The sequence below is a fragment of the Ureibacillus yapensis genome (assembly GCF_003515775.1).
Taxonomy (GTDB): Bacteria; Bacillota; Bacilli; order Bacillales_A; family Planococcaceae; genus Ureibacillus; species Ureibacillus yapensis.
This window is the reverse complement of sequence record NZ_QWEI01000001.1, coordinates 288358-346028: the sequence shown is the minus strand read 5'-3', so window position 1 is coordinate 346028 and position 57671 is coordinate 288358. Positions and strand designations below refer to the sequence as shown.

Annotated in this window: 50 protein-coding genes (2 of these 50 only partly in view); 45 read left to right on the top strand and 5 right to left on the bottom strand. The window is 37.1% G+C overall.

Annotated elements, in window-relative coordinates:
• The 33 genes from D1B33_RS01645 to D1B33_RS01480 all read left to right on the top strand — a co-directional run.
• Nucleotides 1-612: the final stretch of a competence/damage-inducible protein A gene (locus D1B33_RS01645; protein ID WP_118874587.1), read on the top strand. It extends 645 nt beyond the left edge of the window; the window shows 612 of its 1257 coding nt (coding positions 646-1257); its start codon lies off the left edge, out of view; its stop codon occupies nt 610-612.
• Nucleotides 613-846: 234 nt separating this feature from the next.
• Nucleotides 847-1887 (top strand): recombinase RecA, encoded by a 1041-nt coding sequence (recA, locus tag D1B33_RS01640; protein WP_118875192.1) that lies wholly within the window; start codon nt 847-849, stop codon nt 1885-1887.
• Between the two features lie 692 nt (nt 1888-2579).
• The gene (gene rny, locus D1B33_RS01635; RefSeq protein ID WP_118875191.1) at nt 2580-4133 is read left to right on the top strand and encodes a ribonuclease Y; all 1554 of its coding nucleotides are present in this window, start codon (nt 2580-2582) and stop codon (nt 4131-4133) included.
• A gap of 452 nt (nt 4134-4585) precedes the next feature.
• On the top strand, nt 4586-5809 hold the full coding sequence (locus D1B33_RS01630; protein WP_118874586.1) for an S-layer homology domain-containing protein: 1224 nt from the start codon (nt 4586-4588) through the stop codon (nt 5807-5809).
• Between the two features lie 109 nt (nt 5810-5918).
• Complete coding sequence (locus D1B33_RS01625; RefSeq protein ID WP_118874585.1) at nt 5919-6752, top strand: hypothetical protein; 834 nt, start codon at nt 5919-5921, stop codon at nt 6750-6752.
• 208 nt (nt 6753-6960) lie between these two features.
• The gene (locus tag D1B33_RS01620) at nt 6961-7683 is read left to right on the top strand and encodes a YveK family protein (RefSeq protein ID WP_118874584.1); all 723 of its coding nucleotides are present in this window, start codon (nt 6961-6963) and stop codon (nt 7681-7683) included.
• Between the two features lie 2 nt (nt 7684-7685).
• Nucleotides 7686-8387: a CpsD/CapB family tyrosine-protein kinase gene (locus D1B33_RS01615; RefSeq protein ID WP_118874583.1), complete on the top strand. Its 702-nt coding sequence runs from the start codon at nt 7686-7688 to the stop codon at nt 8385-8387.
• 55 nt (nt 8388-8442) lie between these two features.
• On the top strand, nt 8443-9207 hold the full coding sequence (locus D1B33_RS01610) for a tyrosine-protein phosphatase (RefSeq protein WP_118874582.1): 765 nt from the start codon (nt 8443-8445) through the stop codon (nt 9205-9207).
• A gap of 221 nt (nt 9208-9428) precedes the next feature.
• On the top strand, nt 9429-11264 hold the full coding sequence (locus tag D1B33_RS01605; protein WP_118874581.1) for a polysaccharide biosynthesis protein: 1836 nt from the start codon (nt 9429-9431) through the stop codon (nt 11262-11264).
• A gap of 43 nt (nt 11265-11307) precedes the next feature.
• Nucleotides 11308-12594 carry a glucose-6-phosphate isomerase gene (locus D1B33_RS01600; protein ID WP_118874580.1) on the top strand — a complete coding sequence of 429 codons (1287 nt, stop codon included), beginning with the start codon at nt 11308-11310 and terminating at the stop codon, nt 12592-12594.
• Between the two features lie 22 nt (nt 12595-12616).
• Nucleotides 12617-13501 (top strand): UTP--glucose-1-phosphate uridylyltransferase GalU, encoded by an 885-nt coding sequence (gene galU, locus D1B33_RS01595; RefSeq protein ID WP_118874579.1) that lies wholly within the window; start codon nt 12617-12619, stop codon nt 13499-13501.
• A gap of 1326 nt (nt 13502-14827) precedes the next feature.
• Nucleotides 14828-15508: a PIG-L deacetylase family protein gene (locus D1B33_RS01585; protein WP_118874577.1), complete on the top strand. Its 681-nt coding sequence runs from the start codon at nt 14828-14830 to the stop codon at nt 15506-15508.
• Between the two features lie 11 nt (nt 15509-15519).
• On the top strand, nt 15520-16350 hold the full coding sequence (locus D1B33_RS01580; protein ID WP_233549356.1) for a formyltransferase family protein: 831 nt from the start codon (nt 15520-15522) through the stop codon (nt 16348-16350).
• Nucleotides 16351-16352: 2 nt separating this feature from the next.
• Nucleotides 16353-17012 carry a sugar transferase gene (locus tag D1B33_RS01575; RefSeq protein WP_118874575.1) on the top strand — a complete coding sequence of 220 codons (660 nt, stop codon included), beginning with the start codon at nt 16353-16355 and terminating at the stop codon, nt 17010-17012.
• On the top strand, nt 17009-17875 hold the full coding sequence (locus D1B33_RS01570; protein WP_118874574.1) for an NAD-dependent epimerase/dehydratase family protein: 867 nt from the start codon (nt 17009-17011) through the stop codon (nt 17873-17875). The genes D1B33_RS01575 and D1B33_RS01570 overlap by 4 nt, the downstream gene beginning before the upstream one ends.
• 38 nt (nt 17876-17913) lie before the next feature.
• Entirely contained in the window at nt 17914-19026 is a 1113-nt protein-coding gene (locus D1B33_RS01565; protein WP_118874573.1) for a glycosyltransferase family 4 protein, read from the top strand.
• A complete protein-coding gene (locus D1B33_RS01560) occupies nt 19016-19903 on the top strand; it encodes an ATP-grasp fold amidoligase family protein (protein WP_118874572.1) in 888 nt (295 codons plus the stop codon). The genes D1B33_RS01565 and D1B33_RS01560 overlap by 11 nt, the downstream gene beginning before the upstream one ends.
• 27 nt (nt 19904-19930) lie before the next feature.
• A complete protein-coding gene (locus tag D1B33_RS01555) occupies nt 19931-21103 on the top strand; it encodes a glycosyltransferase (protein WP_118874571.1) in 1173 nt (390 codons plus the stop codon).
• A gap of 15 nt (nt 21104-21118) precedes the next feature.
• On the top strand, nt 21119-22522 hold the full coding sequence (locus D1B33_RS01550; RefSeq protein WP_118874570.1) for an oligosaccharide repeat unit polymerase: 1404 nt from the start codon (nt 21119-21121) through the stop codon (nt 22520-22522).
• Nucleotides 22523-22563: 41 nt separating this feature from the next.
• Entirely contained in the window at nt 22564-23559 is a 996-nt protein-coding gene (locus D1B33_RS01545; protein WP_118874569.1) for a glycosyltransferase family 2 protein, read from the top strand.
• Nucleotides 23560-23628: 69 nt separating this feature from the next.
• The gene (locus D1B33_RS01540; protein WP_158582902.1) at nt 23629-24747 is read left to right on the top strand and encodes a polysaccharide pyruvyl transferase family protein; all 1119 of its coding nucleotides are present in this window, start codon (nt 23629-23631) and stop codon (nt 24745-24747) included.
• Nucleotides 24748-24815: 68 nt separating this feature from the next.
• Entirely contained in the window at nt 24816-25823 is a 1008-nt protein-coding gene (locus D1B33_RS01535; protein WP_118874567.1) for a nitroreductase family protein, read from the top strand.
• 205 nt (nt 25824-26028) lie between these two features.
• A complete protein-coding gene (locus tag D1B33_RS01530) occupies nt 26029-27351 on the top strand; it encodes a lipopolysaccharide biosynthesis protein (RefSeq protein ID WP_118874566.1) in 1323 nt (440 codons plus the stop codon).
• A gap of 221 nt (nt 27352-27572) precedes the next feature.
• Nucleotides 27573-28943 carry a UDP-glucose dehydrogenase family protein gene (locus D1B33_RS01525; RefSeq protein ID WP_118874565.1) on the top strand — a complete coding sequence of 457 codons (1371 nt, stop codon included), beginning with the start codon at nt 27573-27575 and terminating at the stop codon, nt 28941-28943.
• A complete protein-coding gene (locus D1B33_RS01520; protein ID WP_118874564.1) occupies nt 28924-29949 on the top strand; it encodes a GDP-mannose 4,6-dehydratase in 1026 nt (341 codons plus the stop codon). Before D1B33_RS01525 ends, D1B33_RS01520 begins: the two co-directional genes overlap by 20 nt.
• Before the next feature lie 365 nt (nt 29950-30314).
• A complete protein-coding gene (locus D1B33_RS01515) occupies nt 30315-30875 on the top strand; it encodes a YdcF family protein (RefSeq protein WP_118874563.1) in 561 nt (186 codons plus the stop codon).
• 1343 nt (nt 30876-32218) lie between these two features.
• Nucleotides 32219-33811, top strand: a complete 1593-nt coding sequence (locus tag D1B33_RS01510) for an ABC transporter substrate-binding protein (protein WP_118874562.1) — start codon at nt 32219-32221, stop codon at nt 33809-33811.
• A 57-nt stretch (nt 33812-33868) separates the two neighbouring features.
• Complete coding sequence (locus tag D1B33_RS01505; protein WP_118874561.1) at nt 33869-34897, top strand: ABC transporter permease; 1029 nt, start codon at nt 33869-33871, stop codon at nt 34895-34897.
• Nucleotides 34798-35718 carry an ABC transporter permease gene (locus D1B33_RS01500; protein ID WP_118874560.1) on the top strand — a complete coding sequence of 307 codons (921 nt, stop codon included), beginning with the start codon at nt 34798-34800 and terminating at the stop codon, nt 35716-35718. Before D1B33_RS01505 ends, D1B33_RS01500 begins: the two co-directional genes overlap by 100 nt.
• Before the next feature lie 97 nt (nt 35719-35815).
• A complete protein-coding gene (locus D1B33_RS01495) occupies nt 35816-36799 on the top strand; it encodes an ABC transporter ATP-binding protein (RefSeq protein WP_118874559.1) in 984 nt (327 codons plus the stop codon).
• Nucleotides 36800-37846: an ABC transporter ATP-binding protein gene (locus tag D1B33_RS01490; RefSeq protein WP_118874558.1), complete on the top strand. Its 1047-nt coding sequence runs from the start codon at nt 36800-36802 to the stop codon at nt 37844-37846. It abuts the gene before it with no gap.
• A gap of 19 nt (nt 37847-37865) precedes the next feature.
• Nucleotides 37866-38999: a M20 family metallopeptidase gene (locus tag D1B33_RS01485; protein ID WP_118874557.1), complete on the top strand. Its 1134-nt coding sequence runs from the start codon at nt 37866-37868 to the stop codon at nt 38997-38999.
• A gap of 482 nt (nt 39000-39481) precedes the next feature.
• Nucleotides 39482-39787 carry a hypothetical protein gene (locus tag D1B33_RS01480; protein ID WP_118874556.1) on the top strand — a complete coding sequence of 102 codons (306 nt, stop codon included), beginning with the start codon at nt 39482-39484 and terminating at the stop codon, nt 39785-39787.
• A gap of 437 nt (nt 39788-40224) precedes the next feature.
• On the opposite strand, the gene D1B33_RS01475 is transcribed toward D1B33_RS01480, so the two are convergent.
• Both D1B33_RS01475 and D1B33_RS01470 read right to left on the bottom strand, forming a co-directional pair.
• Nucleotides 40225-41544, bottom strand: a complete 1320-nt coding sequence (locus D1B33_RS01475) for an ABC transporter permease (RefSeq protein WP_118874555.1) — start codon at nt 41542-41544, stop codon at nt 40225-40227.
• Entirely contained in the window at nt 41541-42200 is a 660-nt protein-coding gene (locus tag D1B33_RS01470) for an ABC transporter ATP-binding protein (RefSeq protein WP_118874554.1), read from the bottom strand. The genes D1B33_RS01475 and D1B33_RS01470 overlap by 4 nt, the downstream gene beginning before the upstream one ends.
• Nucleotides 42201-42429: 229 nt before the next feature.
• On the opposite strand from D1B33_RS01470, the gene D1B33_RS01465 reads away from it, so the two are divergent.
• Together D1B33_RS01465 and D1B33_RS01460 are read left to right on the top strand one after the other, a co-directional pair.
• Nucleotides 42430-43437 carry a polysaccharide deacetylase family protein gene (locus D1B33_RS01465; RefSeq protein ID WP_118874553.1) on the top strand — a complete coding sequence of 336 codons (1008 nt, stop codon included), beginning with the start codon at nt 42430-42432 and terminating at the stop codon, nt 43435-43437.
• A 160-nt stretch (nt 43438-43597) separates the two neighbouring features.
• On the top strand, nt 43598-44098 hold the full coding sequence (locus D1B33_RS01460) for a nucleoside-diphosphate sugar epimerase (protein WP_118874552.1): 501 nt from the start codon (nt 43598-43600) through the stop codon (nt 44096-44098).
• A 67-nt stretch (nt 44099-44165) separates the two neighbouring features.
• Here the strand turns inward: D1B33_RS01460 and D1B33_RS01455 are convergent, their stop codons facing one another.
• From D1B33_RS01455 to D1B33_RS01445, 3 genes are all read right to left on the bottom strand, one after another.
• Nucleotides 44166-45545 (bottom strand): MFS transporter, encoded by a 1380-nt coding sequence (locus tag D1B33_RS01455; RefSeq protein ID WP_118874551.1) that lies wholly within the window; start codon nt 45543-45545, stop codon nt 44166-44168.
• Between the two features lie 129 nt (nt 45546-45674).
• Entirely contained in the window at nt 45675-45971 is a 297-nt protein-coding gene (locus D1B33_RS01450) for a Dabb family protein (protein ID WP_118874550.1), read from the bottom strand.
• Nucleotides 45968-47230 (bottom strand): flavin-dependent oxidoreductase, encoded by a 1263-nt coding sequence (locus D1B33_RS01445; RefSeq protein ID WP_199677335.1) that lies wholly within the window; start codon nt 47228-47230, stop codon nt 45968-45970. Before D1B33_RS01445 ends, D1B33_RS01450 begins: the two co-directional genes overlap by 4 nt.
• Before the next feature lie 163 nt (nt 47231-47393).
• Here D1B33_RS01445 and D1B33_RS01440 point away from each other — a divergent pair, with 163 nt between their 5' ends.
• From D1B33_RS01440 to D1B33_RS18855, 10 genes are all read left to right on the top strand, one after another.
• Nucleotides 47394-47948 (top strand): YdcF family protein, encoded by a 555-nt coding sequence (locus D1B33_RS01440; protein ID WP_118874549.1) that lies wholly within the window; start codon nt 47394-47396, stop codon nt 47946-47948.
• Between the two features lie 115 nt (nt 47949-48063).
• Nucleotides 48064-48780 carry a GDSL-type esterase/lipase family protein gene (locus tag D1B33_RS01435; RefSeq protein WP_158582901.1) on the top strand — a complete coding sequence of 239 codons (717 nt, stop codon included), beginning with the start codon at nt 48064-48066 and terminating at the stop codon, nt 48778-48780.
• Nucleotides 48781-49101: 321 nt separating this feature from the next.
• Nucleotides 49102-49263 carry a YwzD family small protein gene (locus tag D1B33_RS18375; protein ID WP_472926576.1) on the top strand — a complete coding sequence of 54 codons (162 nt, stop codon included), beginning with the start codon at nt 49102-49104 and terminating at the stop codon, nt 49261-49263.
• Between the two features lie 430 nt (nt 49264-49693).
• The gene (locus D1B33_RS01430; protein WP_118874547.1) at nt 49694-50920 is read left to right on the top strand and encodes a GNAT family N-acetyltransferase; all 1227 of its coding nucleotides are present in this window, start codon (nt 49694-49696) and stop codon (nt 50918-50920) included.
• Nucleotides 50921-51830: 910 nt separating this feature from the next.
• On the top strand, nt 51831-53120 hold the full coding sequence (locus D1B33_RS01425; RefSeq protein WP_118874546.1) for a glucose-6-phosphate isomerase: 1290 nt from the start codon (nt 51831-51833) through the stop codon (nt 53118-53120).
• 19 nt (nt 53121-53139) lie between these two features.
• Nucleotides 53140-54027 (top strand): UTP--glucose-1-phosphate uridylyltransferase GalU, encoded by an 888-nt coding sequence (gene galU / locus D1B33_RS01420; RefSeq protein ID WP_118874545.1) that lies wholly within the window; start codon nt 53140-53142, stop codon nt 54025-54027.
• 102 nt (nt 54028-54129) lie between these two features.
• A complete protein-coding gene (locus tag D1B33_RS01415) occupies nt 54130-55050 on the top strand; it encodes an LCP family glycopolymer transferase (RefSeq protein WP_118874544.1) in 921 nt (306 codons plus the stop codon).
• Nucleotides 55051-55217: 167 nt separating this feature from the next.
• The gene (locus tag D1B33_RS01410) at nt 55218-56546 is read left to right on the top strand and encodes a UDP-glucose dehydrogenase family protein (RefSeq protein WP_118874543.1); all 1329 of its coding nucleotides are present in this window, start codon (nt 55218-55220) and stop codon (nt 56544-56546) included.
• Nucleotides 56540-57214, top strand: coding sequence for a sugar transferase (locus tag D1B33_RS01405; protein WP_118874542.1), 675 nt, complete (start codon nt 56540-56542; stop codon nt 57212-57214). The genes D1B33_RS01410 and D1B33_RS01405 overlap by 7 nt, the downstream gene beginning before the upstream one ends.
• 418 nt (nt 57215-57632) lie before the next feature.
• Nucleotides 57633-57671 carry the start of an O-antigen ligase family protein gene (locus tag D1B33_RS18855; protein ID WP_407656700.1) on the top strand. It continues 789 nt past the right edge of the window, so 39 of the gene's 828 nt are visible here — the first part of the coding sequence; it begins with the start codon at nt 57633-57635; the stop codon falls past the right edge of the window.

Below are 57671 nucleotides of genomic sequence, written 5' to 3'. Positions count from 1 at the left end.
GGAGAGGTAACGCTGCGAATTACGGCAAAGGCAGATAATAATGAGGAAGCATGGAGATTGATTGAAGCTAAAGAAGCAGAAATTCTAGCAATTGTCGGCGACTATCATTATGGCTACAATGATGATTCATTGGCTTCCAAAATGGTCGAAATGCTTGTTCGCCATGAACTTACAATCGCGGCAGCCGAAAGCTTGACAGCAGGTCTCTTCCAAGCCGAACTTGCTGAAATACCGGGAATCGGCGTGTCATTGGCCGGCGGGCTAGTCACTTATGACGCCCAAGCAAAAGTCGACCAACTGGGAATACACCAATCCATACTAGATGAATTCGGCATTGTGAGCAGTGAGTGTGCAGAAGCGATGGCTGTAAAAGTTCGCGAAAAATTTGGTACGGATATCGGCGTCGGCTTAACGGGCGCGGCAGGACCTGACCCACATGATGGCCAACCGGCAGGAACGATTTGGCTTGGATTCAGTTTTGCCGATTCAAAACCGGTAACCCGTAAACTTCAATTGCAAGGGATGCGCAATACCAACCGCATTCGCGCAGTCAAATTTGCATACAGCTATCTGATGCGCTTGTTAGTTGAGAAAGGCTACGAAAAACTATAAAATAGGATAGTAGTTTTGTGACTATTTGAATTTAAAATTTGAGCTGTGAAAGTGGCTCAAATTTTTATTTTGCCCAAAAAACGAAAATATGTTCGCTTTTTTCTTGAAAATTGTCTCAAAAACAAGTATAGTAGAGACATAACAACGAGAGATTAAAACTTGTGTTTACATAAAACTATGGTTTATATATAAGGAGGAAATCATTTGAGTAACGATCGTAAAGCTGCATTGGATATGGCGTTAAAACAAATCGAAAAACAATTCGGTAAAGGCTCAATCATGAAACTTGGCGAACAATCAGATCGCCAAATGGAAACATCTTCAAGTGGTTCATTGGCACTGGATGCTGCATTAGGGGTAGGCGGCTACCCTCGTGGTCGTATTGTGGAAATCTATGGACCGGAATCATCAGGTAAAACGACTGTTGCCCTTCATGCCATCGCTGAAATACAGGCAAATGGTGGACAAGCAGCATTCATCGATGCAGAGCACGCGTTGGACCCGGTTTACGCACAAAAACTTGGCGTTAACATTGACGAATTGCTTCTTTCCCAACCAGACACTGGTGAGCAAGCATTGGAAATCGCCGAGGCATTGGTACGCAGTGGTGCAATCGATATTATCGTAATTGACTCTGTAGCTGCATTGGTTCCTAAAGCTGAAATCGAAGGCGAAATGGGTGACTCTCACATGGGTCTGCAAGCTCGTTTAATGTCCCAAGCATTGCGTAAGCTTTCAGGGATCATTAACAAGTCAAATACATTGGCAATCTTCATCAACCAAGTTCGTGAAAAAATCGGTGTTATGTTCGGTAACCCGGAAACAACGACTGGTGGTCGTGCGCTTAAATTCTACGCATCCATCCGTCTGGAAGTCCGCCGTGCCGAAGCGATTAAACAAGGTACGGAAATGATAGGGAACAAAACAAAAATTAAAGTCGTGAAAAACAAAGTAGCGCCACCATTCCGTACAGCGGAAGTTGATATTATGTATGGTGAAGGGATTTCTAAAGAAGGAGAAATCGTCGACATCGGAGCGGAACTGGACATCATCCAAAAAAGCGGTTCCTGGTACTCTTATGATGGCGAACGCATCGGCCAAGGCCGTGAAAATGCGAAAGCCTTCCTAAAAGCAAATCCGGAAATTCGCAACACTGTAGCAAACCAAATCCGTGAATCCTACGGCATGACAGCCAACTCCTACACAATTGGCTCCCATGACGAGGCAGAAGAAGAAATGGATTCAGAGCTGGCATTATTGCTGGATGAAGAATAAGATTATATCTCCGCCCGCCCTGAATTGGGGCGGGTTTTCTTGTTGAATGAATAGTTGACGAAATTTAAATGTCGGGATTAATGGAAGAAGTTTCAGGATTATTAGCAAAACTGTCGGGAATCTCAACAAAACTGTCAGGAAAATTGCCCAGTTTGTCGGATTTTATAAAATCAAAGCTCAAAACTAAGTTTGGCGGATATCTCGGCAAAAGTGGCGGATAAATCAAACAAACTGGCGGATAACTCAAAAAATTCACAAAAATCATTCCACAATTCTAAACCAATCTCATAGCATGCCCAACTCCGCCTAAAATTCCCTAAAAAGTGAATAAAAATAAAAAATTTTGCTAAGAATAAGGAGAAATATCTTATTTATTAAGTATTTTGAATAATGAAGTGGTTCAATTGGCTCGCACATATTAATGAACCCTCTTTCTAAAGAATTATTGTTCTAGATAATGCTAGTAATAAATTGCCTTCAAATTGAAGCGTGTCTTGTGGGAATCCTTGACATTGCTAGATTAGACCTATACAATTAAGATTGTAAATTTCTAAATTATGAAATGAAATAGGCAGTATATTGAGAAGTTTTGTTTGAAATCAATAGAAGTTGAATTTGGACTATTGGAACTTGAGTCAATGTATGAGCCGACTGAAAATGAAACGAATATAGCAAGAGGAGGTGTTCGAATGATGGAATACATTATCTCCGCTTTGCTTGGACTCATCGTCGGTGGCGCTGTTATCTATTTCTATATGAAAAAGGTGAATGAATCAAAAGTAAATGGTGCGAAACACTCAAGCATGCTTATCATAGATGAAGCTAAGCGAGAAGCGGAAGCGCTTAAGAAGGAAGCACTACTTGAAGCAAAAGATGAAACTCACAAAATTCGAACTGAAGCAGAACAAGACATCCGCGAACGCCGGGCAGAGCTTCAGAAACAAGAAAACCGGTTATTGCAAAGAGAAGAAAATCTTGATCGCAAGGATGATACTCTGAACAAGAGAGAATCAAGCTTAGAGCGAAAAGAAGAGGCTCTAACTGAGAGACAACAGCATATTGAACAGATGGAAAGTAAAGTGGAAGAGCTAGTACGCGAACAAACGTCAGAACTGGAACGCATTGCAGCCCTTACACGTGAAGAAGCAAAAGGCATTATCTTGAAAGAAGTAGAAAATGAACTTTCCACGGATATTGCGCATATGACAAAAGAAGCCGAAACACGTGCAAAAGAAGAATCTGACAAGAAAGCTCGTGAAATATTGTCACTTGCACTACAACGTTTTGCAGCAGATCACGTTGCTGAAACAACGGTATCGGTTGTAAACTTGCCGAATGACGAAATGAAAGGCCGCATCATCGGTCGTGAAGGTCGTAACATTCGAACACTGGAAACTCTGACAGGAATCGATTTAATCATCGATGATACGCCAGAAGCAGTTATTTTATCTGGATTTGATCCAATTCGTCGTGAAATCGCTCGTCTTGCACTTGAAAAACTTGTACAAGATGGAAGAATTCACCCCGCTCGCATCGAAGAGATGGTTGAAAAATCCCGCCGTGAAATGGACGAGCAAATCCGTGAAACCGGAGAACAAACAATCTTCGAAGTGGGTATTCACAACCTGCATCCAGACTTAATGAAAATATTGGGCCGCATGAAGTATCGTACAAGTTATGGCCAAAACGTATTAAAACATTCAATCGAAGTGGCGCATCTATCCGGCTTGCTTGCTGCAGAGCTTGGAGAAGACGTTACGTTGGCGAAACGTGCCGGCTTGCTTCATGACATCGGTAAAGCAATCGACCATGAAGTCGAAGGAAGCCACGTTGAAATTGGTGTAGAATTAGCTACGAAATATAAAGAGCATCCTGTTGTCATCAACAGTATCGCCTCCCACCATGGAGACACGGAACCAACTTCCGTCATCGCTGTTATCGTGGCAGCTGCCGATGCATTATCAGCAGCGAGACCTGGTGCTCGTAGTGAAACGCTTGAAAACTACATTCGCCGCCTGGAAAAACTGGAAGAAATCTCGGAAAGTTACGATGGCGTTGAAAAATCATTTGCGATTCAAGCAGGTCGCGAAATCCGTATTATTGTACAACCGGAGAAAATTGATGATCTTGCTTCTCATCGATTGGCGCGAGACATTCGCAAGAAAATCGAAGAAGAACTCGATTATCCGGGTCACATCAAAGTAACGGTCATTCGTGAAACACGTGCTGTTGAATACGCTAAATAAAAAAACATTACAGCTTGCAAACGAAGTCAATTTGACTTTGTCTGCAAGCTTTTTTTTGTGCAAAAAATATTTGTTTTGCATGTTGGTGGTATCCAATTGAAGTTATCTATAGAACTTGAAATATTGTTTCTTACAACAAAACTACTATTTCAAAATATGGTAGTAAAAACCTAGTTTGCTTACTAAATTCACTGGGTAACAAGAGAAAGGGTTGGAAAAATATAAATAAATTGGTATTATAGATTATATTTCCTAAGAACATAGTGATTCGTAGTACATATCTACTCTTTTACCGTAACTTTGGAATTTAAAGGATATTTTTTTACAAAAATGTGTCATCAAAAATAATCTTAGTAAAAAATTGGTAATTAATGAAAAATAATTATTTTTTTCATATTTTTATATGATATGATTTAAATATATTTTTAAGTTTTTAAAAATGGGAGGATCATATGAAAAAAAATACTACTAAAAAACTATTCAACATCGCAATCACTTCAGCAATGGCAACAGGAGCAGTTGTTGCAGTTGCGCCAACATCTTCAGAAGCAGCGCAAATCTTCACGGACGTAAATGTAAACAACACGCATTACACTTCAATTGCAGAACTATCTGCTCGCGGAATTATTAATGGTTATCCGGATGGTTCATTCAAGCCAAAAGCACCCGTACAACGTAATCATGCAGCATCCATTCTTGCCAATGTTTTAAATTTGGATTTGGTGAATTTGACAAATCCTCGTTTCAAAGACGTACCGCAAAACTATCCATATTATAAAGCGATTGCAGCTTTAGAGAATGAAGGGATTTTCAGCGGTTATAAAGATGGTACATTCGGTATCAAAAAACACTTAACACGTGGTGAAATGGCTGCAATTATTGTGAGAGCATTTGACCTTGGAGGAGGTAAGAAGACTCCATTTAAAGATGTGGCAAATAGTCCTTACAAATCAGCGATTGAAATTTTATATGCCAATAACGTAACATCAGGGACTTCTGCGACAACATTCAGTCCTAAAGCAAATGTTACGCGCGGCGAATTCGCATCATTCTTATTAAGAGCTGAAAAAATTAAAGCGGCACAACCAACACCATCAAAACCAGTTGAACCAACACCAATAGAGCCGACACCAACAAAACCAGAAGAACCGACGCCAACAACGCCTGTACAACCAACACCAACTAATCCAGGTAATTCAGGTGGTTCAGGTACAATAACTACACCGCCAGCAAAAACTGCTGCAGAAGTAAGAGCAGAATTTGTTGGTAAAGTAGAAGAAGAGATTATAAAAGCAAGTGAAGAAATTAGCGTAAAATATGTAACTCCAAGTAAGCCTGTTTTAGAGAATGGTGTATATAATATAGATCTTACAATCGAAAAACCTGAAACAACAGTGGCTGATGTACAAGAGAATAAGGCTGAAATTCTACCATTCATTACGAATAATGTAGGGTTAGTTACACAAGTACAGATTGGAAATAATCAACCAGTTGCTGTAACAGAAGAGAATAAAGCAATACTTCTAGGGCAATTAGTACAAGCTGCAGGTATCGATCCTTTTAAACTTGATGCTGCAACATTAGGAGACTTAGCTGGAAAAGACATTGGTCTAAAACTTTGGGTTAAAGATGGCGGAACAACACCGTTAGCTTACAATTTAGATTTTAAAGAATAAATGCATAACCAAGCAAAAAATCTATTCCCCAGAACACGGGTGTTCTGGGGAGTTTCAATGAAGGAGTAAGATTACCAACAATTAGAAATTAGAGGGGAAAAAGCACTATATGGAAAAGAAGCGTAGAAAAAAGCCGATGAAGAAATGGCTACTTTCAATTTTAGGTGTCGTGTTGCTTCTTGTTGCTATTGGCGGCGGGTATCTTCTTTATGAATTGAAGTTTAAAACCTATGATGTGGCTGATGAAAAAGTTGATGGAATTGTGGAAGATAATTATGTCATCGAGCTTCCGGATGGTACGGAAATTACGCTTGATCCTGAAGGGAATATCGTAGAAGAAGCTTCCGGCGAATTAGCACTAAACAGTGAAGGGAACGCAACTGCTACTGATTCTGCGACAGGTGAACTAAACGAACCTTCCAACAATAACGGAGAAAATACCGCTGGAGCTGGCAATCCATCTTCAACACAGCCAGGGAGTACTTCATCACAAACAGGAAGTAGTTCAACTCAAACTGAAACAACTGGTTCAGCCAAAGTAAGCCAAACAAGCAGTGGCACAAGTGCTGACAAACCAGAAACCCAAAAACCAACTGTAAAATCGATCAAAGATCAATACCGACCTTCATTGGAAGCATTGCAGGGACAAGCATCTTCTCGGATAAACGGCTTGATCGGCAATGCCAAATCAGAATATGTGCAAAAGAAAGCAAGCGGCGAGGATATTAGCGTTGGCTACTTTTATAGCAAATACATGGGGGCAGCGGATAGCCTGGAAGCAAGTACGGATGCGGCTTTCAATAGCCTAATCAGTATCGTTGAAAACGACTTGGCGCAAAATGGTTATGATAAATCCCATGCCCAAAGTTTCCGTGACGAATATGCAGCGTCCAAAGAAGCGCTTCGCAGCAACCTCTTATCCCAAGTAAAAGGCGCATTTTAATGATAAGAGTCTTGCAGATTTATGCAGGACTAAGAGCATAGATTATTATCCTTAGTCTTGTAATTTGCTATTTTCTGAAAAGAAAAAACCCTTCGAAATCCTTAAAACGCTAAAGAAAAATAAGGAATAAATAACAGCCTTTTCTATACTTGTATAGTATATAATTTAATAGAATATCATTTTTTAATTGTCTAGAGGAGAGGAACCTGTGGAAGAAACGATTAGCTTACAAGATTTATTTAAGATTATACGAAAAAGGCTGGTTCATATTATAAGTCTTACAATCATCGGTGCCTTGATTGCAGGGGTCATTAGTTTCTTTTTAATCACGCCGATGTACCAAGCATCCACACAAATCCTGGTAAATAAACAAGCGCAGGAACAGCAAACCATTCAATCACAAGACATTCAGACGAACTTGCAATTAATCAATACATATAATGTGATTATTAAAAGTCCAGCGATTTTATCATTGGTTATTGAGCATTTAGATTTAAATTTAACACCTGCACAATTATCCGAAAAAATTTCAGTAGCAAGTCAAAATGACTCTCAGGTGGTCAATGTGACAGTACAAGATGAAAATCCCGCAATTGCAGTGGAAATTGCCAATACAACGGCTGAAGTGTTCAAAAACGAGATTCCTGACCTGATGAGTATTAAAAACGGTGTGCATATTCTTTCTCCGGCAATCTTAAGCGAAAATCCATCGCCTGTAAAACCAAACAAAATGCTGAACATTGCCATCGGAGCAGTGCTTGGCTTAATGATTGGATTAGGATTGGCATTTCTATTGGAGTATTTAGATACTACAATCAAAACAGAAGAAGACGTGGAAGAGATACTGGATTTGCCGATTATCGGTCTTGTCAGCCCAATACCGGACGAACAGCCAATTTCGAATCCATCACGTAGAGGTAGGGGGAAGTAACCGTGTTTAAGCGAAAAAAGAAAAAATCAAACTCCATGTCGCGAAAAATTGTAGCAGCGACCAATCCCAAATCTATCAACGCCGAACAGTACCGAACAATACGGACGAACATCAATTTTTCAATGCCAGATCAAGAATTGCGGACACTTATGGTCACATCCGCTTCCCCGTCAGAGGGGAAATCAACATCAGCATCCAATATCGCGATTGTTTTTGCGCAAGAAGGGAAAAAAGTACTTCTGATAGATGCAGATATGCGAAAACCTACTGCACACCATACATTCAATTTGCTTAACACGTTCGGCTTATCGAATGTATTGACAAGACAACTGGATGTCAAGGAGACGATTCAGCGTACAGAAATTGAAAATTTATGGGTGTTGCCAAGTGGACCGATTCCACCAAACCCTGCCGAGTTATTAGGATCCAAAAATATGGAATTAGTAACCTCTAAATTGTTGGAGGAATATGATTTACTAGTATTTGATTCACCGCCAATTCTTTCGGTTGCGGATGCGCAAATCGTGTCAAACAAAGTGGATGGCACTGTCTTGGTCATTAACACAGGCAAATCAGAAAAAGAAAGCGCCACGAAAGCAAAAGAACTGCTCCTGGCAGCAAAAGCGAATATCCTTGGCGTGATTTTAAATAACTTTAACATCGAAAAAAACCACTATTATTATCATTATTACGGAACAGAGTAAAGAGCAAGCCATCCTTTACTCTTTCTTCTCAAAATATAGGAGGGAGGTTGATACTATGATCGATATGCATAGCCACATATTATGGAATGTGGATGACGGACCCGAGACAATCGAGCAATCCTTGACATTACTAGAGCAAGCAGCAAAAGAAGGGATTACCGATATTATTTCAACTTCCCATTGCCAGCACCCTCAATACGATGCGAAATACAACGTTGTCCTTGAACAAGTTCAGCAGTTGCAGCAAGAATTAAAGAACCGTCAAATTCCTCTTACGTTGCATACCGGACATGAAGTACGGTTAACGGAAAAACTAATTCCATCCATTAAAGAAGGCAGCATTCATGTGCTGGCTAATTCAAAGTATCTATTACTGGAGCTGCCTTCCAGCCACATTCCACATTATACAAAGAATATCATTCATGCCTTGTTAGTCGAGGGCATTACACCCATTATTGCGCACCCGGAACGAAACAAAGGAATCGCGGAGAAACCGGAACGCTTGGAGCGCTTGATACGGGAAGGTGCACTTGCGCAAATTACGGCGGGCAGTCTGGCGGGGCATTTTGGAAGATCCGTACAAAAATTATCACTAAATTTAGTCCGGGCAAATTTAGTTCATACATATGGTTCAGATGTACATAATTTATCGACTAGACCATTTCTTTTTGAAAAAGGCCTTCAATTTTTGAAAAAAAAGAAGGAATTTGAAGCGGTTGAAATGCTACTGCACAATAACAAAAAAATTCTCGAAAACCGATCTTTTATTCTGTTTGAACCAGAAAAAGTGAAACCGAAAAGATGGTGGTCTATATCTTAAGTTTACATACCGAGTCGGAAGTTGTGTTTTTATTTCGATATAAAAGACCTGACAAAATGTAAGTTAAAGGAAAAATACTTGTAAATATTAAAGAAAATGCTAAAATTTCAATCTTTCTTCTTTATAATTTCCATAAAAAGGGTATAATGAATTCGTGACTTTCATAATTTTTACAGTTCCATATATAGAAATAATTTAATAGAGGTAGAAAGAGGGAGAAGATGAATTACAAACAACGTTATACCGCTTTTGTTATATTGGATTCAATAATCGTACTATGTGCTATTTTCTTTTGTTATTGGGTTTTGCATCCAGCTAATCATATTTTCTCAAATAAGCTGATACTGCTTTCTGCGATTGCTTTATTGTTCAGTCATCATATCGCGGCGCATTTTTTTCACTTATATGACCGGATCTGGAGTGTAGCATCTGTTCGTGAATTGTTGACGATCTTCTATTCGGTTACCATTTCTATTGCTTCTGCTAGTTTGGTACAATTCGTTGTCAATGGTGATATATACTTTCGCTTAATGATGATTACATGGCTAGTGCATATTGTCATGATCGGAGGATCCCGGTTCATCTTAAGGATTGCGCATGACCGGACAACCATTAAACCATCCGGCGATTTAAAAAGCGTGCTCATCGTGGGCGCGGGACAAGCTGGGACAATGCTTGCACGAAGCATCAATAATAACCCGGAGCCGGAATATAAACCAATTGGATTTGTGGATGATGATCCAACCAAACAACAGTTAACATTGATGGATGTGAAAGTGTTGGGAACGACCGAGGATATACCGAGACTTGTCCAGGAGAAAAACATCGATGAAATTATACTGGCGATTCCTTCTCTAGGGAAATTTGGCATTCATGAAATCTATGAAAACTGTTCGAAAACAAATGCAACTGTCAAGATTATGCCAAAGGTCGAGGATGTTCTAACAGGGAAAGTGTCAGTCAATGACATGCAAGATGTGAGAATTGAAGATTTGCTTGGTCGAGATGAAGTCAAATTGGATATGATCGCGATTTCGAAGAAGCTAACTAATAAAGTGATTCTAGTAACAGGTGCAGGGGGCTCCATTGGGTCTGAGATTTGTCGACAGGTGTTGAAATTTGAACCGAAAGAATTGCTATTGCTGGGGCATGGTGAAAACTCCATTTACAGCATCCATATGGAACTGACTGAAAACGATAGTAATAGACTTACGGAAATTATTCCGATTATTGCGGATATTCAGGATAGGGAACGCATTTTTGAAATCATCAACTATTACCGGCCGGATGTAATCTATCATGCAGCGGCACACAAACACGTACCGCTGATGGAATACAACCCGGGTGAAGCGGTGAAAAACAATGTATTCGGCACGAAAAATGTCGCAGAGGCAGCTCATAATTTCGCAGTTTCCCACTTTGTCCTAGTGTCTACAGATAAAGCGGTCAATCCGCCAAATGTGATGGGTTCAACAAAACGTATTGCCGAGATGATTATTCAAAATCTTGCGACAAGAAGTGATACAAACTTTGCTGCAGTAAGATTCGGAAATGTATTGGGATCACGAGGAAGTGTAGTGCCACGTTTTAAAGCGCAAATCGCAACAGGTGGACCTGTCACTGTCACGCACCCAGAGATGACGAGATATTTTATGACGATACCGGAAGCATCAAGACTAGTATTGCAAGCTGGTACACTAGCGCGCGGCGGAGAAGTGTTCGTTCTAGATATGGGCGAACCCGTGAAAATCGTGGATCTTGCGCGAAACTTAATCCGCCTATCCGGCTTTACAGAAGAAGAAATTAAGATCGAGTTCTCTGGCATCCGGCCAGGTGAAAAGATGTACGAAGAATTACTAAAACCGGAAGAAATTCAAGAAGAGCATATTTATCCAAAAATTCACGTTGGCAGAGCGAATGCATTGGATAACGAGTCTCTTCAGGAATTACTCCTTAAATTGCAATCACTAGATATAGACGACATTAAAGAAGAAATTGTTGCAGTGGCGAATAACAAGTGGCAACACTCAAAAGATCGATTAGGTGTCTCAATGTAATGAAGTTTAACGAACTAATTTTGCATAGAAAAGAGGAAAGATTGTGTCAACTCAATTACTGCAAACGACTATTTTGAATGAACAATTTCTGAACATTGATTATTCCAAATATACTTCTTCCGTTGCAGCCATTCACCAGCATTTAGAAAATACGAAGGACGAACTAACAGGCTGGTTAAATGCACCGCTTGAAGATAATCATGAATTGATACATTCTATATTGTCAGTCGCAAATGAAATTAAAGATAATGCAGATGTGTTAGTTGTGATAGGAGTTGGCGGCTCTTATCTTGGAGCGAAAGCTATTCAAGACGCCTTAACACCATATTTTGGGGTTCATCCTAATGGGATTGAAGTAGTTTACGTTGGCCAAAACATGAGTGGCGCCTATATTCATCACCTATTAAAAAGTCTGGAAGAAAAAGAGTTTTATATTAATGTGATTTCAAAATCCGGTTCGACGATGGAACCGGCCTTGGCATTCCGTGTTTTCCGACAATATTTAGAGGATAGGTATGGAGAAGATTCACCTCAACGTATTATCGTCACAACCGATCCGGAAAAGGGAATTCTAAAAGAAATAGCTGACTTTCATGGCTATCGTCAATTTGAAATACCATGCACAATTGGCGGACGGTATTCTGTGTTAACTGCTGTAGGGTTATTACCAATAGCGGTAGCTGGGGTGGATATTATTCAGATACTTGCCGGGGCAAAACATGCGGCAATCTTATTGAAGGATGGAAACATAGAGCATAATGAAGCTTATCGTTATGCAGTGAGTCGATATGAATTGTTTTTACAAGGTTATAAAATCGAACTATTAGCCTCTTTTGAACCGTCTCTTGCCAATTTCCATGATTGGTGGAAGCAATTGTTTGGAGAAAGTGAAGGGAAAGACAAAAAAGGTCTCTTCCCGGCAACCGTAAATTTCTCGACGGATTTACATGCAATCGGTCAGTTTATACAAGATGGCAATCCCATTCTTTTTGAAACATTGCTGCATTTTCATAACATCAAGGATGACTATATTGTTCCGTTTAATGAACGAGATGAAGACAACTTGAACTATTTAAGTAATCGAAGCTTTAACAACATCAATGCTACTTCTAAGCAAGGAACAGCGATTGCGCATGCTGAGGGCGGCGTTCCCGTCATTCAACTTGAGTTGGAAAGATTAGATGCTTATCATCTAGGTTATTTAATTTACTTCTTTATGAAAGCATGTGCAATCAGTGCATACCTACTAGATGTCAATCCCTTTGACCAACCAGGAGTAGAGGCCTATAAGAATAAAATGCTAGAACTATTAAAGCAGAACGAAAATTGATAGGAAAGGATGACTATTTAATATGAAGAAAGTCAAAAAAGCAATTATCCCTGCAGCGGGTCTAGGAACACGCTTCCTCCCAGCTACAAAAGCGATGCCAAAAGAGATGTTGCCGATTGTAGATCGACCTACGATTGAATATATCGTCGAAGAAGCCATTGCTTCGGGAATTGAAGATATTATTATCGTGACAGGTAAGGGAAAACGTTCAATTGAAGACCATTTCGATCGTAATTTCGAGCTAGAAGCGAATTTAATTGAAAAAGGAAAGCTTGAGCTTTTGGAGAAGGTAAATCAATCCTCGAAAGTGGAAATCCACTATATCCGTCAAAAAGAACCTAAAGGATTGGGACATGCAGTTTGGTGTGCGCGTAACTTCATTGGAGATGAACCGTTTGCCGTATTATTGGGTGACGATATTGTTCAAGCTGAAACACCATGTACCAAACAATTAATCGACCAGTACTACGATACCGCTTCATCCATAATCGGTGTTCAAATGGTACCGAATGAGGAAACACATCGTTACGGCGTTATCGATCCGATTTCATCAAATGGAAGACTATATGGAGTGAGTAACTTCGTGGAAAAGCCAAAACTAGGAACGGCACCATCGAACCTTGCCATAATGGGGCGCTATGTACTAACTCCTGAAATTTTTGAGTTCTTATCTCTTCAAGAGAAAGGTGCGGGTGGAGAAATCCAATTAACCGATGCAATTCAAAAATTAAACGAGCGCCAAAAAGTATATGCTTATGATTTCGAAGGAAAGAGATATGATGTAGGAGAAAAAATCGGCTTTGTGAAAACAACGATTGATATGGCACTAGAAAATGAAGATATTCGAGAAGAACTTTATCAATATATGATTAAAAAAGTGAATGAAAGTAAGTTAGCAGCGAAATAGAGTTTCACTATAGGTGACCGCCTTCTTACCTTTATCAATGGAGGCACTCGATTACACTGTGGGTTACAAAAATACCTTAGATACGCATGTTATCACTGGTGTAGTGTGAGGGAGGGTTAGATGCCCTATAAATTAAAGTTATTCCTTGTAATTATAGAAGAGTAAGAAAACATTAAGTTTAAAATCATACAAACCTGAGATTGGAACTTTTAAAAATGAGTATTAAATAGTGTTGAAGTGATATATGAGAACATTTAATGAGAGTGTTTAAAAGGCGATTAAATGAAAAGGAATGTTATGTATTTGAATTACTTACAGTGTTTTTCATTCTAAGGATTATTGGATTAATTGCCGTCCCGAGTGCCGTTGCGAGTATAGAAAAAGCGAAAGAAGAAGTATGAAATCAAATCGGCTGGAAATAAGCAGATCTTATAAAATGCGATTATTGTCTAGTGGGATGAAACATAACGAAATGACTTTTAAAACCTATTTGTTAGAAATCCAAGTTACACCTTGTCCGGAAAGCGGGATACTCATATACAAGGAAGATCTGTTTTATGTAATTTGCATCTTATTGAAAATGATTTCAATGAAGAGAAGAAAGATAAAATCCCTTATTTGTAAAGAATATATAAACTTTGTTGTTAATTTTGATGAAAGGGAAGGCGAATTTTTGAAGAGAACACTAATGTTGAGTTTATGTTTATCTTAAGGTAATAAATTTACGCTAAGAGTTAAGCTAGTGAATCTATCTTAGAAATTTTTAGATATATTATTAGGAAATTTTTTATTTAGAAGAGTATAATAATTTATTTCGGATATTGGAATGAGAGTTTATAGCTAACTATATATTGTGGATTTGGGTAATTATGCACATATGAGGTTTTTCTATATGAATAGTATCATTTTGTAAGTATTTAAAGATAAATTCCTAAAATTACAGCTTTTTTTATAAAAAACGTTTATTAACGCGGTTTTTAAACAACCTAAAATAAGAAGGGGATTGAATGTTTGTGTGGAACCGAGTATCGTAGTTAGATTGAAAGTTAGAAGCCTTGTGGGATACGGGATTGAGGTGAGAGTTATGGATTGATTGAATGGTATAAAAAATAGGAAGAAACTCGGTTGGAGGCAATTTGGTGATGTATTTTTATTTTGTATTTGTATGTTAGATTGAATAGATATTACAAAGTGACTATCAGAAGTATATTGATTTAGTAGTTTAGTAGTTGATTGGAGTAAAAGTTTTGAAAATTCCAAGTAAGTCCTAATCTACTAAAGAATAATTAAAGAAGATAGATATTCAAAATAAGTGAGGTAAATTAAATGTCATATTTAGTTGTTATTGCGCATCCAGATGATGAAATTTTAGGAGCAGGAGCTACAATGTACAAACTAGCTCAGGAAGGACATTCGGTTAATGTCTGTATTCTTTCAGGTGATGTGAATGTGCGAAATCACAGACCAAGCACTGAAGAGTTAAATGAAGATCTAAACAGCTCTATGAATATTATTGGTGTCGATAGAGTTATTACAGGTAATTTTCCAAATATAGAATTTAACATAGTACCGCATTTAAAACTTGTTCAATTTATTGAAAAGGCAATTATTGAAACGGGTGCCGATGTAGTATTTACTCATCATCCAGCTGATTTAAATAATGATCATTTACATACTTCGCTTGCTTGCCAAGCTGCTGTAAGACTATTCCAAAGGAGAAATGATGTTAAGCCATTGAAAGAACTTCTTTTCATTGAAGTTCCATCATCTACTGAATGGGGATTAAATAAAACAATGAATCAATTCTCACCAAATACTTTTATTGAAGTTGGTGAAGAGAGTGTTGATAAAAAAATAGAGGCTCTTGCACAGTATCGTGGTGTAATGAGAGATTATCCTCATCCTAGAAGTAATGAAGCAATTAAAGGACTAGCTGCATACCGTGGTGGTCAAGCTGGAATGGTTTATGCAGAAGCCTTTGAAAGTGTTTTTAGACGTGGATTCTAGCATAAGAGAGGATGATAAATTTGAAGAAGAAAATTGCATTTGCAACTTGTGTTCAATTGGGATTAAGTTGCATTGAAGAAATATATCGTATTGGTGGAAATTTAGATTTACTAATTACTCTAAAAGATGAAAAAGCAAAAAATAAGTCTGGAAGAATTTATCTAGATGAAATTGCAACGGAGCATAATACCCCACTCTTGAAGATTAATAATATCAATGATCAAGAAGTTCTCGAGGGACTGAGAGAATATCAAATTGATTGGCTGTTCATTATAGGGTGGTCTCAAATTGCTAAAAAAGAAGTACTTGAGACACCAACTTATGGTTGTATTGGTATGCACCCAACATTATTACCAGTTGGTAGAGGAAGAGCGGCGATACCGTGGGCCATTATTAAAGGATTAGACGAGACTGGTGTGACGATGTTTAAGTTGGATGAAGGTGTAGATACAGGGGATATTATTGGTCAAGCTATCATAAGTCTTGATAAGAATACAACGGCAACTGAACTTTATAAAAAAGTAGATGATATGCACATCACTCTTACTGCGAAATTTTGGGATGATATTGTAAATAACAATATTACACTTACAAAACAGAATGAAGAGGCTGCAACTGAATGGCCTGGTAGAAAGCCAGAAGACGGTGAGATATTAGAGAGTATGACTATGGATGAAGCGGATAAGTTAGTTAGAGCTAGTAGTCATCCGTATCCAGGTGCTTTCTATAATGATGGTGAAAAGACAATAAGAATATGGTCAGCTCTAAAAAGTGTAAATGAAAGTGAAATAAAACTAAGTGATGGATATTTAATTCCTATTGATTATGAGATTGAGGGGTAGTAATGGGGGATAAAAAAATTCAAAAACTTATTAAACGTTTATTTGATATCGTTGTTTCTTTATTATTGCTTACATTATTTTTTCCTGTTTGGTTTATAATTGCTATTTTAATTAAAACCTCTTCAGATGGCCCGATATTTTTCTTACAAGAAAGACCTGGATTTCATAAAAAAATATTTAAGGTTTATAAATTTAGAACTATGAGACCTGGTTCAGAGAAAATGGTTAAGGGGAAAGAGGTAATGAAAAATGATGATAGGATAACTTTTATTGGAAAATTCCTAAGAAGAAGTAAAATCGATGAGATTCCTCAACTCCTAAATGTACTAAGGGGTGAAATGAGTCTTGTAGGCCCAAGGCCTGAGCGAGTTGCTTCTCTAGAAGACTATACAGATGATATTGCTAAAAGATTGAACATGAAACCTGGGATGACAGGTTTAGCCCAAGTTAGTGGGAATATCTACCTTACTTTGCAAGATAGATACAATTTTGATGTTTACTATGTAGAAAATTACAGTTTATGGCTTGATCTAAGAATTATGATAAGAACTGTAGGTGTACTTCTGTTTGGTGAAGATCGGTACGTTAATAAATGTTTTATCGATGTAAATAAAGGAGTTGCTGAAGTAGCTGCTACTAAAGAGGAGACGGTTTCAAAATGAAAAAGGTACTTATAACAGGTGTTAATGGTTATATAGGTAAATCCTTTGAACAATGGGTTTTGCAATATAAAAATAAATATACTGTAGAAAAAATTAGTTTGAGAGATGAGCGTTGGAAGGGTAGTTCATTTAAAGGTTATGATGCAGTACTTCATACAGCTGCGATCGTTCATGTCAAAGAGGATGAGGTAGAGAATTACTTTAAAATTAATAAAGAATTAACAATTGAAGTTGCAAAGAAGGCGAAGCAAGAGGGTGTTAAGCAATTTATATTTTTAAGTACAATGGGCGTGTATGGTACTGAAACAGGGTTTATCACAGAAGATACTTTACCGACACCGAAGACAGATTATGCTAAGTCAAAGTATGAAGCTGAACAAGTTTTAAAACAAATTGAAGCCCCTGACTTTAATGTTGCAATTCTAAGACCCCCAATAGTATATGGAAAAGATTGCCCTGGTAACTATTCAAGACTTGCTAGTTTGGCTATAAAGCTTCCATTTTTCCCTGCTATAGATAACGAACGAAGTATGATATACATTGATAATTTATCAGAGTTTATAAGATTAATTGTAGATGAAAATGTGAGTGGCATATATTTTCCACAAAACAAAGAGTATGTTAATACAACACAATTAGTAAAGTATGTAGCAGAATCTCATAAAAAGAAAATTAAGATGTCTAAATTATTGAACTGGACTGTTAGGTTGGGTTTGAAACATTCAGAGACATTAAGAAAAGTTTTTGGATCCTTTGTTTATGATAAAAAACTACCTGGAGGTCACGGGACTTTCTTGGGTGGTAAGAGCATTAATTATCAGACAAATTCATTTGAAGAATCGGTAAAAAAAACTGAGATGTAAAAGAAGAAATATATTTCTACAAAGAAAAGAGAGTGGATATGAAGAAAATTGTTATTTTATCAAATCATCACTCATATACATACAACTTTAGAAAAGAAATAATACAGGCATTAATAGATAAAGGTTTTAAAGTATGGGTTGTTATGCCTTATGGTGAAAAAGTAGAATTATTAGAAGAAATGGGTTGTATCTTTATTGACGTTCCTTTAGATAGACGTGGGAAAAATCCTATAAAGGACATGAAACTTATTACTCAATATTTTAAGATTATTAAAGATATTAAACCTGATATGGTTCTAACATATACAATAAAGCCAAATTTGTATGGCGGATTAATATGTAGGGTATTAGGAATACCTTATATTGCTAATATAACTGGACTTAGTTCAGCTATTGAAGGTAAAAAAATTATGGAGAATTTAATTGCTTTGATTTATAAAATTGCATTTAAAAAAATTACCTGTGTTTTTTGTCAAAATAGTGAAAACTACGATTATTTCGCTAATAACAAAATTGTAACAGATAAGTTAAGATTAATACCAGGTTCAGGAGTAAATATAAATCATTTTAGTTTGTTAGATTATCCAACGAGTAACAACATAAACTTTGTATTTATTTCCAGAATAATGAAGGAAAAAGGTATAGATCAATTCTTAGATGCCGCCCAATTTATAAAGAAAGAACATCCAAGCACAAATTTTCATATACTTGGTTTTTGTGAAGAGTCATACGAAGAAAAACTTAATGAGATGGAGAAAAATGGTGTTATAAAATATCATGGGATGCAGGATGATGTTAGAAAATTTCATGAAATTTCCCATTGTACAATCCATCCTACCTATTATCCGGAAGGTATCTCTAATGTGTTGCTCGAAAGTGCCGCCAGCGGAAGACCAATTATTACCACTAACCGGAGTGGTTGCCGTGAAATTGTTGAAAATGGCATAAATGGATATGTTGTTGAACAACAAAATAGTGAAGACCTTATTAAGAGAATTGAAGAATTTTTACAACTAGATTTTGAAGTCAAAAAACAAATGGGGATAGCAGGAAGACGAAAAGTAGAACAAGAATTTGATAGACAAATAGTAGTGAATGCATATATAGGAGAAATTGAAAAGCAAATAGTAGGTGAGTACAGTGAATTATAAAAAGTTAATACCGAGTCAAGATTTGCGATTTAAATTATTAAAGTTAACTGATTTTTTACCAGATAAACTGATGGTTCAACTTCAATATAGAATTGCTACTGGAAGAAAATTAAGTTTAAAAAAACCAGTTAGATTTACAGAAAAATTACAGTGGTATAAGCTATATTATCGCCACCCACTTATGACTCAATGTGCAGATAAGTATGAAGTTCGGAACTATTTAATTAAAAAAGGGTATGTAGATATTTTGGTTCCTTTATATGGTGCTTATGATACCGCAGAAGAAATTGACTTCTCAAAACTTCCAGAAAGATTTGTTCTCAAAACTACAAATGGTAGTCATACGAATATATTATGTGAAGATAAGTCTAAATTAGATAAAGAACTAACCAGAAAGACACTAAATAAATGGTTAAATGCTTGGGATGGAAAAGTTGGAAGAGAGTGGGCTTACTATGGTGTAAAACCTAAGATTATTTGTGAAAAATATCTTGAAAAAGATCGGAATGATGATCTAGTTGATTATAAGTTTTTTTGTTTCAACGGTGAACCATTTTATTTATATGTGATAATAGAAAGAAATCTAGAAGGTGGGCTAAAGCTAGGTATATACGATATAAACTTTAACAAACTCCCTTATAAAAGATCGGAAATAAAGGGTTTTAATTCTGATGTTCCCAAACCTAAAAACTTTGATAAAATGATTCAGATTGCTAGAGACCTATCGAAAGACTTCCCACATGTTAGAGTTGATTTATATAATATTGATGGGCATATAGTTTTTGGTGAATTAACATTTTATGATGGCAGCGGTTATCAAGGGTATACACCGGATGAGTTTGATTTTATGTTGGGAGAAAAGTTTAGATTACCCTAAAGCTTATAAAAGAGATGAGGATTTAATATGAAAGTGATTTTTTTCCATGATGGACCTATAAAAAAGGATGAGGATAATAATTACTACGGGACTGCTCATAATGATGATACATTTAAACGTTACTATCAAATAGCTGATGAGCTAGGTGTAGTTATTAGAGAAGTGAGTGTTTCTAAATCGGAAGCAGAACAAAAGTTGTCAAAAATTACAGTATCACCATTTGAAGTTGTGGCTTGTCCCAATATATCAAGTTTAAAAGGTATTTTACTTAAGGAAAAAAAGGCTAAAGAAATAATATATAAAGAGATTGAAAAATGTGACTATGTTGTAGCAAGGATACCCAGTATGATAGGATTTATAGCTATTGATTATGCTATAAAATTAAAAAAACCATATTTGGTTGAAGTAGTAACTTGTCCTTGGGATGCATTTTGGAATCATAGTATTAAGGGTAAAATTGTTGCACCATTTATGTATAAAAAAACTAAAGATTTAGTAAGGAATGCCGAACACGTCTTGTATGTAACGAATGAGTTTTTACAGAAACGGTATCCAACTAAAGGGAAAAGTGTGAACTGTTCTAATGTAGCATTAAAAAAATTTGATAATAGTACTCTAGAAAATAGAATAAAAAAGATAACTAATATGAATAAAGATAGAAGAGTGATTATAGGTACAACCGCAGCAGTAGATATTCGTTTTAAGGGACAACAATATGTTATTGAAGCTTTAGGAAAACTGAAGAGCCAAGGGTATAACAATTTCGAATATCATTTAGTTGGGGGAGGAGATCAAAAATACTTAAAAAATGTAGCTGAAAAAAATGGGGTTACTGATCGTGTTAAGTTTCTAGGTTCAGTTCAGCATAATGATGTTTTTAAATGGCTTGATGGTATTGATATATACGTGCAACCAAGTAGACAGGAGGGACTACCAAGAGCATTAATAGAAGCAATGAGTAAGGGGTTACCAGCATTTGGTGCTAGAACAGCAGGGATTCCAGAATTATTAGAAAAAGAATTTGTTTTCAGTAATAGCAAAAATAATTTAAGAGAAATATGTAATATCCTAACTTCTTTTGATAAAGAAACTATGCTTTCACAAGCTAAAAGAAATTATGAAGAGTCAAAAAAATATGATAGTTCACTAATTGAAGAGCGTAGAAGAAACTTTTTTAGACTATTCAAAGAAAGTTACTGATAGGGGCTTTAACTTATGATGAGAAGTAATCATATTCACAGCAACTTGCTAAATACCGACATCAATTATTTTTACCAAAGAGTAATTTCCTTTGTGGTTGTTTGTCTTTTGTTAAATATAGATATAATGTATATTTACGATTTTGAATTGAGTTATATAACCTTAATGTTTATGATATTAGTTCCTATTATTATAGTTCCATTATTTTTCTCAAGAGATTTAATGCATCCATTCAATATTATTTTCATGAGTAGTCAATTTTTATTTGTATATAATATGATCGACCTAAATGCAAATAAAGGGTATTTAAGGTATGGTTCCCTTCCTAGTGATTACTATAATACTGCCTTTGCTTTTGCCATATTAGTAATAATTATATGGTATTTGTCAATGTATTTAGGGTATTTTTATGCTAGTAATCAGCGCTCATCCAAAAATTTAGATATGAGAATGGTAGAATTGAATAATCCAAAATTAATTGCTTTTATGTTATTCCTAATTACTATAATAGGGTTTATTTTTACAATTTATTTAAAAGGTGGAATTTCTGGAATGATTCTTGCTTTATCAGGTAGAACCGAAGCATATTCAGGGCTCCATTACATGATCAAAATTGTTGGGTTGGGGGCAATTTCTGCACTAATTCTATTAGGTTGTGGCTATAAAAAGTTATCTTTTATTTTAATAATATTAACATTTATACTATTATCTTTATTTGGTGGAAGAGGAGCAGCCTTTTTTGGGTCTATCTTCCCTTATTTTGTTTATTACCATTACCGAATAAATAAGATTAAGTTTATTCATTTAATCCCTATTGGTATAATAGCAATTTTTTTCGGTATCGCATTAGGTAATTATAGATTATATCAAGAAGCAAGGATTTCTATTGGTGGTATACATGATATATTAAGTAAAATTGCACACTCTACCCAAGGAGGAGAAATTCTTCCGAGCTTGATTGGTTCATTAATTAATGGAAATATTGATTATGCAAGAGGCTCCACATTGATCAATATAATTTATGCTCCCATTCCAAGTAGTCTTTGGGCAAATAAACCTTTAATAGATGAATCAGGCATAGTTGGTCATGCGTTAATGGGGAGTAGCGTTTGGGGGCTACCTCCGAGACCATATGGTTTAGCCTTTTTTAACTTTGGTTTTATAGGCGTTTTAATTATAGGTTGCTTAACCGGTATTATTATTTATAAAATGTATCAAACATTTGTGATAAAAAATAATAATACATCAAGATATAATGTTGGATTAATATTTTATGTGTTAACGATCATTGCATTTTATAACGTCGTAGCTACTTCCGCACAAATTGATATAATTTGGAACATAGGTGTTTTTATTTTTATAAAGATATTAGACCAATTTTTTTGCATATTAGGATGGGGAAAGAAAAAGGTAGTTTAGCGGATTCAGCAGGTTTTTTAAAATGACTAAAGGAGTATTAGATGGAAAAGATTAGCTTTATTATTCCAGTTTACAATACTGAAAAATATATAAGACAATGCATTGATAGTATTCTTGTACAAAATTTATCGAACTTTGAAATCATAATTATTGATGATGGTTCAACTGATAATAGTTTAACTATTTGTAATCAATATTCCTCTAAACATAGCAATATACATGTTTTTAGTCAGAAAAATAGTGGACCATCTGCTGCTAGAAATAAAGGTATAGAGGAAGCGAAGGGAAAGTATATTTTCTTTATAGATAGTGATGATTATTACGTAAATGGAGCTTTAAATAAATTTGAAGAAATAGTAGAAAGAGAACCAGATGTAGATTTAGTATTCGGGAAAATAATGACATTTCATGAAGGCACTTCTAAAAAGATGCCCAAATTAAAATATAAGAATACTGGAAAAATTGGAGAATTAACAGGGGAAGAAGCCCTTTCATACCTAATAAAAACTAATCAAATAATGATATCTAATTATAGTGCCTTAATTAAAAAAGAATTGCTGTGTAGTAATCACATAAGGTTCAATGAGAAAATTTACTTCGCTGAAGATGTTGATTTTATGTTAAGAGTTTATTGCAGTTCAAAGAATATTAATTTTATAGATGAATTCTTTCTTATGTACAGGAAAAATAGAGAGGGACAATTAACTCAAAATGTTAATTATGAAAAGTTAGGAATGGCTGTAAATCTTTATGCAGATTTGATAGAAAAAATTGATACTTGGAATCTAAATACTGAAAGTCAGAAAGCAATAAAAAGATATTTATCTAATCTTTATTTTTCTACATTAGGATCGTTAAAAAAAGATGACAGGGAGTTTATGTTAAAGTATCAGTTGCTTAACAAACATCAAGGTTTAATTAAGTATGTAAGTGGCTTTAAGTTTTTTCTTGGTAAATGCGCCTTTTTTGTTTTTGGGTTCAACACTACTGTTCAATCAATGCAGATACTAAAAAGAATCTATTACAAATTAAAATAAAGTAAAGGGAATGTTTAGTTCCACAACAAACTGAGTTACAAAAATGCATCGTAAGGGGATATGTTGAGTATGAAAAAGGCTGGCATTATTACATTTCACTGCGCCGATAATTTTGGAGCTGTTTTACAAGTTTATGCATTGCAACAAACTATAAAAGAAATGGAAATTGATGTAGAAATAATTGACTTTAAACCAAGAGCTATAACATCTTCATACAATCATGATAGTAATATTAAATTTAATTTTAAAAAAATAGGTGTAGCAAGAACTATTAAAATCGTATTAACAAAAACCTATAACTATAGCAAAATTAAGAAGAGATTAGAGTCTTATGATACATTTAGGCGTAATTACTTAAAGGTATCTGATAAAAAATATTATTCAAACGAGGAATTATTAAATGATCCACCTAATTATGACTTCTTTATAACAGGAAGTGACCAAGTATGGAACCCGAAATTTAAGAAAGATATTGGAAATTCTTACTTCCTTGATTTTGTCAAAGGAAACGCTCGTAAGATTTCATATTCAGCTAGTATTGCTGAAAAAGTAGATAAACATTTAATAAAAGATTACAAAACGTATATAAATAACTTTGATTATTTATCAATAAGGGAGAAGTCAAGTTTAGATTTCCTTAAAAGCTTAACTAATAAAGACGTAGCCGTAACTTTAGATCCAACATTATTATTGGTCAAGGAGAAATGGGATAGGATAGTAGAAAATCCTATGAGGGGAAAAAAATACATACTTGTATATGACTTACAGCAAAACAAAGAACTCATAAAATTAGCAAATAAGTTATCGGAAGAAATGGGAGTTAGTATTATTAGTTTTTCCACAAATAAGGATTATAATAACAGAATCGATTCATTTCAAAACAAAAGACCGGATGAGTTTTTAGGTTTATTAAAAAATGCAGAATTAGTATTAACTAATTCTTTCCATGGTACAGTGTTTTCAGTTATATATAAAAAATTATTTTATGTTATGCCACCTAAAACTAGACAATCTAGGTTAATTGATTTTTTAAAAGATATTAAATTAGAGGATAGAGTTGTCAATAATTCTATTGATATAAAAAACTACAAGCAAGAAATAGACTATAACCAAGTAAACAATCTTCTCAAGATAAAAAGAGAAGAATCGATAAACTTTTTAAAGAAATCATTTGGGATAAATGATTAATTGTTAATAATATGAAAATGAAATTGTCATTTTATAAACAATCACAAGTGTTATAAGGAGACCCTAAAATGAAAAATCTAATTAAAAGGCTGCTTCCCAAAAAAGTTTACCTATATATTAGGAAAATAAAGATTATATATGCATTATTTACAAATTACTTTTATGATTTTTCAAGGTATATTCGATACTCATCTGGGTTAAATGATAAATCTCAATTAAAATTGGAAGCAAAAATTACTAAAACATATCATGTACTAGAAAAAGGTATAGGTATGGTAAATCCAAGAAAAGGTTTTGGTAAAGATAAAGCAGAACAATTAATTGACCTATTGCAGAGATACAAAAATTCAGGGTATCCGATGGATAGATCACAGATAAAAAGCGCAATTATTGTATTAAATGAATATTTTATATTTAATGGTGATGTTGAAGAAAGAAGATTAAAGTATCTTAAAGAAAAATCAAGAAGTTTAATTGAGAATTTTAGTGATTCAGCTTTTAATGGAGGAGTTATTCCTTTAAAAAAAGAAGAAATACTAAAAGATAGCAAAGGTGATTTTCAAGCATTGGCATTTAGTAGATATAGTATAAGAAACTTTTCCTCTAAAGAAGTTGATTTAATAAACATTAAGGAAGCAATAAAAATTGCGCAAAAAACTCCATCAGTTTGTAATAGACAATCATCTAGGACATATGTAATAAAATCAAAGGAAACTATTAACAAGGTTCTATCATTACAAAACGGAAATCGGGGATTTGGTCATTTAATTAATACTGTAATAATAGTAACTTCTGATTTGAATGCATTTGCTGAGGCAAATGAACGAAATCAATCTTTTATTGATGGAGGTATGTATTCAATGTCATTATTATATGCAATTCATTATGTGGGTCTAGGTTCGTGCCCGCTTAATTGGTCTGTTGTAAAAGGAGAGGACAAAGAATTACGGAGAGTTACAGGAATAAAAGAATCTGAAAATATTATCATGATTATAGGAGTAGGTCATTTGCCTGACCAGTTTAAGGTAGGTGTATCAGAGAGAAAAACTATTGAAGAAGTCATAACGGTTATTTGACTTGTGAAACGCAGAATTTTGAAGATGGGATTAACGAAACAATGTAGAAAACCGAAATTGTTACGGGTGTAGTTAAATCGATATTTCCACTGAATTTCCAGTGGGATTAATGTTTGTTTGAATGCTTATTTATATAAAGTCCTTATTTTTAAGCAAAAGGGTCTACTTTATATAAGATGATTGTAGGAGGGTTAATGAACATATTATGGATTTTAATGTTAAAAAAATAGTGAAAAAGCCCTTCGTTCGCAATGTGATAATAATGGCTTCTGGTACAGCAGCTGCACAATTGGTTGGTTTGTTATTGCAACCTGTTATAACTCGGTTTTATGGACCAGAAGCTTATGGTTTAATGGGCATATTTGTTGCAATAATAGCAATAATAGGTCCTATTGCAGCACTAACATACCCTATTGCAATCGTACTTCCAAAAAGTGATAAGGATGCTATCGGGCTAATTAGACTTTCACTATATATATCTACGGGTATCTCAGCAATTGTAGGATTACTTTTATTGTTTTTTAGTCAATCAATTGTTAGAGTCTTCCAAATAGAGGATGTTGCTCCCTTCATATATTTACTTCCTCTAATTATTTTTTTTGCAGGTTGCTTACAAGTTACAGAGCAATGGTTTATCCGTAAAAAGCAATTTAGAGTTTCCGCACAAGTTACATTTCTTCAAGCATTAGTATTGAATGGGAGCAAAGTAGGAATTGGTTTTTTCTATCCAGTAGCATCAGTTTTAATAATTATAACTGTATTTGGAAGTGGATTGAAAGCCTTTATGATGATTATGCTTTCAAGAGTGAGGAAAGAACCAAAGCTAAAAGAGAAGCAGAATAAAATGGAGAAAGTATCTATCAAGGAACTTGGAAAAAGATATAGAGATTTTCCGGTATTTAGAGCCCCAGAGACTTTCTTGAGTTCATTATCTCAGAACCTCCCAGCTCTGATGTTGACAAGCTTTTTCGGACCAGCATCTGCAGGTTTTTATACAATTGGAAAAATGGTATTGCAGTTACCAACAAATCTTATTGGTAAATCGGTAAGTGACGTTTTTTACCCTCGGATATCAGAAGCAGCAAAAAAAGGTGAGAATCTTACGAGTTTGATTAAAAAAGCAACTTTTGGTTTAGGGGTATTGGGAATAATCCCTTTTGGACTTGTGTTTTTCTTTGGTCCTTGGCTCTTTTCTTTTGTATTTGGAGAAGAATGGTTATCAGCAGGAGAATATGCAAGATGGATGGCTTTATGGGTATTTTTTGGTTTTATGAACAGACCAAGTGTTATGTCATTACCTGTATTATCGGCACAGGATTTTCAATTGAAATATACTGTTTTAATGTTAATAATTCGGATTATTGCATTGGCTATAGGTTATTATGGTTTTCAAAGTGATGAAATCGCTATAGCTTTATTTGGTATTTGTGGTGCGATACTTAATATAGGTTTAATAATAATTACTCTTTATATAAGCAAAAAGTATGATAAAATGCAGGGTGAAATAAATGAAAATATAGGAACGTAAAAGTTAATTACGTATTCATAATTACAATTATAGAACTTATCATTCCATCTTAATATAGAACGCTATAAAGAGGAATTACAGATACACAAGGATATTTCTGTTACTTTCCTATTGTTGTAAAACATTAGTAAATAAGAATTAGGTATATTCTTAATTACATGATGCTCTATATAGAGGCTTTATGTTTTATAAATAATTTTGAAAATGAGAGAAGGTTAATCATGTATAAAATAGCAGTGGCGGGAACGGGTTATGTAGGATTAGTAGCTGGTGTTTGCTTTGCAGAAGTTGGTCATCAAGTAACCTGTGTTGATATAGATAAAAAAAAGGTTGAAATAATGAAATCTGGAATATCTCCAATATATGAAGAAGGTTTAGAAGAGTTAATGCAGAAGAACAACGCTGCTGGAAGAATTGATTACACAACTGATTATCAATCGGCTTATAAGGATGCAGATGCAATTTTTATAGGTGTTGGTACTCCAGAACAACCTGATGGATCAGCAAATCTATCATTTATTGCTACTGTCGCTAGACAAATTGCTGAATCAGTAGTAAAAGATTGCTTAGTTGTTGTTAAATCAACTGTTCCAGTTGGAACGAATGACAAAGTGGAACAATTTATTAAAGATTTCTTAATTAATGATGTAAAAGTAGAAGTAGCTTCAAATCCAGAATTTTTGGCGCAGGGATCTGCAGTTCATGATACTTTACATGCAGAAAGAATAATTATTGGAACGGAAAGTAAGCAGGCTGAGCATTTACTCATGAAAATTTATGAGCCGTTCCATTTGCCTATTGTTTCTGTAAGTAGAAGATCTGCTGAGATGATTAAGTATGCGTCTAATGATTTTCTTGCACTTAAGATATCATATATGAATGATATTGCAAATCTCTGTGAATTAGTTGGTGCAGATATACAGGATGTTGCAAAAGGTATGAGTTTTGATGAACGGATTGGAAGTAAGTTTTTAAATGCAGGAATTGGTTTTGGTGGATCATGTTTTCCAAAAGATACAAAAGCTTTAGAGTATATTGCTAGACAAAATGGATATGAGTTGAAAACCGTTAAGGCTGCAATAGGTGTAAACAATGAACAGAAAACAATGTTATATAAGAAAGCAAGTAAAAGACTTATCACCTTTAACGGTCTTAAAGTAGCAGTACTAGGATTAACGTTTAAACCTGGTACAGATGATCTAAGAGAAGCAGCATCTCTTGAAAATGTACCTTTACTATTGGAACAAGGTGCAAATATTTTTGCATATGACCCTGTTGGAGCAGAAAACTTTGCTAAAGTTCATCCAGAAGGTAGGGGTGGTAGAGGGAGTATTACGTACGTTTCGAATATTGAGCACGCATTAGAGGGGGCGAATGTCTGCTTTATTTTTACTGAATGGGGAGAAGTTAAAGCAGTAACACCAGAAAAATATAAAGCATTAATGAGAACACCCTTAGTTTATGATGGAAGAAATATTTATCGTGTAGATAAGATGCAAGAAGCAGGAGTGGAGTATCATTCTATTGGAAGAAAATCTACCATCAGAGAAGTTTTAAAGGAGTCGAAGAATCTTGAATTACAAAACTCTTGATCCTTGTAAAACGTATTTAATTACAGGAGCAGCAGGTTTTATTGGGTACTATTTATCAAGAAAACTACTAGAGCAGGGCTGTAAGGTAATAGGTATAGATAACATAAACGATTATTATGATGTTAATCTTAAATATACTCGTTTAAATCAATTGGAACGTTATGAAAAGTTTACTTTCATTAAAGAAGATATTTCAAATAAGGAAATAGTCATGATAATTTTTAAAGAGTACAAGCCTAATGTGGTAGTAAATCTTGCTGCGCAAGCAGGTGTAAGATACTCAATAGAGAACCCGGATGTATATATACAAAGTAATATTATTGGGTTTTACAACATTCTTGAAGCATGTAGATATAATACAGTGGAACATCTAGTATATGCATCGTCTAGTTCTGTTTATGGAGCGAATAAAAAGGTTCCATTTAAAGAAACAGATTTCGTAGACAACCCAGTATCACTTTATGCATCTACTAAGAAATCCAATGAATTAATGGCTCACACCTATAGTCATCTTTATAAACTTCCAGCTACAGGACTTCGGTTCTTTACAGTTTATGGCCCGTTGGGTCGACCGGATATGGCTTACTTTGGATTTACAGATAAATATTTTTCTGGTGAGCCAATCAAGATCTTTAATAATGGTGATTTTGAAAATGACCTCTATAGGGACTTCACTTATATCGATGACATTGTAGAAGGAATAGAACGCCTTATAGGTAATCCACCTATAGGGGTTGTTCAACATAAAATCTTTAATATTGGGAACAACAGCCCAGAAAAATTGATGGTATTTATCGAAACTTTAGAAATTGCCTTAAGTAAAGCATTAAATAAAGAGGTGCGATTTGAGAAGATTTTTGAACCAATCAAGCCTGGAGATGTACCAGCAACCTATGCATCTACCGACTTATTACAAGAAGCGGTAAACTTTAAGCCAAAGACTTCTATAGAAGAAGGATTACAGAATTTTGCTAATTGGTACGTAGATTATTATAGAGTTAAATAATATCTAAAGCTCCTAGACCATTTATTGTTTAAGGAGCTTTATTATTTTAATAAGAAATAAAAAGAGAGATTTAATGCAAGTACGTAAAGCTAGCATATCAGTTGCAGGTCTAAGGACTAGATTTTTGCTTGCAACTAAAGAAATATTACCATAGTAGACAAGCCACACTGCAAAATACTATAGAAGAAGCACTGTAGTCAGGTATTGAAGAAATACTTATAATTAAAGGGAGAAATAAGAAGAGTATCGAGAATCAAGGTTTATTTTGAAAATCGAATTGGAATTAGAGTTAGAGGCAAAGAGTAATAGGAGTAGTAAGAAATTGTCAGTTTCCAAGGAATACTTAAAATAAAAAGGGTACTATTATGAACATAAAAAATTTTATGAGGTTTGTTATATTAATTGTCTTTCTAGTTTTTATATGGTTGCTTTTTGGTAAGGATTTTTTAGTAGTAAATGAAAAGCCAAAAAATTCTGATGTAATTATAGTTTTAAGTGGCGGCTCAGAAAGGTTAGAGAAAGCTGCCGGTCTCTATCATAGTGGTTACGCTGATTATGTATTGCTTACCAACTCGAATGCATCTGGAACGACGAAGGAAAAAGCAATGGCATTAGGCATCCCCGAAAATGCCTTAATCATGGAAGGTAAAGCAACCAGTACCTACACCAATGCATTATTTGCCAAAGATAAAATAGACAAGTATTCGTTCAACTCTGCCATCGTCGTGACATCGGATTACCATATTAGAAGAACAAAATTATCCTTTGACCGAGTTTTTAAAGATTCCCAAATGGAATTTGTCTATGTGGCATCTGCATCCAATGGAGAAATCGGTCAGTTTTCAAATAAAAAAGCTTTGAGAGAATATATTAAATTAATTGGCTACATTCTTGGTTTATATAAACTTATTGACCTTGAGGGTTAATTGATTTCTGAAAAAGAATACAACAGAACTCACTGTGCTCTGTTTTAGCTTATACGCCAAATAGTCTTTGAAAAAACATGTGGGCGCTATTTGCTCCTGCAATTTCAACGATTGTATGAGTGACAAAGATGCTGCAAATAATGTGCCTTAAGGTCATCGGGTAACCCTAATGCAACTGGCAGATCGACAAGCGAGTTGCGTGTAAAACCGCTGAACAAACATAAGTGCGTGACCGGAACCAACATCAAGATTGAACTGTTTTGCAATGAACCTAGAGATAATCACACAACGTCGAGATTCTTTTCGACATTATTCTTTTTTAATTAATTTATAAACTCTTTTATAAACTCTTTTAATTCTGAATGGGCCAATTTGTCCTCAACGTTAAGCTCAATCTGTCCTGTTGATAGAGGACAATTTGGCTGCATCGATGGGGCATTTTGTCATTCCAAGATACAAAAAAGCGAAGGTATTCCTAAACAATGAGATACCACTTGGATTTATCGGATTTATATGGAGTTTTATTCTTGAGTGAACGCAATAATCCTCTCATTTCTATACAAAAGATCCGACCAATTGTTTTGAAGCCAAAAAGGAAACTGTTGTGAACATTTTGAATAAGTATTGCAATGGCAATTATAACCATCATACTTGAATGGAGAGCTGAATAGCCTAAAGTGTTGCTAGTGCAGAACGATTGTTTCATTGAGCACGAGTATTGTTGCTAAAGTGAGTAATACAATCAGTATTGATTCATTTAAAAGAAGAAAGATTCATATTTGAACAACCCCTTCGTCAATTGGTATAAAAACGCTCTTTCGAATTTTTCAATACTACTTCTTTCTTTATTATAAATGCTACAAAATTGTCTTCAATAATTAAATATCGTTATTCATCCGAAAAAGAGTCATCATGGAAGAAAAAGTTTATTTGATCCGGCCAAATACCACTAGTTATGAAATGGTAAACACCTAGCAAGAGAATCGTCATCTATTTTTCAGTAAGCCCCGCTTAAAATAACCCATTCAGTTTTTCTTTCCAGCATTAACTGCCGCGCATTCTATTGAATCCCTTTATAAAACTCTTTCTTTCAACTCATGTAACTCTATCACTTCTACATGGTCAAAACTTCCTTCTTAAATTAATAGTTGCTTTTCAAATTTAGGGTAATCCTCTACTTCATAGCTATTAAAGAGAAAGATAATAAATAATTCATATATTGAAAAATAATTTGAATTGAAAGGTCATATATCATAAATCGTTTGAATATTAAAAGTATTAGGAAACTATCAAACTTCTACTATAAAATAGGGAGGAACAAAAAAATAGGGGGGCAAATGAGGATGAAAAGAAAAGCATTTTGGGGAATTTTTCTGTTTGTAATCAGTGCACTTTTGCTGGTAGGATGTTCTGGAGAAACCACTACAAGTGAACCGGCTGCTACTCAAGAACAAGGGAGTGACAATGCAACTGACAAAGATGCTGAAAATGGAGCTGACAAAACTTTAACGGTTGCCATCGGTTCGGATATGGTTTCATTCGATATCCATGATCATAACAATACTTCTACAGAGGCCATCCATGTCAATATGTTCAATTATTTATTCAAAAAAGATGCGAAGGGTGAAATTTACCCTGAGTTGGTCGAGGATTATCAAATCATTGATGATTTAACTGTTGAAATGAAAATTAAAGAGGGCGTTACCTTCCATAATGGCGACCCGCTTACTTCTGAAGACGTAAAGTTCACGTTGGAAAGAGTAGCGACAGACGATAAGTTGAAGGAATATCCAAATTATAAGCAGATTAAAGAAGTGCAAATAATCGATGATTATACGTTTAAAGTGATTACTCATGCGCCGGAACCTTCTCTATTCCACAGACTTTCACGTTTAGGGTCTGGTATTCTTCCGAAAAAATATATCGAAGAAAACGGCTGGGATCACTTCCTTGCGAATCCGGTAGGAACGGGTCCATACCAATTTAAAGAATGGGTACGTGACGATCACATTACCCTTGTTCCATATGACAACTACTATGATGGCAAAGTGGAAGAATGGGATGAGGTTGTGTTCCGTGTCATCCCTGAAAACTCAACACGTGTTTCCGAGTTATTGACAGGAGGCGTTGATATTGCCGTTAACATCCCTCCGGCTGATTGGGAGCGTGTGAATGCCAATGAAGGGACATCGATCGTACAAGAAATATCCAATCGTGTGATAATGTTGATTCTTCGTTCTACAGAAGGATTGCCAACAGCAGATCCTCGTGTTCGCCAAGCTCTGGATTATGCCATTGATGATGGCGCGTTGGTTAATAATGTATTGCTGGGAGGCGCGGTTCCAACTACTACCATGGTAGGTCCTGGTAACTTCGGCCATAACCCGGAACTTTATGATACTTACAACTATGATGTTGAAAAAGCAAAGGCGCTGCTTGCTGAAGCGGGTTATGAAGATGGCTTCGAGATAACGCTTCAATCTCCGCGCGGACGCTATTTGCAAGATGCTGAAGTAGCGGAAATGATTGCGGGTATGCTTGCAGCTGTTAACGTAAAAGTAAACGTTGAGTTTTTGGAATGGAGTAATTTTGTTGAAATGCGTAATGCCAATGAAAACAAGGAAGCTTACTTGCTTGGCTTAGGTAACTCTATGTTTGATGGCGCGTATTCTGTTGACTGGTATCGTGCAGAACGTTACGAAGGCCATACGGATTACAAAAACGATAAAATCGAAGAATTATTGGCTGCTTCTGCCGTTAATATGAATCCAGAAGAACGTGAGAAGCAAATCCAGGAAATTTCAGCCATTGCTGCTGAAGATGTGCCCTTCGTCAATCTTTATCAAGAAAAAATCAATATTGGTATAAGCGATAGCATCGATTTTATTCCAACACCGGATGAAATGATCTACGCACCATCTATTAAAAGAAAATAAATTTATCAATTAGAGGCTAGGGAGCAATCCCTAGTTTCTTTACTAAGAGGTGAGAAGATGGGTAAATTTTTGATTCGACGACTCCTGCAAATCATTCCGGTTCTTTTCATTATTTCATTCGTGGTATTTTGCCTGGTCTTTGTAGCTGGTGACCCCGTTGCATTGATGCTGCCGGAAGATGCAAGCCCTGAAGATATTGAACAGCTTCGAGAATCGCTTGGCTTGAATAAACCTTTTCATGTTCAGTATTTCACATATATGTTAGGGCTGGTGCAATTTGATTTCGGCGAGTCTTTCCGTTATAAAGAAAGCGCTTTACCGATTGTCCTTGAACGGCTTCCGGCCACTCTTGAATTGGCAACCGCTTCGATGATTGTTGCAATTGTGATTGCCATCCCTCTTGGTATTTGGTCGGCTACGAAGAAGAATTCCCCGCTGGACTTCCTGGCGACAGGTGGAGCCGTGTTGTGGAAAGCCATGCCAAACTTTTGGTTAGGGATAATGCTCATTATTTTGTTTTCTGTTACACTGGGCTGGTTTCCGGTATCCGGAAGAGGAAGTCTCAGCCACCTAGTTCTGCCCGCTTTAACACTTGGGACTGGAATTGCGGCAGAAATGACAAGGCTGATCCGATCAAGCATGCTTGAAATTCTGAATCAGGATTATATTCGAACAGCGAGAAGTAAAGGGATAAGAGAGTTTTTTGTTATTAATAAACATGCCTTTCGAAATGCACTGATTCCTGTTGTGACTATTACTGCATTGCAAACATCAACTGTTGTAGGAGGAACGCTAATCACGGAAACGGTATTTTCTTGGCCGGGTCTAGGACAGCTTCTCATCCAAGCGGTCAACACAAGGGATATGGCGATTGTGCAGGCAAGTGTGTTTATCATCGCTTTCATGGTCATCCTTATGAATCTGTTAGCGGATATTGTTTATAAAATACTGGATCCAAGAATCAAGTATTTGAAGGGGGAGGACATATGTCGGTCAATTCACAGATTGGAAATCAAGATTCAACAGTTGCAAGTTCAGTCAAGAGAACGCCTAATTTCTTTGTCCGTTGGCTGCGACTTCTGCTAAAAAGCAAAACCGGTACTTTCGGATTTATTATTGTGTTTGCTGTGATTCTTGTTGCACTTTTTGCTAAATCGCTTGCACCTCATGATCCCAAGATGATTAATCCCGCCATGATGCTTAAACCTCCAGTGTGGGTGGATGGAGGGTCATCGTTACATATTTTAGGCACGGATAACCTAGGTCGGGATATTTTAAGCAGGATTATCTATGGATCGCAAATTTCCCTTGCGGTTGGGATTTCTTCGGTTGCATTTGCAGGAGTCATTGGCGTCTTTGTTGGGTTGGTGGCTGGGTACTACGGAGGATTTATAGACAATATTTTAATGCGATTAGTCGATTCCTTTTTAGCGATTCCTACCATTTTATTTGCCCTTGTCTTTTTAACGATTTTCGGACCAAGCGTACCTACATTAATCGTGGTGCTTGGTATCACCAACTGGGTTCAATATGCACGACTTGTCCGGGGAGAAGTACTTTCAATCAAGGAACGCGAATTTGTAAAAGCAGCGAGATCAATTGGTGTACGGGATTGCAAAATTATTCTTAGACACCTTCTTCCCAATGTGATTTCCCCTTTCATCGTCATTTCGACTTTGAGTGTTGCAACAACCATTATTCTTGAAGCTTCTTTAAGCTTTTTAGGTTTGGGCATACAGCCTCCAACAATCTCGTGGGGCGGTATTTTAAGTGATGGGAGAGATTATGTAGCAACTAGCTGGTGGCTGGCCACTTTCCCTGGTATGGCGATTACAATCACCGTATTGGCAATCATTTTCCTCGGTGATTGGCTTCGTGATGTTCTTGATCCTCGAGACAATCATTAGGCAAATAACGCTTTCATTAATAAAAAAATTCTTAGATTAGACAAGAATACAATCGTTACTTCGGAAATATCCATTAGATAGTAAGAGGGGGCTTAACATGACAGAAGCGTTATTGGAGATAAAGGATTTAAAAACCTACTTTCATACAGAGAATGGAGTAGTTCCTTCGGTAGATGGCGTTTCTTTTTCAATAAAGAAAGGGGAAACCATTGCAGTAGTTGGTGAATCAGGCAGCGGAAAAAGTGTCACATCGCTATCCATCATGGGGCTGGTAGGCTCTCCAGGCAAGATTGTAGGTGGAGAGGTTTTATTTGAAGGGAAGGATTTAACGGCAATCTCTAAGCGAGACATGAGAAAGCTTCGCGGAAATGATATTGCAATGATTTTCCAGGAACCATTAACCTCCTTGAATCCACTGTTTACAGTCGGCAACCAAATCTCTGAATCGATTAAACTGCATCAAAATGCGAGCAAGGAACAAGCTAAGGTAAAAAGTATCGAGATGCTAAGAAAAGTGGGCATCCCTCGGCCTGAGAAGGTTTATTCTTCCTATCCACATCTGTTAAGCGGCGGGATGAGGCAGCGGGTCATGATTGCAATGGCTCTTTCTTGTAACCCTAAACTCCTGATTGCAGATGAACCAACAACAGCACTGGATGTAACGATTCAGGCACAAATTTTACAGCTTATGAGAAATCTTATACACGAAAACGATACATCCATCCTGTTGATTACCCATGACCTTGGCGTCGTAGCGGAAATGGTTGATACCGTCATCGTGATGTATGCCGGCCATGTTGTTGAATATACCGATGTCTATACACTTTTTAAGGAACCGAAGCACCCTTACACAAAAGGGTTGTTGGACAGTACGCCGAAAATTCATGAGCTGAAGGATGAACTGCAGTCAATTGAAGGAACCGTCCCAACACCCGGGTCCATCACACAAGGCTGCAGATTCCAGACACGCTGTCCATTAGCTTCAGGCAAGTGTTTCACAGAGGATCCAGAGCTTAAAGAAATCGCACAGAATCACAAAGTTCGCTGCTGGCTCCACGAGGAAGGAGAGGTGGCAATCTAAATGGTGCATATAATGGAGAAAAAGAACAAACAACAAGCTAAGGAAGAACAGTATTTATTGGAAGTAAAGGGCTTAAAAAAGTATTTTGATGTTAGTGAAGGCTGGTTGAAGAAAGAGAAACAATATTTAAAGGCCGTTGATGACATCGATTTTTATGTAAAACAAGGTGAAACTCTTGGAATCGTGGGTGAATCGGGATGCGGAAAATCAACTACCGGCAACTTGATTATGCAGCTGTTGGATAAAACAGAAGGCGAGATTCTTTTCGAAGGTGTGGACTTAAGTACATTAAAGGGAGAAGCTCTACGCAAAAAAAGAGCAGAAATCCAAATGATTTTTCAGGATCCGTTCTCTTCATTAAACCCACGAATGAGAGTATTTGAAATTATTGCCGAACCGTTAAGAACACACCAGGCAGCTAAAGGCAAAAAATTGGAGAACCAGGTGTATGAATTAATGGAGGTCGTTGGGCTGGATCGCTCCTATGCGAGAAGATATCCGCATGAATTTAGCGGCGGGCAAAGGCAGAGAATAGGGATTGCTAGAGCCCTAGCTCTAAAACCCAAGCTGATTATTTGTGATGAGCCCGTCTCTGCGCTTGACGTTTCCATCCAATCACAAATTCTTAACCTTATGGCTAAGCTGCAAAAAGACTTTCAATTGACCTATATATTCATTGCACATGGATTGCCGGCTGTTAAGCATATTAGTGATCGCGTGGCGGTGATGTATCTTGGCAAAATTGTCGAGATTACAACAAAAGAAAAGTTATTCCATCAGCCTTTCCATCCCTATACAGAAGGGTTATTATCGGCAGTTCCGATTCCTGATCCAACACTTCGAGAACAAAAACATCGAATTATACTAGAAGGTGATATGCCAAGTCCGGCAAATCCTCCTTCAGGATGCCGTTTTCATACGAGATGTCCGTATGCACAAGAACAATGTAAAGGTGAAGAACCGAAACTAATTGAAGAAAAGCCGGACCATTTTGTAGCCTGTCATTTCCCTCTGAAGGAAGGGCATGGCGTACTAATAGATCAATAAGCATTGGGAGATGGTGAAAGTGGAAACCTTTATACAAGGGAAAAAAACGGAGATGCTTCAACTAATTGAGCAGCTCGTCAATATAGATAGTGGCTCCTATGTGAAAAAGGGCGTTGACAGGGTAGGGGCGATTTTAAAGGAGAAGTATGAGGAACTTGGATTTATCGTTGATGTGAAAGAAGAAAAAGTTTTTGGCAACAACATGGTGATTCAGCACAAAAATGCGAAGGATCCAAAAATCATCCTTGTTGCGCATATGGATACCGTATTTCCGGAAGGCACTGTTGCCAAAAGACCTTTTACTATAGAGGGAAGCCGAGCATACGGACCTGGTGTTGTCGATATGAAATCCAGCCAGGTTGAATTAATCTATGCGATTAAAGCGCTGCAAAAAGTAGGGTCGAAAAGTGTGGAGAATATTTTGATTATTCTGAATGTTGATGAGGAATTGGGATCTATCACATCTCGCCCTTTAATTGAAAAGCATTCAAAAGGAAAAGAGTATGCGCTGATCATGGAACCTGCGCGAAAGGATGGTTCCCTGGTAACGGCACGGCGAGGCGGCGGCCACTATGAGATTGTGGTAAAGGGAAAAGCAGCTCACTCAGGCATTGAACCAGAAAACGGTAGAAGCGCCATTGAAGAACTGGCCTATAAAATTATTCAGCTCCATCAATTAAATGACCACGAAAAAGGCATTAGTGTCAACGTTGGATTAATCGAGGGCGGATCTTCCGTGAATACGGTGTCGGCAAACGCAGTGGCCCATGTCGATATTCGGATCTCCCAATTGGAACAGGCAGCCTATTTAGAAAAGAAGATTAAAGAAATCTGCTCCAAAACGGAAGTAGCCGGAACGAAGATAGAAATTGAGGGCGCCATTAATCGACCACCTATGGAATTTAACCACCAAACAGAAGAACTGTTTCACATTATCCAGGATGTTGGGAAAGAAATCGGCTTAAAGGTAAAATATACAGCAACTGGAGGCGGCGGTGATGCTTCCTTCACCTCGGCAACAGGCGTAGCAACAGTCGACGGTCTCGGCCCAGTCGGGGGAAATGCGCATAGTGAAAGAGAGTATTTAGAGATTGACACGCTACCGGAACGAACCTTACTTCTTGCGAAGACGATTCATCGGCTTTCGGAGTGAGGAAGGGATTCAGAAAGAAATCGCGAGCTTTTTTGCGGTTTCTTTTTTTGCAAGGATTAATAGATATGAATACCACTTTGTATAACAAATAAGCTGTTTCAATTGGAATCATTGCCTTATTGGCTGTACTGGTTTCACATGCACCATTTGGAGCAAGTAGGCCGATTACCTCATAGCGATGGTATCCTGGTAACGGTTATTCCTACTAAAGAAGGTTTCTTCAGCTTACTATAATCCTTTTACAATTTGATAATACTGCTAAAAGTATTGGGTTGGTTTGATTTTCATAGGATAAATATTGTCTATTTATGTCTAAACTATTAACTAATTTCAATTTTATGGATATAATGTATATTGTTAAACCTGATTAAAGGTAATTTTTACCAAGTATTTATTACTATAATTATGGTGTAAAGTATAAAAACTTTTAAAAGTTATTTTTAATTGCCAAGGAAATATTTTAATGAAAGAGTGTAGTGAATATGGATATGGAAAGAGTCCTCAATAAAGATAAAAGTCAACGAACTTCCATTCAAGCCATAGCTGTGATGATTTACAATGCGAAACAGTTTTACTCCCAGGAGGAAATGCTGGATACCACCATCAATGGATTACAACGCCCACTGGATAGTCAGATGGCTCCCAAATTCATGGAAGTATTGCAAGCAATCATATCAGATGTCTATCTGGGTAAAATCGAAACTGTTTCACATTACGGAAGAGAGAAACAAACATATAGAATGAAGCAATATTTATTTATTGCTTATCAAGGCCTATTAAAACTATAAGAATATTAAAAGTGATAATATCTTTGCTCCATCCGCGGCATATTTTTGAAAAGTTTGAAGGCTTTTATCTAACAAATGTCTTGGAAAGAAGGATAAGTTAACATGAAATTTTATTTTTTTAAGAGATTACGCTGTAAATTCAGAAAGATACACAAGTTCAACATATTGACAGATGAATGTGTATATTGCGGCAAAATGCGTAGACATTAGGATAGCGGGAGTAATCCGGGGGGGAGCCTTATTTTCTTTTTCAAGATTAGCAACTTACGATATCTTTTGAACAAGAAAAACTCATAAAGTTGGGAAGAAGGATATCTTCAAACTTTATGAGCAAAATATGTTGGGTTGCGGTATAAGGAAATCTGTATGGAAGGTGTTATCTATTATTTCGAATGTCAGATCTCAATTCAATTTTATATACTATTTAACAACAACTATCACTCAAAACGCAGCGCCTTACTCGGATTCATCCTAGCTGCCTTTAATGCAGGGTAAATCCCAAATAAACATCCGCAAGCCAACGTCGTGTATAGCGCTAGTTTCACAGCCCAAACAGGCAGAACTAAAGCAAATAGTTCAATATTGTTGTTCCAAACTTCAATAAATGCGTAGCCTAGACCAATGCCGATTACTCCACCGATGAAGCAAAGAAGCAGGGTTTCAAAGAAAAATTGAATCATGATTTCAAAGGTTGTGGCTCCTAACGCTTTTCGGATGCCAATTTCTCTAGTTCTTTCCCTAACGCTCATGACCATAACGTTCATAATGCCGGTACCGCTAATTAATAGCGCAATAACCGTAATTCCGACTAGCATGAGCTGCAAAATGGATGTCACTTTGCCGAGTGCGCCCAGCATTTGATCTTGCTTTACAACACTAAAATCAATTTCACTATGGTTCTCTTTTATGGCACTGAAAACGGCAGCATCGACTTCATCGACAACATCCATGGATGAGGCTTCTACTGTCATTTTCGTTAAATTTTTCATACTGGTTGTTTCGAGTGCTGTTTCAATTGGAATCATCACATTATTGTCTGTACTCGTTCCAAGTGCCGCATTTGGGGCAAGTACGCCGATTACCTTATAGGGGGTATCCTGAATCGTTATAGTTTTCCCAACTAAGGATGGTTCTTCCGCTGCCACCGAATCACCTGTTAGTAAGTTTAATAATTTCTTCCAAAGCGATTGTTGGCTGTCCGCGGAATCTGTATTATTCGTTTCCTCGGGGATATCCTGTTTGCCGAGAAGCGCATTATGGATATTGTTGCCAAGAACAATAACTTTTGCTTTCGCATCCTGTTCTTCTTCCGTGAAAAAGCGTCCTTCTTCTAGCTTTGAATGTTGCATCCGGGTGTATTGATGCGAAGTGCCAATTAACGCAGATTGAACTTTTTTATCTTCATATTGAACCCAATTGATGGTCTCTAGTTCAGGCATTACATAGTTTACATTCGGTACCTTTTCGACTGCTTTTGCATCCTCAATCGTCAACGTACTTGGTATGCTTGTCAGCCCACTTAGCAAATCTTTTTGACCGTTTGCTGTATCCAGTGCTCGTCCAGGCATGACTAAAATTTGTTCTGCGCCCAGGTTCCCCATTTGTTTCATTAATGAATCTTTCACACCAATGGCGATTGCCGAAAGCACAATCACTGCAAACATCCCGATGATGACGCCAATCATGGAAGCGAAGACGCGCGTTCGATTGGACCATAAACCATAGAGCGCCATTTTAAATCCGGATAGTATTTTCATAAGAGCACCCCATTCTGCAAATGGACAATGCGCTCCGCTCGATTTGCGACTTCGATGTCATGCGTAATCATGACAATCGTTACTCCTGATTCATGCAAGCGGTCGAACAAGCTCAAAATACTTTGCGTAGTTGCTTCATCTAAACTACCTGTCGGCTCGTCTGCCAAGAGGATACTGGGCTCGTTGACTAATGCCCGCGCGATGGCAACACGCTGTTTTTCACCGCCTGATAATTGGGCCGGTTTTGCCCGCTTTTTATGTAAAAGACCCACTTCATCCAACAGGTTATGAACACGCGCTTTTTTTCTACCCAAACGCTTTCGGCTGTAAGTTAGGGGAAGTCGTACATTTTGATACACAGACAAATTGGGAATTAAATGAAACTGCTGAAAGACAAAGCCAATTTCATTATTTCGTAAAGCTGTTCGGCGATTGGCTCTCATTTTATGTACCGATCTTCCTGCAAGTATGTATTCACCAGTATTGAATGAATCTAGGGCGCCCAGCAAATTCAGGATTGTACTTTTGCCTGATCCGGATTTACCCATGATGGCTATGTATTCTCCTTTTTTTACATGCAAATTGACGCCCCGTAAGATTTCTACATCCAGATTACCGGAGCGATAGTGTTTTTTGACGTTGCGAAATTCAATCATTTTTTGTGACCTACTTTCGAAATTGGTAAGTTTACATTCAAGCGTATGTACTTTTCTAACTAGGTTAATATCAAGATGAATCTGACTTTTTCTTATACCCATCTTTGTCTATTCATAAACAAAGATCTGCCAATAAAGGTAGAATGAAGGTAAACAACCTACAATCCCAGTATAGTCTCCAACCGAAAGGGAATGATAAGTCCATCAATATTTAAATGGGGGATTTACCATGTCACAAAGTTATGTACGAAAAAAACTTTTAGGCAAGAGACTCGAAGGTGGAAAGAATTTTATCTATATTTCATTTGTGAGCACGTTAATCTTGGTGTTAGGGAGCTTTGGTGCTCCATCTGAAGCGAAGTTTCAAGATGCTGATAAAACAGAATACTTAACTTCGGCGAAATTGGATAAGGATGCCCTGTACCAAAAGATTCAAGAATATAGCGACCAGCATAAAATTCAGCCAATTGATGCAAAAGTGGACAGGGTTTGGAAGGCAATACCTGGTTATAATGGGTTGGGTGTGGATGTAAAGGCTAGTTATAAAAAGATGAAAAAGCAAGGCCGCTTTGATGAGAAAAAGATTGTTTATAAAGAAATTTCGCCGAAAATCGGTTTGGATGACTTGGATCCACAACCAATCTATAGAGGAAATCCGGAAAAATCGATGGTGGCATTCGTGATTAATGTTGCCTGGGGGAACGAGTACCTGCCACCCATTCTTAAAGAGTTGAAGGATCATGGAGTCAAGGCGACATTTTCACTTGATGGCAGTTGGGTAAAAAAGAACCCAGGGCTTGCCCAAATGATTCAAAAGGATGGCCATGAAATTGGCAATCATGCCTATAGCCATCCCGACCTTCAAAAGCGCTCGGAAGCTGAAACAATGGAAGAATTGAAAAAAACGAATGATGTGATCAATGAAACCCTTGGTGTAACGCCAAAGTGGTTCGGCCCTCCAAGCGGCAGCTTTAATCAGACAACGGTGAATGTGGCCCATCAACTCGAAATGAAAACAATTTTATGGACAGTAGATACGGTTGATTGGAAAAAACCTGCAGCCTCCGAAATGGTGAATCGCGTTGTTTCCAAAGTTGAAAAAGGCTCTATGGTTTTGATGCACCCTACGCAACCTGTTGCTGAAGGTATGGAAGCGATGATAACAGAAATCCAAGCGAAAGGGTATAGACTTGGGACTGTTGGTGAATTGATGAGTGAAAAAAGAATCGATAAATGATTGCAAGCCCCGCCTGGGAATCTAGGTGGGGCCTTTTATCGACTAAATTTCAATGTGCTGATTCTATAAGGTTTTAACGGCATTTTAGTAGGGGATAAGTTCTTTTATATAGGAAGTTTTGAGAAAACAGGTCTGAACAGGGATAGAAGGAGTGTTTAATTTGGGGAAAAAAGAAAAAATCAAGAAGTTAAAGAATCATGCAATTGCGGATCTTCATTTGGTTGAAATAGAATATCAACAAATTGTTGAAAAAACTTTTCAAGTGCCCGATTCGTATAATTGGGAAGAGCTCTTAAATGAGACTGAATTAAAAGGGTTATACAAGGTGCGCAAAGACCGAAAATATGCGGCATTAACCGTTGAGCTTTATGCCATCATTGAGCAGCTTTTAAAAGATATTTATCATGCTTTTTATGATGCTGCATATATTCAAACGCCGGATGTAAATGTCATACTTGATTTAGAGGGAAAATTGAGCAGCCATGTAACCTTTAAAAATAATACAAAACTGCTCGCTGATTTAAGAAGTATTATTGTGCATGAGGACTTTTCGTTAAAGAAAGCTAGGAAAAAGGAAAATATCGATACGAACAATCGAAATTTATTTAAGCGCTTACTGAAAGATGTTGAAAACTATATTAAAAATATAAAACTAAACTAATAGGAACTACTGTCATATAAAAAAGCCCCGCCTGAAAATCTAGGCGGGACTTGCAATTTTTTTGCTATTAAGTCAAAGACGAATCCTTGATTTCTGCTATTTGTGTTTGAGTAAGCGTTTCTTCTTCTGCAGACTCTTCTTGTCGATAATATGCATGCTTTTCCTGAACAAAAAGGATGGCAATTCCGCCCAGCAACGCAGCGGTACCGATCAGCGTAAAATTCATTTGCGCGGATAAATTCATCGTTAAAAGAACCCCCACAAAGGTTGGTGCAAAAATACCGCCAACTCGTCCGAATGCCATGGCCGCGCCTACTCCTGTAGAACGGACTTCCGGTCGGTAATACTGCGATACAAAGGCATTGCTGATATTTTGTACCCCGACGGATGCAGCCCCAATCATACCGATCAACAAGTATACAATGAAAATATTATTTGTTAAACCGATGGCAGACAATGCAATTGCCCCCAGGAAATAAAGTGGTACCATCACATATTTAAAGCCCCATCGATCCGTCAAACGTCCAAAAATAATGGTTCCAACAATGGCCCCAACATTTAGAGCAACAACAAACAATAGACTGTTCCCCAAGCTATACCCAGCTTCAATCATCAGCTTCGGCAACCAAACATTCATCGCATAAATAAGAACAAAGGCTGAGAAGCAAGAAATCCAGAACATGATCGTACTTAATGCAAGCTTGTTTTTAAACAACATCACGAGCGGCGAACCTGCAGCCTTTTGTGCAGGCTTTGCAAAGGCAGTACCCACAGGCAAAGTTTCTTCGGGAGTTAATCGGTTCAGTATTTTTCGAACTTCTTCGTCTTTTCCTTTGGATAACAGGAAGTTAGCAGATTCCGGAAGCTGTTTCATCAAAAATGGTAAGAATACTAAAGGAATTGCGGCAATCCAGAAGATCGGTTTCCAGCCCATTGTCGGTAATAGCGACTTACTGAACAAGGCAGCGGCAATCGCCCCGATGGAATAGCCGCAGAAAATAAAGGAAACAATGGCTCCTCTAATTTTTTTCGGAGCGTACTCCGTAGATAGCGCAATCACGTTTGGCATTACGCCTCCGAGACCAAGACCGGCGATGACACGCATGATCGTGAACAGAATCGGTCCTCCGGCAAAAGTAGACAGCACGGTAAATAAGCTAAACATAATGGTACAAATAAGAATGACTTTTTTTCGTCCGATTTTATCGGCCAATAAGCCAAAAACCACGGCGCCGATTGCTGTTCCGGCGGCTGTGTAGCTTCCGATGGCTCCTGCTTGTACCGTTGTGATGGACCATTCTTCCATCAAGGAAGGCACAACGGAACCATAAATGACCACATCATATCCATCCATCAAGATAATGAAAAAGCACCAAAAAATCAAAGACAGATGGAAAAACCGAAAACGGCTATGATCGATTTTTTCATTTACGTGTACACCATTCATTCTCTACACCCCTTTATAAGTATTTCGCTTTGGCGTAATTGGGTTTAAAATTGAATTAAGTATCCCTGCAACTTTAGCACTTCGAAGCTTCAACGCGTCTATGCGCTAAAGTATTTAGAGTAAAAAAATTTAGTGAATCTCGAAATCCACAATGATCGTATCTTCCACACCTATTTCCTTTAAGAAGGAAACAATCTTCTGATGCTCGGGGTGGGGGAGGTAGTTTTCCAACGCTGCCCGATTTTCAAAACGAGCCGTTAATCCAACTTCATAGCCTTTGCTGCGTTCCGAGAAATTAATGCCCTGCTGGATATCAAGTATGCCGGGGATTTTCCCTTTGAGTTGCAGCGTTCTATCGATGAGCTCTTGTTTTTGTTCCAATGTTGCGGTCGGTGAAAATTTAATCAATACAAGGTGTTCAATCATACAGGGTCGCCTACTTTGCTGTTTAGCGATTCTCGATCAAAGCCGGCAATTTTTTTGTATTTATTCGCGATTGCTTCAAGCTCTTCATAGGAAATCACATCGTCCAGATTTTCAAAGCCTTCTGGTGCGCGTTCTTCAACAATTTGCATCACTTGCTCAGGACCATTTTGACGGTTTGTTAAAACAATATTGGCTGTTGGTTGGAGTCGTCTTGCTTCATACTCTTTTAAGGCAAGTTCCGCGTCTGGTTGCTCTGCAATGATTTGTCCAAGAGCATCGGCATCCAAAATTGCCTGTGAAGCACCATTAGAACCGATTGGGTACATTGGGTGTGCTGCATCGCCCAGTAATGTCACGCGGCCAAAAGTCCATTGCGGCAGTGGGTCACGGTCAACCATCGGGAATTCATAAACAGCTTTTGCGTCTTCAATGATTTTGGGAACATTCAGCCAGCCAAAGTCCCAGTTTTTAAATGCAGGAGCAAACTTTTCTTTATCGATTTCCTTGTTCCAATCCGCTCGATCCGGCATTTCGTCAATGGAAAGCTCGGCAATCCAGTTCACAAGCGAACGTCCTTCTTTTGCCAACTCTGGGCTAATCGGGTAGGCCACAAATTTTTGATCCTGGAAACCTGCCATGATCATCGAACGGCCAGTTAAATAAGGATCAGATTCCGTAATGCCTCTCCATAAGATACGGCCGCTGTATTTTGGCAGACCTTCGTTTGGATAAAAGTGCTTTCGAACGACCGAATGGATGCCATCTGCTGCGATCAGGATGTCTGAACGATGAGTACCCACGTGCTCGCCAGTTTTTTTATTTTCAAAATGTGCGACAACACCGTCTGCTTCATTTTCAAAAGAAGTGAGGTGGTGTCCTGTGAACACAACTTCTTCACCTAATTGTTCCTTGACCGCATTAAGCAGAAGCATTTGCAATTCTCCACGGTGAATGGAATATTGCGGCCATTTATAGCCCGCATTCAATCCGCGGTCTTCCTGCCAAATTTTCTTCCCAAATTTATTAACATACATTAGTTCGGCTGTTGGCAAGCCTGCTTTTTCGAGCTCTTCTGTTAAGCCGAGCTCGGTTAGAACCTTTACGGAATGGGGTAATAGATTGATACCAACCCCTAGTGCCTTGATGGTTTCGACACTTTCAAACACTTTCACTGACACGCCAGCGCGTTGAAGTGACAGAGCCGTAACGAGCCCGCCAATGCCGCCGCCGACAATGATTGCTGTTTTGATATTAGACAAAACAATTCCTCCATCCTTATTTTATTGAAATAATGTTGTTTTCTATTATCGCACAAGTATGGCAAGTGTTCTAGTAAACTTTGAAATTTTGTTTATTGACAGAGTATGGCAGAGTGGGAAAATAATTATGAATTAACATTTAAGGGAAAGAGGCTAATGCAATATGCTGCTTAAATTTTTAATTAAACTTTTACTAGTGCTGGTGGTCGGTTTAATCCTCATATCGATTTTCGGCAAAAACTTTTTAGTGGTCAATGAAGAACCCGTAAAGTCCGACGTGATTATAGTACTGAGCGGCGGGGAAGGACGGCTGGAAAAGGCAGCGTCGCTCTACGATGAGGGATATGCGCCACAGGTTTTGTTAACAACATACGGGGAAGACGGCTTTTCAAAGCAGGAAGTAATGGCAGCGGGCCTTCCCGATGAAGCACTCATTTTAGAAGAGGAAGCGACAAGTACGTATACGAATGCTCTTTATTCCAAGCAAATCATGGAAAAGCATCAATTGAACTCAGCGATTGTCGTCACATCGGATTATCATACAAAACGGACAAAATTCATTTTTGAGCGTGTTTTTGAAGAGTCTGGCGCTGAATTGACTTTTGTGGCAGCCACACCTGCCGATTCTCTGGGCGAATTTTCGTGGTTCACCGCTTTTGGGGAATATGTCAAATTGATTGGGTACTATTTAGGTTTATATAAATTCATCGATCTGTGAAGGGAATAAGCATGCTTGTAAAGGCTCAAACTACTGTGATTCATGGAGATAGAGCAAGTCAGGAAAAACCTTCCGGCAAAAAGAATAAGCGATCTAGAAAGCGAGGGGAATTCCCGTGAAAAAAGGAAGAAACTTATTATGGATTTCATTGGCTGCTAATGTTGTATTTATATTGGCAACAGTGTTTGTGCTAACTAGAAAAGGAGGTGCCGACATCTTGAAAAATGACGGGGTTTTAGGTGCTGAAGTATATACCAATTACTATTTGCAAAAGAAGGATATTTTCGAATCGACCGCGTCCACAAACGTGGATAAAATCTTTATTGGCGACAGCATTACGGATCATGGTGAGTTTCAGGAATTTTTCCCGAACGAAGTGGTCTTGAATAGAGGAATCAGCAAAGATACCTCAAAAGGCGTGTTGAACCGGATCAATGAAATTCTGGCGAGGAATCCAAAGGAAGTTTATCTTTTGATCGGAGCCAACGATATACGAACAAAAGTGGATAAAGCGACGTACATCCAAAATGTCGAAAATATCCTAAAATCCTTTGGCCATACCGATACGGAAGTCTATGTTCAATCCATCCTGCCGGTGAATAACTCCATCTACGGAAATAAAATAAAAAACGAAACTGTCATGGAATTTAACGTTGCCCTGAAAGAAACAGCGGAAAAACACAATGTTCATTTTATCGATTTGTTTCCGCATTTTTTGGATGAACACGGACAGCTGAAAAAAGAGTATACGTTGGATGGACTGCATTTGCTAGGAGAGGGATATAAGGTTTGGGTGAATCAGGTTAACCAAAACTCCTCAATTGTTCAGTAATTTGAAATCTAGTAAGTTAAATAGTGCTTTAGATAACTCAATTATCCTAATGTCTACAGTCTGACTCTAATTTCAAAGGAAAAGGTAAAAAATTTATTCTCTTAGCAATTGATAATTTCCGTTTTTTAACATAATATAATTGGTAGAAGTTTACAAATTGAGATAAAGGATACCTTAGCAAAAATATCTATCGAAGTAACACTTCCTAAATATTTGTCATGAACTTTTAAAAGTTTTTAATGTTTAGCAGTTATTTAATATGGGAAGATAGTTGCGTAGAGAGGTATAAATTGCTTGGGGAGGTTACTGGTTGTGAAAAATATGGAAATTCAAGAAGAATTTAAACAAATATTAGAATATGCCATTCAACGCGGCAATGAAAACGAAAATATAACGGTGAAAGAGTTTGTCAATGAGCTTGCCACACATTTGAAGCCGTTAGTTGATAAAGCAAACGAGAAGGAATTGTCTATGACACGTTAAGACAATTCTTTTTTCTTTGTGGATTCGGCTTGTTTGTATATGATTCCGCCAGTTATGGAGAAAATCCCGTCAGTTTCTTGAATAATCCCGTCACTTTTTGAAAAACCCGCCGCTTTTTATTGGAATCCCGCCAATTCTTTAAAATTGCACTAAGTATTTAAGAATCCCGACAGTTTTCCAACTAATCCCGACAAACTTTAAAATTTTCCCGCCAGCTTTATAAAAATTTCCGCCGCTTTTGCTTTTAATCCCGACAAATGACAAAAAAGCTCCCATCAATACTTCATTAACCCAGTTCCAGCCCCACCTAAATTACTGAGCCTCCTTTTTTTATCCCATCTCTCGTTATAAAACTTGAACCAAAAGAGAAAAATAAAAGAACGGCAACATATACATGATAGTAATCAAAATACGATAGATGGGTGATAGCGTGAATCAGCGGAAAGGCTTAGTAATGCGGGAAATTGCAATGAGCGAGATGGCGCAGTCGATTGATTTGTTGAATTATGTGTTTCAAATGTCCATGTCCATTAAAAAAGACCGGCGTTTTGTGAGCGAAAAAAGCCGGCAGTTCAATGAGGGGCATGCGTTGGGCTGGTTTGATGGCAATCAGCTGGTTTCGCAAATCTTGAGTTTGCCATTTCAAGTAAATGTTCACGGAGTAGCGTATGAAATGGGGGGCATTACGGCAATCGGGACGTACCCGGAATACTCCAGTAAAGGCTTGATGGACAGCCTGATTAAAGAAACGTTAACCGTAATGCGCAAAGAAGGGCGCTATATTTCGTATTTATTTCCTTTTTCGATTCCATATTATCGAAAAAAAGGGTGGGAAATCATGTGCGACATTGTGGAATTTACTGTGAAAGACACACAGTTTCCTAATTACAAAGAAGTGTCCGGTAAAATCAAACGTGTGGATACGCGCGCGGAGGATGTCCTCAAGGTATACGAAAATTACGCTTCTCGAACTCACGGTGCGATGATCCGCAATACAATCGCCTGGAATGAAAAATTTCATGAAGATTTTTGGGAAGAAAAGTTTGTGGATACGGACGTCCAGCTCCAGGCTGCCGTTTATTATGATGAAAACGACACTCCCCAAGGCTATTTGTTCTACCGTGTAATGGAAGAGAATTTTTATATCGATGAAATTGTCTATTTACAGGAAGAAGCGCGGAAAGGCATATGGAATTTTGTGTCCGCGCACAAATCCATGGTCTATAACGCCTACGGAAAAACGGCGGGCAATGAACCGGTTGCATTCTTGCTGGAAGATAGCGAAATCATGCAAAAAGTATCTCCCTATTTCATGGCACGCATTGTAGACGTGGAGAAGTTTTTGCAGCGCTACCCTTTTGACGAACCCGATTTTCATATTCGCTTCCAAGTATCCGATCGATTGATTGAGTGGAATAACGGAATTTACGATATCAAGTCGGAAAATGGTAAAACGACGATTATAATGATAGACGAGAATGACAGGGAAGATCTAACGGTTGGAATGTCTGTTCAAACGCTTGCAACCATGCTCCTCGGTTACAAACGCCCGAAATACCTTGAAAAGATAGAACGGATCAAAGGGAATGGCGATGTGATTGTAGTGTTGGAGGATATTTTGCCGGTGGGGGTGCCTGCTTTTATTGATTATTTTTAATGCAATCTATTTTATAAAAAATTCTTGCGAAAAAGTCCCTTTTAGGGGCTTTTTGTTTTGATTATTAACTAATTCTCCCTGAATAAGCACTGTAGCTTCATAAAGAACCACTAGATTCCTGCTTTATATGGTTATCTTAATTATAATGAATGTAAATTGTATAGAAGGTTCTTGTGAAAAAATCCCAATTAGGGGGTTTTTGTTTGGTAAAAGAGAGAAACAAACCGTTACAAATAAAACTATATGAACCTGCCGGGACAAATTAAAGATGGTTTTGGGTGTTAAGTAACGAGTTGAGTATATTTTGCTTAGTGTAAGGTTATTAGTGTGAGGGTCATTTTGCATATTTATTTCAGAATGGATAATTCTTTAGGATTGCATACGTATCATTAGTAAAACAATCATACTTTAATTCTTAAATTGAATAGTGTAAATAAGTAACGGCAATTGAGTTTATTTTAATTAATAACTGCTCCGAAATAATACTAATCTGAAAAATATATTAGTTCTGATTTCTTTATTTTTTCTTCTTAAAATATAAGTAGAAAGTAGCGAATAAATTTTACTGATTAAAACATGGGAATTTTAGTCATATTTGCATACTATAGTGACTGTGGAACTGTCGAAATATTGTTCCGATTATTTATAAAACATACAAAAAATGCTTGTAATATAAAACCCAAAGTTACCTCCAGTAATCAAGAAGTTTAAGGATTGTCCTAAAATCACGTAAATAAAAAAGCTTTGGCGTGTGAAGCCTTAAATTGACGGAAAAGGAAGTGAAAATACGTTATTATGTCATTTCACATGGCAAGCGATCTAAAAGTTCGAGCGTCTAAAAGGAAAAAACTGCTCTTCAATGCTTATGTAATCACTGCAACTAGATATTTCTTAATGGAGGACTGATGGTTTGTCTCATTTGCAAATAACTACTAACTTTGATGATTCTCGTTTGGAAGCTGATGCATTAAAATACCGTGCATCCATACCATCGATTCATCGCTTTTTGGAAGAGAAAGTGGGAGAACCAACAGGTTGGTTAGATGCTCCAGTGGAAATGACGACTGATCAAATTGACCGAATCTTGAATATTTCTAATGAAATTAAACGAAATGCAGATGTATTGGTCGTTATTGGTGTTGGTGGCTCTTATTTAGGGGCGAAGGCAATTCAAGAGGCTTTATCGCCATACTTTAAAAAACATGAAAATGGAATTGAAGTACTCTATGTAGGATATAACCTTAGCGGAACATATATAAAACAATTGGTTGAGAGTTTAGAGAATCGGGAGTTTTATTTAAATGTCATTTCGAAGTCTGGTTCGACGATGGAATCGTCCATCGCATTCCGGGTTCTAAGGCAATATACTCAAGAACGTTATGGATTGAAGGCGGCACAACGAATTATTGCCACAACCGACTCCGAAAAAGGAGTGCTAAGAGAAATAGCTCATGCACAAGGCTACCGTCAATTTGATATCCCAAAGAATATTGGAGGGCGCTATTCTACGCTTACCTCGGTAGGCTTGCTTCCTGTTGCGGTGTCAGGAATCGATATTTTGCAACTACTGGAAGGGGCAAAACGGGCAGCTATTGAGTTGAAAGAAATGAATGCAGAAAAGAATACAGCCTATCTATATGCAATTTATCGCAATGTTTTGCATTCTCGCGGGTATCAAGTCGAATTGCTGGCTTCTTTCGAACCGGGACTTCGCTTTATACATGAATGGTGGAAGCAGCTATTTGGTGAAAGTGAAGGGAAAGATAAGAAAGGCTTGTTTCCGGCAACAGTCAATTATTCAACAGACCTTCACTCTTTAGGCCAATATGTTCAAGATGGAAATCCGATTCTTTTTGAAACCTTTTTACACTTTAAAGATGTAGCCGAAGATTTTTCTATCCCTTACAGTTTGCTTGATGACGATCGTCTGAATTATTTAAGTAAAAAATCATTCAATGAAATTAATCAAATTTATAAAAAAGGAACCATTTTAGCGCATTCAGAGGGTGGGGTTCCCATTATACAAATAGATTTGAAGAGGCTGGATGCTTTTCATATTGGCTATCTCATGTACTTTTTTATGAAGGCTTGTGCAATGAGCGCATATTTGCTTGGTGTTGATCCGTTTGATCAGCCAGGTGTAGAAGCCTATAAGAAGAAAATGACGGAACTGTTAGTAGTAGAAACAACTGCGAATTGACGAGGAAAGGGGAAAACCGTTGAAAAAAGTAAGGAAAGCGATTATACCTGCTGCAGGTCTCGGAACGCGCTTCCTGCCTGCTACAAAGGCAATGCCAAAAGAAATGCTGCCAATTGTTGACCGTCCAACAATTGAATATATCGTAGAAGAAGCGATTCATTCCGGAGTCGAACAAATTATCATCGTTACCGGGAAAGGAAAGCGTGCGATTGAGGACCATTTTGATCGGAATTTCGAGTTGGAAGCTATGCTAGCCAGAAAAGGCAAAGTGGACCTTCTCGAAAAAATACGCACTTCTTCTGAAGTTGAGCTGCATTATATCCGTCAAAAAGAACCGAAAGGATTGGGCCATGCGGTTTGGTGTGCCCGAAAATTCATTGGAGATGACCCGTTTGCAGTTCTTTTGGGCGATGATATAGTTGTAGGCGATAAACCGGCAACGCAACAACTGATTGAACAATACGAGCAAACCCAAAGTTCCGTCATTGGCGTTCAAACGGTTCCTGAAAGCGAAACGAATCGATATGGGATTATTGACCCTCTAGAAAGTTCCGGTCGATTGTATCGGGTTCAAAATTTTGTTGAAAAACCACCACTTGGCACGGCCCCTTCGAATTTGGCGATTATGGGACGCTATATTTTAACGCCTGAAATTTTCGGATTTCTGGAGACGCAAGAAACCGGTGCCGGAGGCGAAATCCAGCTAACAGATGCAATTCAGAAATTAAATCAGACACAGAATGTTTATGCATATAATTTTGAAGGCAAGCGATTTGATGTCGGAGAAAAGTTAGGGTTTATTCGTACTATGGTCGAGTTCGCTTTAAATAATAAAGAATTTGGGCCACAAGTGGAAGCAATGCTGAAAGAAATATTAGCACAACGATCCAGCGATAAAAATTCTTAATCTCTCCCTAGAACAATCTAAAAAACCTTTTATGATATTTCACTTAGATAGACTGCCAACTGCACAAACCTTGTTTACCAACATTTGAAATGAGGTAGATCGGTGAAAAGATTTTGGAAGTGGTTTTGTATTTCGGCACTCTCTCTTTGTGCGATTACTCTTGCAATATATTATAAAGTCTACAGCGATGTAAAAGAAACAGTTGAAGTTGTTTATACACCCTTTCAAGATGAAACGACAATAAAAAGAGAGATAAAAAGAGAGAAGCCAATTGATGTAAAGGCGAAAGAACCTTTTTCTGCATTAATTGTAGGGGTTGACGAAAGAGCGGGCGACAAAGGACGTACAGATACGATGATTGTTCTGACGGTCAACCCAACGCAGAAAAGCACGAAAATGCTAAGTATACCCCGTGACACGTATACAGAATTAATCGGCCTTGACATAAACGACAAAATTAATCATGCTTATGCCTTTGGTGGAATGGAGATGACCATTAACACCGTTGAGGCATTGCTGGATATCCCGATTGATTATGCAGCAAAAGTCAATATGGAAAGCTTTGTCGAGATTATCAATCTTACAGGTAACATAAAAGTCGAAAATCCCTTTGAATTTGACTATGAAGGGGAACTCTTCCCTGCCGGAGAATTGGAATTGGATGGCGAAAAAGCGTTGAAATATGTACGCATGCGATACGAAGACCCACAAGGAGATTTCGGGCGCCAAAACCGACAAAAGCAAGTAATCCAGCAAATAATCAAAAACAGCCTATCCTTAAACACCCTCAAAAATTATCAATCCATCATTCAATCCCTGGAAAATAACGTAGAAATGAACATCCCCTTTGAGGACCTCCTCAACATACAAAAAGACTATCGCGATAGTTTCGGTACTTTAGAACAACTCTATTTAAATAATGGAACCGGTAAAATGATGAACGGAATTTATTATTATGTTCCTGATGAAAAGGAATTAAAAACAGTACAGGAAACTCTTAGAAGTCATTTGGAAATTAAATAAATGATTCATTTAAAACTTCTTTTCTATTAACACTTTCTACCATGAAAAATACATTATAGTATCAGTCGGTCCTTATGCTGAGTGATGTGAATGAAAAACTTATAATCCTATTAAGAGATTAGTAATCAAAAGAAATGGTTATTATGCGTAAAAGCGGAGGGGTACGATTGAAGTTGGCAGTCGTAGGGACTGGTTATGTAGGGCTGGTTACAGGGGTATGCTTGGCTGAGATCGGCCATCATGTAACTTGCATCGATATCGATGAAATGAAAGTTGAAAAAATGAAGAAAGGTATTGTACCAATCTATGAGCCTGGTTTAAGTGAACTAATGAATAAAAATATGGCCGCTGGTCGATTGTCATTTACCTCAAGTCATAATGAAGGTTTTGCTGGGGCGGAAGTAGTTTATATTGCCGTGGGTACACCCCAAAAAGATGACGGATCAGCTAATTTAACTTATGTAGAACAAGTGGCCGTAACCATAGCTAAAACCGCCAAAAACGAAACAATTGTTGTGACGAAGAGTACCGTTCCAGTAGGTACTAATGATCGATTGCAAACAATCATCAATCAAAATAAATTATCTCCTATAAAAATCGAAGTGGTATCAAACCCGGAATTTTTAAGGGAAGGTTCGGCAATATATGATTCATTTCATGGAAATCGCATCATCATAGGAGCGAATACCGAGGAAGCTGCCCAAAAAATCGCAGAAATCAATAAACCGTTTGGTATTTTTATCTATAAAACCGATATCCGAAGCGCGGAGATGATCAAGTATGCATCAAATGCATTCCTGGCAACAAAAATAAGCTTCATTAATGAAATTGCCAATATTTGTGAAAGAGTAGGGGCAGATGTTGAAAAGGTAGCGGTAGGCATGGGGCTTGATCAAAGAATTGGCTCTGCTTTTTTGAAGGCAGGGATCGGTTATGGCGGTTCGTGCTTTCCAAAAGATACAAAAGCGTTGATTCAAATTGCAGGTAATGTGGAATATGATTTCGAATTGCTAAAAGGCGTCGTGAATGTGAACCGAAAACAGCAGCGCATCTTGCTTAATAAGTTGCGTGGAATTGTAGGCAACTTTGAAGGTAAAAAAATAGCTGTTTTAGGGTTGGCCTTTAAACCGGATACGGATGATCTTAGGGAAGCTCCTTCCATTCTCATCACAAATGAACTAATAAATGGTGGTGCACAAGTTTATGCATATGACCCAATCGCGATAGAAAATGCAAAAAAAACCTTGAATTCTTCTATTATTTATGTGGAAAAATTAGAAGATGCTCTAGAGAAAGCTGATGCAGCCCTGATTCTCACTGAGTGGAGCGAGATAAAGAATATGGAGATTAGTTTATTTAAAACGATGAAGAACCCCATTGTTTTAGATGGGAGAAATTGTTTTTCACTGGTACAGATGCAAGAAAGCAACGTTGACTATCATTCGGTCGGTAGGCGTGTAGTGCGAAATGGAATAAAAGAAGTTACGGAGTGGTGAAAGAACTGCCTACACCACTTAAGCGTACTGATCCGAATGAACAAATTAAAACCAATACAAGTAAAGTTTATTTATTCACTAAACGGCTAATTGATATCTTACTATCCATTCTTGGTTTAACTTTCTTATTGCCTTTAATGATTTTGGTTGCTTTTTTGATCAAGTTTGAAGATCCGAAGGGAAAAGTGATTTTTAAGCAGATTCGTGTCGGGAAATGTGGTAAACCTTTCTATATGTATAAATTTCGTTCAATGGTAGCAGATGCTGAAGAACTGAAAGTATTGCTTTTGGAGAAAAATGAATCGACTGGTCCTATCTTTAAAATGAAAAATGATCCAAGGGTTACGAAAATAGGAAAAATTATCAGGAAAACAAGTTTCGATGAATTACCACAATTGCTGAATGTGTTAAAAGGAGAAATGAGTTTAGTAGGACCAAGACCGCCATTGCCTCAAGAAGTAGAACAGTATACAACTTATCAAATGCAACGATTAATGGTTCAACCAGGACTGACTTGCTATTGGCAAGTTAATGGCAGGAGTAATATTCGTTTTGAGGAATGGGTGGAGTTGGATATAGAGTATATTCGCAACCGGAACTTATGGGTAGACCTTAAGCTTATTTTGAAAACGATATTTGTTTTATGGGGATCAAAGGGTGCTTATTGATAGTATGTGATTAAATAAGAAGGGTAAAAGGGAATTGTCCAATCTCTATCTTAATAAAAATAAATTTGATGTTGATTTAGCCATATTTTATTTGCTTTGGCCAATAATTATTTCTCCTAAGGAAGTTCAATTTGTTGTTATTGCTGCTATCTTATTTGTCTTGATTACCAGGCATAAACTTTATTTTGATAGTTTAAGTTATTTCTTGGTTACATTTATATTTATTTATTTTTTTTCAATCGTCTATAACGTACTTGAACATGCAATAGAAACTGAACGAATACTTGCTACCATTAATACGTTCATTTTATGGGTTTTTGCATTTCTGTTCTATTCAATTTATAAATCCGTTGATATAAATTTAAAAGCAATAAAAAAAATTAGCTTTATTAATTATTTACTGCTTATTATCCTTTGGATGGTAAGTTTAACCGTTTATCATCTTACAAATAACCCC

Coding starts and splice junctions, on each gene's coding strand:
- recA (WP_118875192.1), top strand. CDS start 847: ATGGCGTTAAAACAAATCGAAAAACAATTCGGTAAAGGCTCAATCATG.
- rny (WP_118875191.1), top strand. CDS start 2,580: ATGGAATACATTATCTCCGCTTTGCTTGGACTCATCGTCGGTGGCGCT.
- D1B33_RS01630 (WP_118874586.1), top strand. CDS start 4,586: ATGAAAAAAAATACTACTAAAAAACTATTCAACATCGCAATCACTTCA.
- D1B33_RS01625 (WP_118874585.1), top strand. CDS start 5,919: ATGGAAAAGAAGCGTAGAAAAAAGCCGATGAAGAAATGGCTACTTTCA.
- D1B33_RS01610 (WP_118874582.1), top strand. CDS start 8,443: ATGATCGATATGCATAGCCACATATTATGGAATGTGGATGACGGACCC.
- D1B33_RS01605 (WP_118874581.1), top strand. CDS start 9,429: ATGAATTACAAACAACGTTATACCGCTTTTGTTATATTGGATTCAATA.
- galU (WP_118874579.1), top strand. CDS start 12,617: ATGAAGAAAGTCAAAAAAGCAATTATCCCTGCAGCGGGTCTAGGAACA.
- D1B33_RS01585 (WP_118874577.1), top strand. CDS start 14,828: ATGTCATATTTAGTTGTTATTGCGCATCCAGATGATGAAATTTTAGGA.
- D1B33_RS01580 (WP_233549356.1), top strand. CDS start 15,520: ATGATAAATTTGAAGAAGAAAATTGCATTTGCAACTTGTGTTCAATTG.
- D1B33_RS01575 (WP_118874575.1), top strand. CDS start 16,353: ATGGGGGATAAAAAAATTCAAAAACTTATTAAACGTTTATTTGATATC.
- D1B33_RS01570 (WP_118874574.1), top strand. CDS start 17,009: ATGAAAAAGGTACTTATAACAGGTGTTAATGGTTATATAGGTAAATCC.
- D1B33_RS01565 (WP_118874573.1), top strand. CDS start 17,914: ATGAAGAAAATTGTTATTTTATCAAATCATCACTCATATACATACAAC.
- D1B33_RS01555 (WP_118874571.1), top strand. CDS start 19,931: ATGAAAGTGATTTTTTTCCATGATGGACCTATAAAAAAGGATGAGGAT.
- D1B33_RS01550 (WP_118874570.1), top strand. CDS start 21,119: ATGATGAGAAGTAATCATATTCACAGCAACTTGCTAAATACCGACATC.
- D1B33_RS01545 (WP_118874569.1), top strand. CDS start 22,564: ATGGAAAAGATTAGCTTTATTATTCCAGTTTACAATACTGAAAAATAT.
- D1B33_RS01540 (WP_158582902.1), top strand. CDS start 23,629: ATGAAAAAGGCTGGCATTATTACATTTCACTGCGCCGATAATTTTGGA.
- D1B33_RS01535 (WP_118874567.1), top strand. CDS start 24,816: ATGAAAAATCTAATTAAAAGGCTGCTTCCCAAAAAAGTTTACCTATAT.
- D1B33_RS01530 (WP_118874566.1), top strand. CDS start 26,029: ATGGATTTTAATGTTAAAAAAATAGTGAAAAAGCCCTTCGTTCGCAAT.
- D1B33_RS01525 (WP_118874565.1), top strand. CDS start 27,573: ATGTATAAAATAGCAGTGGCGGGAACGGGTTATGTAGGATTAGTAGCT.
- D1B33_RS01515 (WP_118874563.1), top strand. CDS start 30,315: ATGAACATAAAAAATTTTATGAGGTTTGTTATATTAATTGTCTTTCTA.
- D1B33_RS01510 (WP_118874562.1), top strand. CDS start 32,219: ATGAAAAGAAAAGCATTTTGGGGAATTTTTCTGTTTGTAATCAGTGCA.
- D1B33_RS01505 (WP_118874561.1), top strand. CDS start 33,869: ATGGGTAAATTTTTGATTCGACGACTCCTGCAAATCATTCCGGTTCTT.
- D1B33_RS01500 (WP_118874560.1), top strand. CDS start 34,798: ATGTCGGTCAATTCACAGATTGGAAATCAAGATTCAACAGTTGCAAGT.
- D1B33_RS01495 (WP_118874559.1), top strand. CDS start 35,816: ATGACAGAAGCGTTATTGGAGATAAAGGATTTAAAAACCTACTTTCAT.
- D1B33_RS01490 (WP_118874558.1), top strand. CDS start 36,800: ATGGTGCATATAATGGAGAAAAAGAACAAACAACAAGCTAAGGAAGAA.
- D1B33_RS01480 (WP_118874556.1), top strand. CDS start 39,482: ATGGATATGGAAAGAGTCCTCAATAAAGATAAAAGTCAACGAACTTCC.
- D1B33_RS01475 (WP_118874555.1), bottom strand. CDS start 41,544: ATGAAAATACTATCCGGATTTAAAATGGCGCTCTATGGTTTATGGTCC.
- D1B33_RS01470 (WP_118874554.1), bottom strand. CDS start 42,200: ATGATTGAATTTCGCAACGTCAAAAAACACTATCGCTCCGGTAATCTG.
- D1B33_RS01465 (WP_118874553.1), top strand. CDS start 42,430: ATGTCACAAAGTTATGTACGAAAAAAACTTTTAGGCAAGAGACTCGAA.
- D1B33_RS01455 (WP_118874551.1), bottom strand. CDS start 45,545: ATGAATGGTGTACACGTAAATGAAAAAATCGATCATAGCCGTTTTCGG.
- D1B33_RS01450 (WP_118874550.1), bottom strand. CDS start 45,971: ATGATTGAACACCTTGTATTGATTAAATTTTCACCGACCGCAACATTG.
- D1B33_RS01440 (WP_118874549.1), top strand. CDS start 47,394: ATGCTGCTTAAATTTTTAATTAAACTTTTACTAGTGCTGGTGGTCGGT.
- D1B33_RS18375 (WP_472926576.1), top strand. CDS start 49,102: ATGGAAATTCAAGAAGAATTTAAACAAATATTAGAATATGCCATTCAA.